This is a genomic window from Gordonia lacunae (genome assembly GCF_002149015.1).
GTDB classification, from domain to species: Bacteria; Actinomycetota; Actinomycetes; order Mycobacteriales; family Mycobacteriaceae; genus Gordonia; species Gordonia lacunae.
On record NZ_NGFO01000002.1, the window covers coordinates 228905 to 285301 of the forward strand.

Genomic DNA, 56397 nt, shown 5'->3' on the forward strand with positions numbered 1-56397 from the left:
CGTAGGCCTCGCCGCCCCAGCCACCGACCGCCACGGTGGTGCCGCCCCGGCGTGCCTGGGCGACGGACAGCGCGCTCGGTCCGGTCGTGACGGAGTAGGCGTTGCCCCGGCTGTTGGCACCGGCGAGGGCCGTCGAACCCGGTTGCAGGTTGTACGCCGCAGCGTTGCCGCCGTTGTCCGACACCGAGATCGCGGTACCGCCGCCGCTGCGTTCATCGGCGGTCGCACGACTGCCGAGTCCGGCCTTCGCGCCGCATCCGCTCCGGCCCTCGACGCGCTCGACCTGATGACCATTCGACACCGAGCAGTGCGTCGACGCCGAGGAGACCCCTTCGCCCGACAGCCCGGCGAAACCGACACATCCGGCGAGCCCCGCCGCCAGGACCAGGCCGCGAACGGCAAACTTCTTGATTCTCAACTGCTTTGGCCTCCATAGCTCGGGCGCCCGGTAAGGAACGCCCTCAGCGTACAGGGGCCGGTGCCGCGGAGGAGACGATCGCCTCGTCACGTCCCGGTCACGATCGTCCTCAGGCCGCCGCGCGCTTCTCCACTTCGGCGGTCAGCCCCTTGCGGGCGGTGTCGACGGCCATCTTCTGCGCGCGCTTCACGATGAGTCCGGGCAGCTTGATCTTCAGCTCGACCGCGAGGTCGAACCGGACCCGGGCCCCCTTGTCGGTCTCGGTGACCGTGTACTTGCCGTGCTGCTCACTCAGCTGATTCGACTCGATGAGGTGCCATTCGCACGAGTTGCCGGTCCACTCGTAGGTGCACGTCTGTTCGTCGGAGATGCCCGCCGCGGTGACGACCATCCGCACCTTCTCGGGCGTGCCGTCGTCATAACTGGTCAGGATCTCGGCTTCCTTGTGCGGGCCCGACCACTCCGGCAGGGACTCGATGTCCATGAGCACTTCCATCACCACCGAGACCGGGGCGGCGACGTCGAATTCGATGTTCGCTGAGACAGCCATGCGCAGAACCTACCGCGCGCCCGCGAGGCCGATGCAACGAACCGTCGACGACGTGTCGACACGCGACGGAGTCGTCCGGGTCGACCTCGATCAGTTCTCGCGGTCGACCAGGTTGACCGGCCACGCCTCGTCGGGGATGTCGCGCAGCGAGCAGGCCTGGTCGACCGCGGTGAACCAGCCACGGAAATGCATGATCTCGCCGATGACCGGGTTGCGGACGGTCGCGTCGCATCGGAAACGATCCCGTTTCTCGTCCCACCCCTCGATGTACTTCATCTGAGCGGTGAACAGCCCCCGCATCCCGACCTTGGGGCCACGTCCGAGCCAGCGCATCGGCCCGCTCTCGAGCAGCAACTCGCCGGACCGCGTCACCGACGGCTCGATGGGGTACAGGAACTCCGGGCCGTCGCCGAAGTAGTCGACCAGGCCCGTTCGTCCGGCGACCAGCAACGAGTTCAGCTTGCGGGGGCCGGTCGTGTACTGGAAGTTCCGCAACACCGCGAGCGACTCCCGCCCGAGCTCGTCGGAGTAGCAGTAGTACCCCTGGGTGAACGGCACCATCCGGCTCGTCTTCGAGGGCAGCGCGTTGCGCTTGGCGTAATGCCACAGCGCGGGCGGCGGCAACGCCGAGGAGATGTACACCGACTCGTAGATACCGCTACAGATCTGGGCGACACCGGATGTCGAGTCGATGCCGTAGCGCCATGCGACGTTGGGATGCAGACGGTCGAAGTCCGAACCCAGCGCATGCCGGAAGACCGGCGTCATGGCGTCATCCTCCCGAGTTCACCCAGCCATTCGAGCCGACGCCGACGATGAACAGGCGCAGGCCAGGCGTCACCGGCTCGGTGACGACATGGTGAACCTACTAACGGAGCACACGCGTGTCCAACGTCTCAGTCCTATCGGAGCCGATCGACCGCGGCGTCACACAGGCTCGCCAGTTCGGCGATGACGCGGTCGAGGGGTTCGACGCTGCGCCGCGTCTGGCACAGTCCGACCGCTCCCTCGACCGCCGCGATGACGAGGTTGGCCAGCGAGTCGGCACGGTCGCTGTCGACGCCGTCGACCACCAGCCGTGCGGTGACCAGGTCGGCCCAGCGCTGCAGGATCTCGGCGGAGGCGTCCGCCACCGCGGGTTCGCTGCGACGGGCGAGTCCACCGGCGAGGACCGGACACCCGAACTGGAAGTCGGTGTTGACCAGCAGACGTCGCCACACCCCGCCGATCTCGCGCACGGTGTCGGCCGGGGTCATCGTGGTCGGACGTCCGATGCGTTCGGCGATGAACTCGCCGGCGTAGCGGACCGCCTCGGTCATCAGCTGGGTCTTGCCGCCCGGGAAATGGTGGTAGATGGAACCGCGCGGCGCGGAACTCGCGGCGATCACGTCGCCGATGGACGTGGCCGCCACACCGTCGCGACCGATCAGGTCGGCCGCGTGCACGACCATGCGCTCACGTGGGCCCCGGTCGTCCGCACCGGTGATCACGGACTCGGCGGGATGTGACGCCATGCAGCAACAACTCCTATGCCGACCCTCATATCTCTGATGTCCTGCGCCAGCATACAGAGCATCCGCCGAGGTCATCGGCGCCGAACGAAATCACCCGCAGTATGCACACCTTCATAATTGTTGCGAAGTATGCAAGCATGCATAGTCATGACGACCACCGACGCCCCGACCGACCCCACCGCCATGTCCGGACTCGAACTACTGCGCGCCTGGCAGGCCGACGGCGCAGGCTCCGACCGTCCGAGCATCGGCCGCCTCCTGGGCATGGTTCCCAAACAGATCGACGAGGGCGCGGTCACCTTCGCCGTGACCCCGCAGCCGGACTTCGCCAACCCCCTCGGCACCGTTCACGGCGGCATCTGCGCCACGCTGCTGGACTCGGTGATGGGGTGTGCCGTGCACACCACACTGCCCGCCGGCGTCGGCTACACGACGCTCGAGCTGAAGGTGAACTACATCCGCTCGGTCGCCGTCGACGCCGGAGAGCTGACCGGCGTGGGCACCGTCATCCACGCCGGCCGCACCACCGCGACCGCCGAGGGCAAGGTGTTCTCCGCCGACGGCAAGCTCGTGGCACACGGAACCACCACCTGCATCGTGTTCCGGTAGCCGGATCTACGTCCGGCTGCCTCAGCTCGCGAAGAGCCGAGGCGACATCTGTGCATGTCGCATGCCGAACAACTCGAGCGCGAAGCTGCTGGAGCTCAGGGCGTCGAGCGGAGTCCGCTCGACGTCCGCGGCAAGGTCGACGAGAGCGGGGGTCGCCGCGACCAGTGTCCGTTGTGCGCCCAGCGAACCGAGTCTGCCGAGACGTACGCACGCGCTGAGCGCGGACGCCATCGACGAACGCAGCGTCCCCAGGGTCGCGGTGCGCCGGTCGACCCCGAGTCCCGCCTGGACCACGGCTTCGACGACGGCCAGATTGCCGGGTGCCCTCGCCGACGACACCGCGCGAAGGTAATCCGCGCGAGCACAGTCCGGCACTTCGCAGTTCATCCCGACCCGACCTGCAGTGTCGGCGAGCTGACGCCCCGGCTTGAGCGACGCGTCTCGCGCGTTCTCCGAGGTCTTGTAGCTGAGCAACTCCCGATCGAGGGCCCTGAGCACCTCGAGATCGTCGCTCGCCCACGCGTGGACGCCGACGACCGCATCGAGTGTTGCGACCGACGTCGCCACGTAATCTACGACGAGCTCGACGATCAGATCCGGCCCGGCGTCGGGAAACGCACGTAGCCAGCTCTCGATGCCGTTGCTGTGGACCAGACGGCCCGCCGGAAAAGCGCTGTCGTGCAGGTTCAGCCAGCCGACGATCGCCGCAGAGGAGTCGATCGCGGTCCGGCCATTCGCGCAGCAACTGGCGGCGGGCCGATCACCCATGGTGGTGATGATGGTGATGATCTGCCGACGTGTTCGACCATCCGTGTGCGGCGAGCGGGACGTCGACCACCTCACCGTGGAGTCGCAGTGCGGCGAGGGTGTCCTGCGCGGTCGTCGCGCTCGTCATCAGCGGCGTCGTCACCCGGCGCGCCGAGACATCCAGCGGGGCATGCTGGTTGCCCAGGAGATAACCCAGCAACAGCATTCGCCGCGCACCATCGGGTCCGCCATTGGCATCGAAGTCGACGACGATGGCGGGCTCGGCAGCACGACGTACCACGGTGATGGTCTCGCCGTCGTCGGCCAGGACCGCACCCTCGTCGAGAAATGAACCTCGTGGGAGGCGGAGCCGCACCGTCGACCCCGAGGCCGTCATGAGCATCTGTCGATGCTTACGCGCGTCCCCCCAACCGATCTCGACGAGGTCGACTCGACGTCCGAGGAACTCCTCATCGCATTCATGTCCCAGGAGGTGGGTCACTTCCAGTGCCGGCTCGATGGATTCGGTGGTCATGGGATGTTCCTCTCAGATCAGTCGCCTGGGGGGCGGTGCCAGGATCAACAGTTCGGACCGGATTGCTGCCAGACACTCGGCGAGCGCCTCATGCATCGCGGGTGCCCTCGTACCGAGCACGCGCACGATCAGCCCACTCTCGGCCTGCAGTGCGCTGATACCGCTGACGACATCCAACGCATCGAGGGCCGATCGCAGTGCATTCTGTAACGCACCGGTGCTTCTCGTGGGAGCTACCACCAGCAACGTGGCGCAGTAATCCGCGCCGATCAGCCGCCCCGGCAGCGAACCGGCGCCGTCGACCCGTCCTTCATGTCGACGGAACCGAAGCGCGTCCCGCGCGACGACCTCACCGTCGACCCGCACCGTGGTCCGGCAGACGAGAGACCTGTATCGGAACCGCTCCCCACGGCCGATCCGCCCGGAAGCGAGCATCTCCCATCCGACGAAGAGCCCCGAACCCCGGACGTCGATCTCGGTGTCCTGAGCGAACCGGGAGTCGGCCTGCGGAATGATCTCGCGTGGCACGAACTCGACCACCGATCGATCCGCGACCCGGATCCGCTGGTGGTGGGTTGCCCCCGGTCCGTCGTGACCGTCGAACACCTGGGTCGCCGCCTGGGTCGTGAACAGGAGATGGCTGCCGGGGCCGGCGGCCACAGTCGTGTACAACGAGTCGTCGGCGAAGATCCCGCCGGACGGATTCTGTACGCACAGATAGGCGATCCGCGGGTCGACATCGACACACAGCGGTGTGGTGACCCGTTGCGGGTAGGCCTGCCGCAGATGCCGTACCCGTGTCCCGCCGCGAACATCCGCGACCACATCGACATCGAGGACCCCCGGCTCGATCATGCCCTCGGTGGCGTGGGAAGCATTGCTCCCCTGACTATCTCGTCGGCGATCTCGGCGATCCCCACCTGATGCCGTAGGTCGGTGAACAGTGTGGGTTTACTGGGCCTGGCAACCGAACAGTCGTGCCGCATGCGGTCCAGGTCGGCTCCGACCATCTCGGCGAGATCGATCTTGTTGACCAGGAGCAGGTCAGCCTGCAGAAGGCCGATACCCTGCTTCCGCGGGATGTCGTCGCCGGCGGCTGTGTCGATGACGAAGATCCAATAGTCGACGAGGTCACTGCTGAACGTGGCAGCGAGGTTGTCTCCGCCGGACTCGATCAGCACCGCGTCGAGGCCTGGGTACGCAGCCGCCAGATCATCCACGGCGGCCAGATTGACCGAAGGGTCCTCGCGGATCGCGGTGTGCGGGCACGCGCCGGTCTCGACGGCTCTGACCCGCGCGGGGTCGATGACGCCGCTGCGTCGTACGCGCTGGGCGTCCTCGTCGGTCACCAGGTCGTTGGTGATCACTGCGAGATCGACTCCGCGCTCGGCGAGGACGGGAACCAATGACTCGACCAGCCTGGTCTTGCCAGAGCCGACCGGTCCGCCGATTCCGATACGGATCGGATCCGAACTCATGCTCTCCTCCTATTTGAGCGTGTACCGACGTCCGAGCGGAACGCTCGACATCGGTGTGCTCGTGCAGATCTCCCCGTTCACCACCACCCGGTAGGTGTCGGGTTCGATGGAGATCTCGGGCAGATGGTCGTTGTGGACGAAGTCCGCCTTGGTCAAGGCCCTCGACCCCGTGCAGCCGATCAGGGGGGTGTCGAGGCCCAGTCGCTCCCCGAGGCCCGAGTCGATGGCCGCGCGTGCGACGAAGTTGACCGACACGTCGGCCGGCGACTTGCCGAAGGCCGCCCACTGCGGGCGATACTTCAGCGGTTCGCAGGTCATGAGCGAGGCGTTTGACTCGCCCATCACCGACCACGCCGGGAAGCCGCCTTTGAACACCACTTCTGGACGTATACCGAAGAACTTCGGCTCCCACAGCACGACGTCGGCAAGCTTGCCGGGCTCCAACGATCCGACCTCGTGATCGATGCCGAACATCTTCGCCGGATTCAATGTCAGCTTGGCGACGTACCGCAATATGCGCTGATTGTCCGCGCCGGTGCCGACGTCGTCCGGCAACGGCCCGCGGGTGGCACGCATGTGCGAGGCGAGTTGCCATGTACGGGCGATGGTTTCGCCGATGCGGCCCATCCCCTGCGAATCCGAGCCGATCGCGGAGATCGCGCCCAGATCGTGCAGGACGTCCTCGGCGGCGATCGTTTCACGCCGGATACGCGACTCGGCGAAAGCCACGTCCTCCGGTATCCGCGCATTGAGGTGATGGCACACCATGACCATGTCGAGATGCTCGTCGAAGGTGTTGATCGTGTACGGGTTGGTCGGATTCGTGGACGACGGAAGGCAATTCGACTCACCCACGACTCGCATGATGTCCGGGGCGTGCCCACCGCCCGCGCCTTCGGCGTGGTAGGTGTGGATCGTGCGGCCACCGATTGCGCGCATGGTGTCCTCATAGAAGCCCGACTCGTTCAGGGTGTCACTGTGGATCTGTACCTGTAGGTCGAGTTCGTCGCCCGCGTCGAGCGAGGCGCGGATCGATGCCGGCGTCGCCCCCCAGTCCTCGTGGATCTTGTATCCGATCGCACCGGCGAGTCCCTGCTCGATCAACGGTGCCGTGGATGCGGCGCTTCCGTTCGCGATGAAACCGAAGTTCATCGGGAACGCCTCTGCTGCCCGAAGCATCCTGGCCAGATTGTGTGGCCCCGAGGTGGTGATCCCCACCGTGACCGGACCCAGGCCGCCGCCGACCATGGTGGTGATACCGCTCGAGATGGCTTCCTCGACCAGGCCGGCGCTGTCGAAGTGCACGTGGACGTCGATGGCACCCGCAGTCGCGATCATGCCCTCACCCGAACGGATGTCGGTGCCTGCGCCGATCACCAGCGCCGGATCGACCCCGTCCATGGTAGCGGGGTTGCCGGACTTGCCGACGCCGGCAATGCGCCCGTCCTTGATCCCGATGTCGGCCTTACGAATTCCCAGCACGGCATCGATGATGAGGACGTTGGTGATCACGAAGTCCAGTGCGCCTTCGGCATTCGTGATCGCGTTGTGCACCGCCATGCCCTCGCGCATGGTCTTGCCGCCGCCGAACACCGACTCGTCGCCGTAGACGGTGGCGTCGAACTCCACCCGCGCCAGGAGTTCGGTGTCGGCCAGACGAACCCTGTCGCCCGTTGTCGGCCCGAACAGTTCCGCGTAGTGCTTACGCGTCAGTCTCTGCACCGTCGTCCCCTCCTGAAGTGTTCTTCCCGGATACGTCTCCCGCGGACGTGTCCAAGAATCCCGCCGAGCGCAGGTCGCGAAACGTCGCGGCGGGCAGCGCAATATCGGTTGGACCGTTGGTCATGCCGTTGAGGCCGGTGATGACGCGCTCGCCACCGAAGGCGACGAGTTCGACATCGTGCTCGGCCCCCGGCTCGAATCGGACAGCGGTACCCGACGGGATGTCCAGACGCATGCCGAATGCCTCCCGTCGATCGAACAGCAGCGCCCGGTTGGCCTCGAAGAAGTGGAAGTGGGAACCGACCTGGACAGGTCGATCACCGGTGTTGACCACCGTGATCGCCGCGGTGTCCCGCCCGTCGTTGATCACGACGTCTTCGTCAGCGAGCAGATACTCCCCGGGCGTGTGCTCGTCACCGGCCAATCGCGTTGGCGCGGTGTCAGTTCCCGGCCGGATGGGGTCGTGAACGGTGACGAGTTTCTGGCCGTCGTCGAAGAATCCCTCCACCTGCACCGACCCCAGAAGCTCTGCGACCCCCGGGGCCACGTCGTCATCGGTCAGGAGCGACGCACCGAGTGCCGCCGCCTCCGCGACGCTGGCCCCCCCACGGGCGGCTTCGGCCACCTCGTCGGCGATGAGAGCACGCGCTTCCGGATAGGTCAGTCGCAGTCCGCGGGACCGGCGTCTGCGCGAGAGCTCAGCTGCGAGGAAAAGCAGCAGCCGGTCCTCGTCCTTCGGTGTGAGATGCACGGGTGTTCCCTCTCAGATGGCCGACACGTCGGGGTTCGCAGGTCAGGCCCCGACGCCCTCGGCCCACGGATAGTTGTCGAGGAAAGGATCGGGTTCGATCGGTCCATCAGAACTCCACACCACGTCGAACTGTCCGTCTGCGGTCACTCGGCCGATCCGCGCCGTCTTGGTGACATGGTGGTTCTCGCCGTCGACGGTGACCAGCCCCTCGGGCGCTTGGTAACTGACGCCGGCCGCAGCAGCGGACACCTCTTCGGGTGTGAACGTATCCGCTTTCTCGACCATCTGCTTCCACAGGTGCACAGCGGTGTAGGCCGATTCCATCGGGTCCGAGGTCACACTCGACGACCCGAACCGCTTCTTGAAGGCGGCAACGAACGCGTCGTTCACCGGATTGTCCAGAGACTGGTAGTAATTCCACGACGACAACTGTCCGACGAGATTCTGGGCTCCGATGCTCCTGACCTCTTCCTCACCGACGCACATCGACATGACCGGCATCGTCGATGCGTTCAGGCCGACGTTGTTGTACTCGCGGAAGAATGCGGCCAACGAGTCCCCTACCACCACGTTGAACACGGCATCGGCGTCGGATCGACGGATCTTGTTGACGATGGTGGAGAAGTCCGTGGAGCCGAGCGGGGCGTAATCCTCACCGGCGATGGTCATTCCGTTCTCCTCCGCATAAGCACGCACAATCGCGTTCGAGGTGCGGGGGAAGACGTAGTCACTGCCCACGAGATAGATCGACTTCACCCCTTGTTCGCGCAGGTAGTCCAGTGAGGGGATGATCTGCTGATTGGTCGTGGCACCCGTGTAGAAGATGTTCGGAGAGCTCTCCAGTCCCTCGTATTGCTGGCCGTAGTAGAGCAGCGCACCGGTGTCCTCGAACACGGGCAGCATCGCCTTCCGGCTGGCTGAGGTGTAACCGCCGAACACTGCTGCGACACAGTCGCTCGCCACAAGCTTCTGGGCCTTCTGGGCGAAGATCGCGGGATCGGAGGCGCCGTCCTCGGAGACCTGCCGCAGTTGTTTTCCGAGCACACCTCCGTCCGCGTTGATCTGCTCCACAGCGAGCGTGATGGCGTCATGGATCACGACTTCGCTCACGGCGGTTCCACCGCTGAGCGAGTTGATCGAACCCACCGCGACCGAGTCTCCGCTCGTGTCGAGACAGTCGACGCGGCCTGCGGCACTGTCACTGTCGGAAGCCGCACTCCCGCACGCGGACAGCAGGACACCGGCCACCGCCACAGCGGTGATCGACATCGTCACGCGCCATGGGGAACGTTCACGGGAAGAGTCCGTGGTCATCGGTAACTCCTGGCTTGTCGGCCGGTGGTGCTCGGCCGTCTGAGATCAATCGGTCACGGCCCCACAGCGGTGTGCGACCGGTGCCTCGAATCTAGGGACCGAGATCCGGTCCGTGAATCGGGAGAATTCCCCATCTTTCCCACTTCGATTGTTAACTGCTGGTTTCTGGACCGACCAGGAGTGTTGCGTCACCGGTCTGACGGGAAACATCGCCGAAACGCGCCTGCGGAACAATGCGACACATCGAATGATCGTCGTCGGGGGGTTACGGAGAACGCATGAGATCGTCGACCACCGGGCCCTACCACGAGGCGCTGGGCAGTGCGGCCGACCTCAACACACGCGCCGACGAGCTGCTGTGCGCGCTCGGTGAGCGCGTGTCGTCGTCGGCAAGTGCGATCAGTGTGTGGGATCCGGTCGCGGGCCGGCACCTGACCCTCGCCAATCACGACTATCCCGATTCGGTCATGAGCCATTTCAACAGCTGGTTCGTCTCGAACGACCCTCTGTTCAAAGAGATGGAGAGAACCCGCTCCGGCGCGCTGCGCTGGCGCGACTTCCCCGGGTACCGACGGACTCACTCGGTCACCAACGTGTTCACCCCGGCCGGATTCGACGAGGGACTGTCCGCTCGCCTTGTCACCGCACAAGGCACTTATGCGGGGACCCTGCACGTCAATTCCGACGACCGCCGCTACCCCCGCGACGTGGACGTCACCGAGATCAATGAGCTCCGCAGCAGTGTCGCGTCGCTGCTCGACACGACGATGCGTCCGGTGATGGTGGCTGACTTCCTATCTCCCGGGAGCCCCGCGTGGCTCATCGACAGGTTGGGAAACTGCCGGGCCCTGCACGATCAGCTCATGCCAGATGTCGACCCCGGACTGCTCTCGCTCGTCGCGCGACTCGCCGGTACCGAGCGCAAGTTCCGATGGTGCGATCCCGGGGGAACCTGGCATCTGGTCCGGCTGCTCCCGGCGACGCCGCGATATCGGGACGCCACACCGGTGGCGTTGACCTTCACGACGCCCGAGCCACTCCCCTACGACCTCACCGGACGGGAGCTGGAGGTCCTCACCCTCGTGGCGAACGGTTTGACCTCGGCGCAGATCGCCGGTGCGCTCGTCATCAGCGCCAAGACAGTCGGCCGCCATATAGAGCACCTACTCGGCAAGACCGGGGTCGCCAACCGGGTCGGGTTGGCAACGCTGGCGCATCAGCACGGTCTCCTCAGCGCTCGCCAGATGCAACCCTGAAGCGCAGGCGACCGGCTGATCAGTCCGTACGCGCAGCCGCGATGATCCCGGCGATGTCCTCGTCTCGCATCCCGAAACCGGCGAGGCGACCGAGCGGGATCGAGGCGAGCATTCGTGCCATGTCGACGCCCAGCGCGTCGTTCCCAGCACTCATGAGGGGATTGTTCTCGGCCAGGCCGGCAAGCGCCTTCGCGGCAGCCGGGTTCGCCAGGACCTCGCCCAGGGTCGAGTTCTCGTCGATCGGGAGGACGACGTCGTCTCCGGGGATCTCGACGGTGAGGGTCAGCCGGATGTCGCGGCTCGACGCACCGGAATGGACCGCGTACTCACCCGATTCGACGATCCAGCGATCGACCCGGGTGTCCCAGTACGCGAGGTCGTTGCGGTCGATGACCACCGAGACCGTCTGCAACTCACCGGGCTCGAGGTCGCGGGTGACCGCGAAACCCGTCAGCTCGCGCGACGGACGACCGACGCGCGACCCCGGCTTCGACGTGTAGATCTGGACCACTTCGCGCCCGGCGCGCGGTCCGGTATTGGTGATCGTCACCTCGACGACCACTCCGTCGACATCCGAATCTTCGGCTGAGACAGAGAGATCCGAGTACGCGAACGTCGTGTAGGACAACCCGTGCCCGAACGGGTACGAGACCTCGAGGTCCCGCGCGTCGTACCAGCGGTAGCCGACGTAGATCCCCTCCCCGTACCGGATGTGGGAGTTCTCGTTCGGGAAGTTGAGGTATGCCGGTGTGTCCTGCAACCTGACCGGCACCGTCTCGGTGAGCCGCCCCGACGGGTTCACCCTGCCGACGAGCACGTCGGCGATGGCCCCGCCCCCGGCCTGACCGAGGAGTGCGCCGTCGAGGACCGCGGGGGCCGCGGCGACCGCATCGAGGCGGAGGACTCCGCCATGCGCGAGCACGACCACCGTTCGAGGCTGCACGTCGAGGATCCGCGTCAGCAGTTCGATCTGATCCGGTGGCAGTTCGATGTCGTCGCGGTCGAAGCCCTCCGACTCGTGCGACGCCGCCAGGCCCAGGAACAGGACCGCGACATCGGCGTCGGTCGCGGCGGCGATCGCGTCGGCCGGATCCACAGGTGCGTCGTCGGTGGAGAAGCCCGGGGCGTAGGTCACCGAGTGACCGGACGCCCGGATCTCGTCCACCGGCACATCCAGGCGCGTCGGGTTCACGTGTGAACTGCCACCGCCCTGGTACCGGGGTTCGCGCGCGAACTCGCCGATGACCGCGACGGATTGCCCGGAAACCAGTGGGAGAACGGCGCCCTCGTTCTTCAGCAGGACGATGGACCGGCCGGCGGCTTCGCGGGCGAGGCGGTGGTGCAGATCGAGATCGACGACGACTCGGCCCGCGCGACCGGCACCCGCCCGCTCGGCGAGCCTCCGGACAGCCCGCGCCGATCGGTCCACGGCCGCCTCGTCGAGAGTCCCGTCCTCGACGGCGTCGACGATCTGCGCATCGGTCCGGCCACCGGACCCGGGCATCTCGAGATCCAGTCCGGCCGCGACCGCACGGACGCGATCGGCGACCGCACCCCAGTCGGAGACCACCACACCGTCGAAGCCCCACTCACCGCGCAGCAGGTCGGTGAGGAGCCACTGATTCTCCGACGCCGCGATGCCGTTGATGCGGTTGTACGAGCACATCACGGTCCACGGATCGGCCGAGCGGATGATGTGGGCGAAGGCGCGGAGATAGATCTCGCGCATCGGCCGGGGATCGACGTCCGAACTCGAACGCATCCGGTCGTCCTCGGCGTTGTTCAGCGCGAAGTGTTTGGGCGATGTCCCGACCCCGATGCTCTGCACACCCTCGATCCACGCCGAGCCGAGCCGGCCCGTCACGAACGGATCCTCGGAGAAGTACTCGAAGTTCCTGCCGCACCGTGGGTCTCGTTTGATGTTCACACCGGGACCGAGGAGAACGTCGACGCCGAGGCCACGGGCCTCACGTCCGAGCGCTTCGCCGACACGACGGATCAACCCGACATCCCAACTCTGGCCGAGGCCGACGGCAGGCGGAAAGCAGGTGGCGGGTTCGCTGCCCGCGAGACCGAGGTGATCGGTCGCGCCGGTCTGTTTGCGGACCCCGTGGGGGCCGTCGGTGAGCGTCAGTGCGGGAACCGAACCGACCGCCTTCGTGGTCCAGAAATCGGCGCCGCTGCCCAGGGCGGCCTTCTGGGACAAGCTCAGTTCGCTCATCCCAAGACACTACCGACGATCGTCAGTCGCTCAGCTCGACCCGGGGCAGTACACCGTGTACTCCCACCGGGTGCCCTCCTCGGGACCGGTGACACGTACGACGACGGAGGACTCGGTGCCCCGCGGCACGACGACTCGGGCACTCCCCGCGCCCTCGTTGCGATTGTCACCGACGTATCCGGTGTTGTGAATCAGTCTGCCCTGGTAGAACACCCGTATCTCGTCGGCCTGGTCGAGCGTGTCGTACCGCAGGGTGAAGCGGGTGGGTCCGGGCCGGCCCAGCATGTACCGCGTCTCCGTGACCCCTCGGCCCCCGGATCGCGTCTCCTCATCGCATTGCTGAACTCGCGGCGGCTGCACACCTCCACCGATGCTCCCGACGAAGTCGAGATCCCGGGGATCCACACCGCCGAGGCTTCCGTAGTCGAGATCCCGGGGATCCACCCCATCGAGGCTGCCCGAGTCGACCGACCCACCCGGTTCCGCCCACGCGTCCGGAGAACCGGTTGTCGCCGCGGCCGGGACTCCGACCACCAGAACGGACATCAACAACAACCGTGCCATAGCTCGTGCGCGCATGGATCTCCGTACCGGTGGACAGTGGTTCGCTCGACGCTATCGATCGCCACAGACTCGCGGTATCCCCTCACCGGAGGAATCGGCAAGGGCGCCCGGGACACAGCCGAGCGCGGTCCGACCTCGTCGGCTACCCGTCGAGGTATCGGTCACGGAGGGCCTGCTGGTGTCCGACGTCCAGGCCCAGCGCCTCGCTGAAATAGCCCTCGACCCCGCCGTACTTCCTGTCCACCTCGTCGAACGCCGCGTCGAGGTATCCGGCGTCCACACCCAGCACGCCGACGAGTAGTTCGGGATCGCCCCCCGCCGCGGCGAACCCGTCGAAAATGTGCTTGAGCGACGGGATCAGACGCTCGTTGGTCAGGAGGTAGTCGCGGTAGACGTCGTCCTTCGGCACCCCGAGCAGGGTCAGGAAAGAGGCTGCCGCCCAACCGGTTCGGTCCTTGCCGGTGGTGCAGTGCACCAGGGCGGGCGTCGACCCCGCGTCGAGCAGTCCTCGGAAGAACTCGGTGTAGGCGGCCGTCGCGCTGGGCAGGGTGATCATCTCGCGGTAGGTCCCGGAGATCATCTCGCGCGCCTTGCCGCCGGACAACATCTCATCGGCCTCCGCGACGACGGCCGGGTCGGCGAGCACCGCCCCGATGTTGGCGGGAATCGACATCTGTGCGTCGGCGAGGACATCGAGGGCGATGTTCGACGCGCCGGGCAGCGCAGGGTCCGGGATGGCTTCGCTCTCGTGCGCCGACCGCAGGTCGTACACGGTGGTCAGACCGAGCGCCTCCAGCGCGGGCACGTCGGCGGTGTCGAGGGCGGAGAAGTCCGTCGAACGGAACAGGACGCCGGATCGGACCGTGTGGCCGTCGACGGTGCGCCAGCCGCCGAGGTCGCGCAGGTTCGGCAGGCTCGGGATGGGGCTCGGCGCACCGGGGGTCGCAGTCACGGTCACATCGTGACAGATCTCGGGCCGCTCAGTCGGTGAGCGCGCGTTCGAGCATCGGCCACGACTTCACGAGCTGGTCCTGCCAGTACGGCCAGGCGTGCGTACCAGGGGTGTAATCGACGGTCGCGGGGATGCCGAGCTGCGTGAGCCGACGGTCGAGATTGAGCGTGCACTGATGGGTGGCGGCCTCGATCGCGCCACCGACCGCGATCTGGTCGATGTAGATCGTGGTCTTTCCGTCGATTCCCTGGCTCTGCAACTGGTCGTGCGGCCCGGGGATCCCCGTCCCGGTGCTGATGTAGATCGCCTTGCCGCGAAGCTTGTAGGCGTTGACGACCGGGTCGTGTGCACGCCACCCCGGGGAACCGACCGGACCCCAGATGTTGGCGATGTCGCCGCCGCCGCGACCCTCCACGACCGCCCGGATGGCCAGCCGGCCCAGATTCGTGCTGGTCTCCGCGCACCCGCTGTAGGACGCGACAGCCCGGTAGAGCTGGGGTGCCGACTCGGCCAGACTCAACGACGATGTTCCCGCCATCGAGATCCCGGCGATCGCATTCACCCCGGTGGTGGTCAGCTTTTTGTCGATGAGCGGCGGTAATTCGCTGGTCAGAAAGGTCGTCCATTTGTTTCGCCCGAGCACCGGGTCGACTTTCACCCAGTCGGTGTAATAACTGTAGGCGCCACGCATCGGCACGACGACATTCACATTCTTGTCGGCGACGAAATCGACGATGTCGGTTTGCTCGAACCAGTGCCCGGTACCCTCTCCGCCACCCGCACCGTTCAGCAGATACAGCGTCGGACGGGGCACCGATCGGTCCGCAGGTACGAGCACGCGCACCGGTACATCGCGTTTCATCGACGGCGAATACACCGACAGGTCGAGGACCCGACCGTCGGCCACGGCGCGGGCCAGGGCCTGCGCCCGCGTCGAACCACTTCCCGGCTCCGCACTCGCGAGTGACGGAATTGCCAGGGCGGCAACGAGTGCAACGATCGAGAGCGTCGTGGCGACCAGGCGTCGGCGGAGAGCACCATCCGCTGCGGACATCACAGTCCCTTCACATCACTACGACCGCGCCGTCGTCTCGACAACGGAATTCACACGTACAGATATCGATCCGAACACGTTTCACCATACGCACCGAGGCCAATCCCGTCCGCATTACTCCGGTCGCGGCAATTGTCGTTCATCTGGCGATCGAAGCCGAATTGACTATCGTTGGGAAAGTTTTCACGATGACGAATCCCGATTACTGAAACCGTCACCCGTCTGAGCAGCAAATCCCGCTCGGTCTTGTCCATTCGGGAGGTGTGGTCCACCGGAAACGGCCTGTTTCGGTCGCCGGCGTCGTGCAGAGCCGAGTCGTCTTCCTGATCGCAGATTAGGTTGTTCGAACTACAAACAGTCCACTCGGACCGGCCGTTCAGGGCGTCACCGACACCGGGAACAGTGTGCGCGGATTCTGGAGCAACGCCGGCGGGATGACTTCCGATCGCGCGAGCGTGCCGGACCAGCGGACGTGGCGGCGATGCGGGGAGAGCGTCGCGCCGCGTGCCGAGAACCGGTAATCGCCATCCACCACGCCGAGCATCAGCGTCGGGTCGGTGCTCGTCGGGTGCAGCACGGCGACCTCGTCCCCGATCGCGAGGTCGGAGACGAATGAGGCCAGGACTCGCAGGTCCTTTCCCGGCCGACGCCCGGGAGTGCACTCCTTGAGCAGTTCCCTCAGCTCCGTCTCGGTGCGGCCGGACGCGTCGACGTCGATGCCGGACTCGGTGCCGAGCCCGACGATCCGCTGTCGCCGGAACTCGGTGTACTGGTCGTCGGACGTGGCCCGGACAATCCACACCGTGCGGGTCGGCTCGTCCAGCTCATGGGCACCGGCGGCCGGCGGATCGGGCCAGAAGTACGGCAGTTCGTCGTCGACGTCGTCGAACACGGAGCCGTAGAAGTCCGGCGCCTTGCGGAGGAGCGCCGAACGATGACTGCGATGGAGTCGGTCGTCGCCGAGCCATGCCGGCATCAGCCCCTCCGCGGCCAGCTCGGCCTGGGTCCGACCCACCACCTCGGGTGCGAACTCGGAGATCATCGGTGCCGTGCTGTCCGCACGCCCCTCACCGGTCCACACGTCGACGAAGGCGAGCCCGTACGCGACCAGAGCCGGGGTGTGGCCGCGCCACATCGTGACCGCGGGATGGCTGGCCCAGCCGTAGTCGAAGAGTTCGAGCGCACGCAGGATCTGCAACGTCTCCACCCGCTGCTTGCCGAGGCGCGCGGGGTCCAGGACCTCGGCGGAGCGTCGAAAATCCGGATACGGCAAGAACGTCTGCATACGAGGCGCTTACCCACTCCCGCCGGGCACTCACACGTGCGCGTGAGCCGGCGGCGGGTATCGGCGGTGGCGAGCTCGCAGTTGTCAGCTGCTACCGAACATCGACGAACCCGCTCCCGGGGTCACACCAGGACCGGACGGCGGGTACACCTCTGGCTCGCCTATGGTCCCCGCAGCGTCGAAGTCTTCCCGGGTCATGCCCTTGACGCGGCTGAAGTCTGCGTAGAAAACGATGGCGCCACTGAGATGGACGCCGGTCAGAGTGGCGCCCGTGAGATTGGTCCGGACTAGACGGGTCCTGCCGAAGCGGGCGTCGGTCAGGTTCGCATTCGTCAGGTTCGAGTCAGTGAAGTAGGTCCCGGAGGCGTCGGCCCTGGTGAAGTTCGCGCCCCAGAGAGAGATGTACTCGAGAGACGCGTCTCGTAGGGTCGCATCCGTGAAGTTCGGCCGGATCATCGACGTGCGAATGTACGCTCCGGACAGGTCGGCGCCCGTGAAGTCCTTCTCCGGGTCGACGTCAACCCTGTTGTCGATGATCACGCCGCGGAGGTCGGCATTCGCACACGACGCGCTGGTTCGCAGGCACGAGCTATCGGCCGCGGCAGTCGGCACACCGAACGGAACGGCGCCGATAGCAAGTGCCGCACCGACGATCGTCGCCGACAAGAGCGCTCTGCCAGGTCGTCGGATTCGGCCGATGGTGCGCGTGAGCAGGCGGGACATTCGTTTCCCCTCGTCGATGTGCGGCTTCCCGACCGTGCGGAAGACGCTCCGCCTCAACACAGTCAACCATCAGCCGTCGCGTGCGTCCTGGTAACCGAGGCCATCTACCCTGTCCCTCAGAACGGTGGTGGGTTGGCGGCGTTCCACGCGTCGATTTTTCGGCGGTGGGTGGTGGTGCGGGTGGTTCGCTGGTCGGCGAGGTGGCTGCGTGCGGGGTGGTCGGGTGGGCGGCCGGGTACGAGGTAGCCGAACAGGTCGCGGCCGCTGAAGGCGTTGCCGATGAAGGTGTGCCCGGTCGGGGACTGGAACCAGGCGGTCAAGTAGTCGTCCTGGTAGTCGCGCCACATGCCGAAGGTTTTGATGCGGTGGTGAAACCGGCACAACGGTTTGAGGTTGCGTTGCGTGGTCGTACCACCGGTTGCTGGGGAGTCGTGGTCGAACGGGTGGGTGTGGTCGAGATCCGTCGTCCACACCGGCTGAGTGCAACCGGGAAAGGTGCAGCACAACTCACCGCACCGCACCAGCGTCTGGAGTTTGCGGCTCGGCGCGTAGCGTGTTTCGGCTGCAGTGTCAGCGGCCGGGCTGGTGCCGGGTGTGGTGAGGAAGGAGCGTTGCGCGTCGGCCAGGAGCGAGCGCATGCTGTCGGCGTCGATCAGGCCGTGACCGTCGAGGAAACCGGGATCGTCGTCGAGGCCGAGCAGCGTCGACAGGTTCACCACGATGTGGAACATCGGCACCGGCCGGTGCGGTCCGGTGTCGGTGACCGGGGCTGGTTCGGATACCGGGGTCGGTTCTGGCGCTGAGGCCGCCGGTTCGATTGCTGCCGAGCCGGTTTCGCACCCGGGCTCGGTGTCGGTGTCGTTCTCGTCGAGATCGACCACTGGTGGGGGTGCGCATTGTGGGCAGCGGCAGGCCAGCGTGTCGAGGTGGGCGGCCAGCGCGATCATCGCGTCGGCGCGTCGTTGCCGCTTGTTGCGGGGGTCGTCGGAATGTACGGAGGCGGCCATCGCGTCGAGTCGGGCGTTGAGTGCGGCGGCGTCGGTGATCGGGAGGCTGCCGCTGATGCGGGACTGGCCGGGTGTGAACCGGTCGGGTGTGATGGTGATGGCGCGGTCGGCGGTGGCGCGTTCGCGGCGGCGGCGCACCGCGTCGGGGGCGTGTTTGGCGACGATGGCGTCGACCAGGGCGGTGAACCGGGTTGTCGACATCGGTGGGCGGGCCAGGATCGCTTCGGCGAGATGGGCATCGACGGTCTGCATGTCGGCGTCGGGCACGTAGTCGGTGCGTTTCATGGCGATGGTGAAGCGGCGCTGGTCGATTCGCCCGCAGGCGACGGTGTTGCCGGTGAGCATGAGTCGGTAGCGCAGGACATCGCCGGTGCGGATGAGGTCGCGGGCTTCGGCGGCGGTGATCGTCAGTGCCGCACCGAGTTCGGCGGTGGCTTGGTCGAAGCCGTCGGGCCCGCACTCGGTGTAGGGGTCGATCCCGGCGGCGGCCTCGGCGGCGTGTCGGTGCAGTTCTGCTTCGGAAGAGGCTTGGCCGTCGCGGTTTTCGGTGCGGCGCATGTGGTAGTCGAGTTCACGTTCCTCATGCAGCAGGCTTGCCGCGGTCAGTAACCGGTAGGAGGCTGCTGACGTGATCGACGCACAGTGGGTGATGACGTCCACCAGCTCGGTTGCGGACAGTTCGACGTCGGAAAGCACTGGGGGCAGCGAGGATTCGCAGACAGGCTCCCCGCCCGCAACAGGTGTGGCACCGCCCCCGAACTGCATGACACCAATGTACGACCCACCACCGACAAGAATTGCCGATCGCGTCCGAGGGGTCCGAAACTCACTCCAGCACAGGCTCCGACGTGTCGGTCCCGGCCTCCGGCAGTGCACACACCCCGTCGACGCAGACCGCTGCGTCGTCGTCGCCGATCATCTCGAAGGGCACGAGCGATTCAGACACGGTCGGTCTCCTCTGCGCGGACCCTGTCCAGGGCTTGCGTGAACGTTTCCGGCGCCTGCGCGCCGGAGACGCCGTACTTCCCGTTGATCACGAAGAACGGCACCCCGCTGATCCCGTACGCGCGGGCCTGGTCGATGTCGGCGGCGACGTCGGCGGAGTACTCCCCCGACTCGAGCGCGGCGAGGACGGCCTCGCGATCGAGACCGACGTCGGCCGCGAGGTCGGCCAGTTCCTCGGCGCGGCCGACGTGCCGCCCCTGCTCGAAGTACGCCTGGAACAGGCGCTCGGCCAGTTCCGCCTGTCGGCCATGTGCCTTCGCGAAATGCAGGGCCTCGTGTGCCTTCAGTGTCTTGGTGTGCTGGAGCCGGTCGAAGTCGTAGTCGAGACCGACGTCGGCGGCGATCCCGCGAACCTGGTCGAGCATCCCCCGGACCTGGTCGGCGGGCATACCTTTGTGCCGAACGAGGAAATCGATCTCCGAGCCGTCGAAGTCGACCGGCGTATCCGGCGCGAGCTCGAAGCTGTGGTAAGTCACCTCGACGTCGTCACGCCCGGCGAACTCCGCGAGTCCCGCCTCGAACTTCCGTTTGCCGATGTAGCACCACGGGCAGGCGATGTCGGACCAGATGTCGACGGTGATGGGAGCGCTCATGGCCGTCTCAACACCTCGCGGATCGCAAACGTTCCCGACAACCACCCAGCCGGGTCAGTCAGCCGCCCCGGGCGCGGGCGCGTCGAGCAGGACGTCGAGATGCGCGCGCGACCAGTCACACAGGCCGTGGACCGTCGTGACGAGATCCCGACCGGCGTCCGTCAGGGTGTAGTCCACCCGCGGGTTCGCGCTGCGATGGTCATGCCGGTGGATCAGTCCGTGCGCCTCGAGGTCGCGCAGCGTCTGGGTGAGCACCTTGTCGCTGACCGTCCCGATCGACCGCCTCAGCTCGCGGAACCGGCGGGGACGTCGTCCGACCTCCTCCAGGACGGTCAGACCCCACTTCGTCGACACGACGGCGAAGACCGATCGCGCGAGCTGCCGAGCGCGCTCGTCGACCCCGGACGACGGCGCGGCGTCCCCGCTCACCTCGAAGTGCGTACTGCCGCTCATCCGCCTGCGCTCCTAGCGTGGTGTCGATGCGAGTGCTGAAGACCTATGCCAGAGTATTCGTCGCCGACCTCGACGAGTCGCTACCGCTGTACGAGACGCTCGTCGGCGCATCGGCCGATCTGCGGTTCGCCTTCGAGAGGGCCGAACTCGCCGCCGTCGGCGACTTCCTCCTCATCGCCGGAGCCGACGACGATGTCGCGCCCTACCGATCCACCGTCGGCCCGGTCATCGTCGACGATCTCGACGGTCTCATCGCGATGGTCGCCGGTCCGTCCGGGGCCGAGGTGATCGGCGAATCCGAGAGTGCGACAGGCCGGTTCGCCTACGTCCGCCATCCCGACGGCGCGGTCGTCGAATACGTCGAGTGGTCGCCGGAGGTCGTCGCGTCGGTGCTCGGAACGCCGAAGGCCGGCCACCCTCACGGGTGACCGGCCTTCGGTCTGGACTGCGTTGCGAGACGCAGGGATCTGATCAGGAGATCAGAAGCCCATTCCACCCATCTCGTCGCCACCCGGCATGGCCGGTGCGGCGTTCTTCTCGGGCTTGTCGGCGACGACGGCCTCGGTGGTGAGGAACAGAGCCGCGATCGAGGCTGCGTTCTGCAGCGCCGAGCGGGTGACCTTCACCGGGTCGTTGATGCCGGCCTTGAGCAGGTCCTCGTACACACCGGTTGCGGCGTTGAGGCCGGTGCCGGTGGGCGAGTTGAGGACCTTGTCGGCGACGACGCCCGGCTCGAGGCCGGCGTTGATCGCGATCTGCTTGGCCGGAGCCGAGAGCGCGACCTTGACGATGTTGGCGCCGGTGGCCTCGTCACCCTCGAGCGAGAGTGCGTCGATGGCCGGCTCCGACTGCAGCAGGGCCACGCCGCCACCGGCGACGATGCCCTCTTCGACGGCAGCCTTCGCGTTGCGGACGGCGTCCTCGATGCGGTGCTTGCGCTCCTTGAGCTCGACCTCGGTGGCCGCGCCCGCCTTGATGACCGCAACACCGCCGGCCAGCTTGGCCAGACGCTCCTGCAGCTTCTCACGGTCGTAGTCGGAGTCGCTGTTCTCGATCTCGCCGCGGATCTGGGCGACACGACCGGCGATGGCGTCGGGATCGCCCGAGCCCTCGACGATGGTGGTCTCGTCCTTGGTCACGACAACCTTGCGCGCGGTACCGAGCAGCTCGACGCCCGCACCCTCGAGCGAGAGGCCGACCTCTTCGCTGATGACCTCGCCACCGGTGAGGATGGCGATGTCGGCCAGCATGGCCTTGCGGCGGTCACCGAAGCCCGGGGCCTTGACGGCGACGGACTTGAAGGTGCCCTTGAGCTTGTTGACGACGAGGGTCGAGAGAGCTTCGCCCTCGACGTCCTCGGCGATGATCAGCAGCGGCTTGCCGGCCTGGATGACCTTCTCCAGCAGCGGCAGCAGGTCCTTGATGGTCGAGACCTTGCCCGAGACCAGCAGGATGTACGGGTCGTCGAGGACGGCTTCCTGGCGGTCGGCGTCGGTGACGAAGTATCCCGAGATGTAGCCCTTGTCGAAGCGCATGCCCTCGGTGAGCTCGAGCTGCAGGCCGAAGGTGTTGGACTCCTCGACCGTGATGACGCCTTCCTTGCCGACCTTGTCCATCGCCTCGGCGATGAGCTCGCCGATCGAGGGGTCGCCTGCCGAGATACCGGCGGTCGCAGCGATCTGCTCCTTGGTCTCGACCTCCTTGGCGCTCTTCAGCAGCGACTCGGTGACGGCCTCGACGGCCTTCTCGATGCCGCGCTTCAGACCCAGCGGGTTGGCGCCGGCAGCGACGTTGCGCAGGCCCTCACGGACGAGAGCCTGGGCGAGAACGGTGGCGGTGGTGGTGCCGTCGCCCGCGACGTCGTCGGTCTTCTTGGCGACTTCCTTGACCAGCTCGGCGCCGATCTTCTCGTACGGGTCCTCCAGCTCGATCTCCTTGGCGATGGACACACCATCGTTGGTGATCGTGGGGGCGCCCCACTTCTTTTCCAGAACGACGTTGCGACCCTTGGGTCCCAACGTCACCTTGACGGCGTCGGCAAGGCTGTTGAGGCCCCGCTCGAGGCCGCGACGGGCCTCTTCGTCGAACGCAATTTGCTTGGCCATGGGTAAGTGATCCTCCGAAGGGGGTGACACTAGGTTCGTATGGCCGGAACTCGGTGCCCGCGACGGACGACCGGTGTGTCATTCGGTACCGGCCTCACCGTCCCGACCTGGCACTCACAGCTCGCGAGTGCCAACCTCGTTTTTAGCACTCGCCCAGTGCGAGTGCAAGGCTGCCGCCGGCGCCCACTCGTCTGCGTGGTCGAGCGCGCCGCCCCTGGCTACGTTGATGACATGCCACTCGCGTCCAGGGCGTTCCGATTCGGCGTCAACATGCTCACCGTCGACACCACCTCCTCATGGCGAACTCGCGCCCGTTCCGTCGAGGACCTCGGGTACGACGTCCTCCTCGTCCCCGATCACCTCGGCATCCCGAGCCCATGGCCTGCGCTGGCCGTCGCGGCCACGGCGACCCAGCGGCTCCGCGTAGGCCCCTTCGTCCTCAACGCGGCGTTCACCAACCCGGCACTGCTCGCCCGGGACGTGGCCACGGTCGACCAACTCTCCGACGGCCGGGTGGAGCTCGGGCTGGGCACCGGCTACGCCCGGGCGGAGTTCGACGCAGCCGGGATCGAATTCCGGCCGGCAGGACGACGCGTCGACCATCTGGCGGCCACCCTCGCGCAGGTGACCGAACTGCTCGCCGACCAGGATCACCGGCCGCGCCCGGTGCAGCCGCGGGTCCCGCTCCTGCTCGGCGGCAACGGCAACCGGGTGTTGCGAATGGCCGCCGAACACGCGGACATCGTCGGCTTCACGGCTGCCCGAACAGGACCCGACGGCGATCTGCAACCCCTGTCGGCGCCCGACTTCGACGAACGGGTCGCCTTCGCCCGCGCCGCAGCAGGCTCCCGCGCCGCCGAGGTGGAGTGGAATCTGCTGCTGCAGATCGTCGCGGTGACCGACGACGCGACGGCGGTGGCCGAGGAGCTGATCACCCGACACGAGCTGTCGATGAGCGTCCAGGAATTCATCGAGCTGCCGTCGGTGCTGATCGGGTCCGCCTCCGACATCGCCACGCGCATCGTCGACCTCCGCGAGCGCACCGGGATCAGCTACCTCACCGTGCTCGAACCGGCTCTCGAGGCATTCGCCCCGGTGATCTCGCAACTGCGTGCCGCCGACTCATGAGCGCCGGCCCCGCATCATTCAGCCCGCCGAACATCGTCGAACCCACCTGACGACGAGTCGCCGATCCGGATAGGGTCGTCGGGTGGAATTCCTGCTGATCATCATCGTGGCGCTGCTGGCGATCATCGCGGTGGTCGTCATCTTCAATTTCCTGGGCAACCGCAAGGCCCGGCAGGCCGAGCAGGACGCCCTGCGTGAGCGGACCTACCGGCCCGGCGACCCGTTTTCGTCGGCCGACGACGACTCCGTCTACGGCGATCCCCGCGACCTCAAACCGGGCGACCTCGTCGAATTGCGCGGCCAGACCTACGCGGTCCGCGGCACCCTGCGCCTGACCCAGGACGGCTACACCTGGACCGAGAACTTCCTGGACACCGGGGTCGGGTCGAAGGCCTGGATCTCGGTCGAGGACGATCCCGACCTGGAGGTGGTGCTGTGGCACGAGGTGCCCGGCGCCACCGTGGCACCCGGCGCCGACACCGTGGAACTCGACGGTCGTCGGTACCAGTCGGAGGAAGCGGGTTCCGCACGCTTCACCTCCGCGGGCACCACCGGGGTCGCGACGTCGGGCCGGATGGCCTACCACGACTACCAGGCCGGCGCCGACCGCCTGTCGTTCGAGGACTACGGCAGTGGCTGGGAGTGCGCCCGCGGCGAACTGCTGGCCCGTGCGGACTACCGCATCTACCCCAGCAACCCGGCTCCGGAGACGCCGTGACGGCCTTGCCCGCCGTCCACCCGACCCAGACGTCCCGAGCACGGAGATCGCAGCACGCATGACAGAGAACCCCGGACACCCCGGCGACCCCGCAGCACAACTCGCCGTCGCCTACGCCGACACCAGCGCGGCCCAGCTCGGTTTCTCGCTGAGCGCACCGTTGCAGGAGCCGCTGGCCCGAGAGGACCGCGACATCGACGGCATCACCGTGTCGGTGCGCCTGCTCGGCGCGAGCCATCAGGTGCTCGTCGAGGACGGGGTGCAACGGATCTGTGAGACCGTCGCCTGTCTGCCGGAAGTGACCTCGGCGCTCCCGGAGAGCTTCCAGGAGAGCGGCTACTACTTCAGTTCCCGCGTGGAACAGGTCAACCCCGATCAGCTCGCCGCCCTCGTCGAGCAACTGGCCGCTCGCGTCACCGAGCAGTCGGCGACCGGCCATCCGTGCGTGATGGGCCGCTTCCCGGGCGAGCCGCACGCCGTCACCGCGATCGTCTCGGAATCCACCGCCGACGCCATCAGCTGGCACACCTGGCACACCTATCCGAAGGCCGCCGAGGTCGTCATCACCTCCAGCAGGATCGACCGCGGCCCGGTGGCCCGCCCATGACCGGACAGCCCCCGCCCGGCGGGCCGCCCGACCCGCGCCGCCGCCTCAACAAGACCCGCAACATCATCATCGGCGTGATCGTGGTGCTCACCGTGTTCGCACTGATCGGTGCGTGCACCGCGCGAGTCGCGCGCGGGGGCGGCATCGGCGGGTCTGCGCGCGACCACATCACACAGAACTATGAGCGCGACACCGCACTCGACGAGGGCGATGTCGACGCCTATGTCGCCAACGGAACCCCCGCCGAGGTCGCGAACGAGATCCGCGACGCCGAACGTCCCAGCGACCAGCGGAGCGGCGCCTCGGGCGCGGGCAACATCGCCGGCACCCAATTCCTGCAGTATCCCGACTATCTCGTCGGTCTGTTCCCGCTGGCCGCCGGAACCACCCGGGTGATGCTCAGCCGCGACTACCGGTCGGGTTATCACCACTACCACCCCTACGTCGGCGCCTTCTGGGTACCGACCCCCCGCTATGCGGGCAGCGGCAGCGGAAACCGCGGCGGCGGAAGCGGCGGTGGCGGCAAATGATCGTTGACCGTCCGGAACCTCCCATCGAACTCGTCCGATCAACCAACGGAGAAGACCATGCTCGCTGATATCGCTGAGAACGCCTACGCTGCAGGCGCTTACGCCGGTGTCGGCGTGATCCTGATGATCGTCTCGTTCGCCGTCCTCGACCTGCTCACGCCGGGCAAGCTCCGTTCGCAGCTGTGGACCGATCGCAACCGCAACGCGGGAATCCTGGTGGGCTCCAACATGCTCGCCGTGGCCGTCATCGTCACCGCGGCGATCGTCGCGAGTGAGGGCCGGCTCCTGGAGGGCCTCGCCTACACCGCGGTGTACTCGGCGATCGGCCTCGTGGTGATGGCGGTGACCTTTCTCGTCATCGACCTGCTGACCCCTGGGAACCTCGGCGAACTCCTGGTCCACCCGGAGAGCCACCCGGCGGTCTGGGTGCAGGGCATCGCACACATCGGGGTGTCGATCATCGTCGCCGCCTCCATCCTGTGACCGTGTCACCGCACTACCCCGCACGACCGTGACCGGCCGCGACCCTGCACCGGACGACCCCGGCCCGGTGGCGACCGACACGGCTCCGGACGCGTTGGCGATGCGGCCGAGGTTCGCCCGCGCCGGGCTGCTCGCCGTCGTCTTCGTCTGCGCCGCGTGCGGTCTGGTGTACGAGTTGGCACTGGTCTCGCTCGGGTCGTTCCTGATCGGGAACACCGCGACCCAGGCGTCGATCGTCCTCGCGGTGATGGTCTTCGCGATGGGCATCGGGTCGCTCGCCGCCAAACCGCTCCAGCCACAATCGGTCACAGCTTTCGCGGTCATCGAACTCCTGCTCGCACTCATCGGCGGACTGTCGGTGATGGTGCTCTACGCCGCCTTCGCATACCTCGAGCTGTACACGCCCGCACTCGTCCTCGTGGCCTTCGTACTCGGCATCCTGATCGGCGCCGAGATCCCGCTGCTGATGGTCCTGCTGCAACGGATCCGACGCCAGGAGGCCGGCTCGGCGGTGGCCGACATGTTCGCCGTCGACTACATCGGCGCCCTCATCGGCGGCCTGTGCTTCCCGTTCCTGTTGCTGCCGTTCTTCGGCCAGTTGCGGGGCGCGCTGGCGGTCGGACTCGTCAACGCCGCGGCCGGTTGTTTCCTCGTCTTCGTGATCTTCCGGAAGTCGATGTCGCGCACCCAGATGCTCGTCCTGTCCGCGTCGGCGATCGGGGTCGTCGCCGTCCTGGTCGCCGGCCTGATGCTCTCCGGCCGCTTCGAGATCACCGCCCGCCAAGCGCTGTATCGAGACCCGATCGTGGCCGCCGAGCGCAGCGCGTATCAGGACATCGTCATCACCGAGAACCGCTTCGGCGCAGCGGCCGACACCCGCCTGTATCTCAATGGCGACCTGCAATTCTCCTCCGTCGACGAGCACCGCTACCACGAGACGCTGGTGCATCCGGCGATGTCCGGGCCGCACGACTCCGTCCTGATCCTCGGTGGCGGTGACGGACTCGCGCTCCGCGAGGTGCTCACCTACCCCGACGCCCGCGACATCACCCTCGTCGAACTCGACCCGGAGATGATCCGACTGGCCCGGACCGACGAGCGTCTCACCACCCTGAACCGGGGGTCGATGACCGACCCCCGAGCCGCGGTGGTCACCGCCGACGCCTTCTCCTGGCTGCGTGGCACCGACCGCCGGTTCGACGTGATCATCGTCGACATGCCCGACCCCGACGACTCGGCCACCGCGAAGCTGTACTCCACCGAGTTCTACGCTATGGTCCGCGCTCATCTCGCAGAGTCGGGCCGCACCGTCGTCCAGGCCGGCTCCCCCTACTTCGCGCCGAAGTCGTTCTGGTGCGTCGCGTCGACCATGCGCGCGGCCGGACTGGACCCGACCCCGTACCACGTCGACGTACCGGCATTCGGGGACTGGGGATTCCACCTGGCCGGCGTCGCGGGCAGGATCACCCCGTCGGTGCGGGCCCCGGGCCCGCTCCGGTTCCTCAGCCCCGAGCAGTTGGCCGCCGCAACGGTTTTCCCACTCGACCGGCAGCAGCTGGACCTGCCTCCGTCGACTCTCATGGACCCCCGGATCCTGCGGTACGCGCAAGGCGAGTGGGCGACCTACTGACGCCGAGGCGTCCGCGAACGCACATGCTCGACATGAGCGGCTCCCGATGAATCGCATTCGGTTGACGATGTCAACTGTAGGGTGAGGCGATGACCACCAGGGCCGAGAGCGCGGCGCACACCAGGCAGGCGCTGCTGGTGGCGGCGTCGGCCCTCCTCGATCACGGCGGACCGGAAGCGGTGACCCTGCGCGAAGTCGGCAGTGGCGCCGGGGTTTCCCGGTCCGCCGCGTACCGGCACTTCGTGGGGAAGGACGAACTGCTGGCGGCGGTCGCCGCCGACGCATGGGCGGTCGTCGCCGATGGACTCGACGCCATCTCGTCCGACGCCGAACGGTCCCCCGGGGACGCCGTGCGGTCGGCGCTACACGCGCTGTCCGACCTCGGACTGGGCCGGCCACATCTCTACCGGCTCATGTTCGCGACCCCGGCGGGCGCGCCGGCGATCCCCGCGGCCGCACGTGCACAGGACGGTCTCGTGTCCCTCGTGGGCCGCATCGTCGGCGCCGACGCGGCACGACACCATGCGGCGCTGCTCTTCGCGGCGGCCCACGGCCTCACCGACCTGGACACCCACGGCCACCTGCCACCCGACAAGTGGCACGCCGACAGGCACACCCTCATCGATCTCGCCGTCTCCTCGCTGCCCCACGGAGACAACGGCAACGGCGCCGCCGGCCGTACCGGGAACGCCGATGTCTAGCGGGGTGACGATCGCGCTCGTCCTGCTCGGCGTGCTCGCCTGCGTCGGCGCGGTGGTGCTGATCCGCACCCGACGCGTCGTGCGGACCCCCGCCGAGCGGGCGGTCCACCTGGCCCTGCACACCGCCTCCCTCGCCGCGCGCTCACTGCGTACCGGACTGTCGGCGGAGTCCGCGCGTGAGGCATTGCCCCACCTGCACACACTGACCGCCGCCGAGGCGGTCGCGCTCTACGACGGTGAACCGAGCCGCCTCGCCCATCTGCCCGACGGCGACGACATCTGGGACGACGAGATGCTCGGTCATGCCGACCGCGCGGCGGCCTCCGCGCTCGGCGACCTCCGACGCGTACTGCTCACCGACCCCAGTGGCGCCGAGTCGCCGGTACGTGCTCTCGTGGCCCAGCCCCTCCTCGCCGACGACGTCGGGGTCGGGGTCCTGGTGGTGGCCACCACGCGACGGCCCGGCCCCGGAATGCTCGGCGCCATCGCCGAAGTCGCGCGGTACGCGTCGAGCCAGATCGAACTCGCCGACCTCGACGCATCACGCGCACGGCTCAACCGCGCCGAGGTCCTCGCCCTGCGCGCGCAGATCAGTCCGCACTTCATCTACAACGCGCTCAACACCATCGCCTCGTTCGTGCGGACCGACCCCGACCGGGCGCGCGAACTCGTCCTCGACTTCGCCGACTTCACCCGTTACTCCTTCCGCGCGGCCGGTGAATACACGGTCCTCGCCGACGAGTTGCGCAACATCGACCGCTACCTGACGCTCGAACGAGCCCGCTTCGGCAACGCGCTCGACGTCAAACTGCATGTCGCACCCGAGGTCTTGAACGTCGTCGTACCGTTCCTCGCGCTGCAGCCGCTCGTCGAGAACGCCGTCCGGCACGGCCTGGCATCGAAGGGCGGGGGCACGATCACGATCGTCGCGGCCGACGAGGGCACCGACTGCGTCATCACCGTCGAAGACGACGGCGTCGGCATGGAACCGGAGCTACTGCGCAGCGGCGCGCTGGACGCCCTCGATCACAGCGAGGGTGCGCACGTCGGACTCACCAATGTCGACCACCGTCTGCGCGCCGCCTTCGGCAACGACTACGGGCTCGTCGTCGAGACGGCGGTCGGCGCCGGCACCAAGGTGGGCATGCGCGTTCCGAAGTTCCGGGCGGGCATCCGGGCGTGAACACAGGGTTTCGGCAGGTACCCGGCGGCGCGGGCGGTAAACTGCGGTCTGTCGTCGAGGCGGGAGGTGTTCCATGACCGCACTGGTGGTACTCGCGGTCGACGACGAACCACCCGCTCTCGACGAGCTCGGCTACCTGTTGAACCGGCAGGACGACGTCGCCGAGGTCCACTCGGCCTCCGACGCCACCGGCGCCCTCCGCGAACTCAACGAACACCGCATCGACGCGATCTTCCTCGACATCAACATGCCCGGCCTCTCGGGACTCGAACTCGCCGGCGTACTCGCTAAGTACGCCTCACCGCCGGCGATCGTCTTTGTCACCGCCCACGACGACCGGGCCGTCGACGCGTTCGAGGTCGGCGCAGTCGACTACCTGCTCAAACCCCTTCGCGAGCAACGTCTCACGCAGGCGGTCGAGCGGGTCCGCGCCAGCCTCGACAGTCGGGGACGCGCACCCGAACCCGAGCAGCCGACCGCTCGCCCCGAACGCCGGAGCGGCTCGGACGACGTCATCCCGGTGGAGATGAGCGGCGTGACCTCACTGGTCCGGCGCGACTCGATCTCCTGGGTCGAGGCCGTCGGCGACTACGCCCGCCTGCACGCGGAATCCGGCGCGCACCTCGTGCGCATCCCGTTGTCCACCCTCGAATCACGCTGGCAGGAGACCGGTTTCGCGCGGGTTCACCGGTCCTATCTCGTCGCGCTGCCGATGGTCACCGGATTGCGCACCGTCGGCGGCGGCACGGTGGTGTGCGTGCGGGCGAACGGCGCGTCCGACGCCGTGGAACTACCCGTGAGCCGGCGTCAGGTCCGCGAACTGAAGGATCGTCTCATCCGGGACCCACTGCGCCAGTACCGTTCCCCCACCGGCCGCGACGATGGCTGAGCACCCACCCCAGCGGGAACGCGTCGTGCTCGCCGCGCGCCGCGGGGCACGGATGGTGCGCACCCGCGTCGAGGTCCAGGAGCAGACCGAGGTCGGCGACGCGCTCGTCCGGGGTCTCATGCGCGCCCAGCTCGGCCTGGGCCTGCGGCTCGGCGGCGCCCTGCTCGCCGTCGCCATGACGATGCCCGTTGCCGCCTGGCTGTTTCCGGGCATCGCCGACGCCGAGGTCCTGGGAGTCCGAGTCATCTGGCTGACGCTGGGAGCCCTCGCCTTCCCGCTCCTGTATCTGACCGGACGGCTCTACGTCCATCTCGCCGAACAGGCCGAGCGCGACTTCATGGGGCTCGTCGATGACGATCTGTCCGACACACCCGAACCGGGTCCGCCGTGACGACCGAGGTCCACGTCCTCACCGCCGTCGGCCTGTTCGCCGCCGCCATCGCCACCATCGTGGTCGGCGCCTGGGGCGGCCGGTTCTCGCGGACCACCTCCGACTTCCTGGTGGCGTCCCGGTCGGTCGGCTCACGCTGGAACGCCGCTGCGGTGTCGGGCGAGTACTTGTCGGCGGCATCGTTTCTCGGGGTGGCCGGCCTCATCGCGAAGTACGGCGCCGACGCGCTCTGGTATCCGGTCGGTTTCACCGCGGGCTACCTCGGCCTCCTGCTGTTCGTCGCCGCGCCCCTGCGTCGTTCCGGGGCCTACACCGTGCCCGACTTCGCCGAGTTCCGCCTCGCCTCCTCGGCCGCACGGAAGACCGCGATGCTCGTCGTGGTCGTCGTCTGCGTGCTCTACCTCATCCCGCAGTTCCAGGGTGCGGGACTCACCCTCAACATCCTGCTCGGCGCCCCCGTGTGGGCCGGGGTGGTCGGCGTCGGCCTGATCGTCATCGTCAACGTCGTCGGCGGCGGCATGCGGTCGATCACCTTCGTGCAGGCCTTCCAGTACTGGCTCAAACTGACCGCGATCGCGGTCCCCGCGCTCGTCCTGATCGGCGTCTTCGCCCAGGACCCCACCCCCGTCGGGGAACCCGCACCGCCTCGCATCACCACCGCGACCACCGTCGACGTGACCACCGACGTGTCGGTCACCGTCGCCGAGACCACCGGCGTCCGGGTCACCGGGACGCTGGACGGGGTCGTCGTCGACGAGGCGCCGGTGGCCACCACCGGACCGCACGTGATCTCCGCGGGCTCCACCATCTTCCTCGACGCCGGTGCGGCCACCCCCGTCGTCGCGGGCGCGCCGACGCAGAACGCGGACTGGATCGCGCCGGGCGGCGGCTTCGGCGGCAATCATCCCCTCTACCAGGTGCTGTCGCTGATCATCGCGACATTCCTCGGCGTGATGGGTCTGCCGCACGTGCTCGTGCGCTTCTACACCAACCCCGACGGTCGATCGGCCCGGCGGACAGCGCTGGCCGTCATCGCGTTGCTGTCGCTGTTCTATCTGTTCCCGATCCTGTTGGGGGTGTTCGCGCGGCTCTATGTCCCCGAGCTGTTGATCACCGGGACCGCCGATGCCGCGGTCCTGCTGTTGCCGAGTGCGGCGGTCGGCGGGATCGCCGGCCAGATCCTGGCCGCTCTCGTCGCGGCAGGAGCGATCGCGGCGTTCCTCGCCACGTCGTCGGGGCTCCTGGTGTCGGTCGCCGGCGCGCTCGCCACCGATCTGTTGCGCGGCCGCGTCCGCGATTTCCGGGTCGCCGCGGTCATCGGCGGACTGATCCCGATCGGCCTGTCGCTGGCGGCCGCCTCCCTGGAACTGTCCCGGACCGTCGGATTGGTGTTCGCGGTCGCCGCGTCGACATTGTGCCCACTGCTGGTCCTGGGGATCTGGTGGCGCGGGCTGACGGCCGTCGGCGCCATCGCCGGACTCGTCGTCGGCGGCGCGGCATCGGGGTCGGCGACGATGCTCGCGATCGCCGGGGTCGTCGACGACGACGTGTTGGGCGGGTGGCTCGCGGTCGTGATCGGCTACCCGGCCGCGGTCACGGTGCCGCTCGCATTCGGCACGATGGTGCTGGTCAGCCGGATGACCCGACGTCAGGTACCCGCCGACCTCGCGCGGACCTTCGCGCGGATGCACGTGCCCGAACGCGTCGGGATGGGGCTGGACCGCACACCCGGACGGGTGGCCGATGACCGATCGGACAGGTGACCGCTCGCCGTTCGTCGGACCTCACCGACCGTCCGTCGCACGGTCCGCGGACTTCGGCGTGTGATCCAGACCACCCGATTGCCTGTGATCTGCACCTCATTCAGGCTGACTGTCGTAGAGCCATCACACATGTGGCCACGTCACCCTGGGAGGAAACGTGTCGACCGTCGACCAACCACCACCGGCGCCACACGCGCCGACCGGCGAAGAGTTCATCGAGATGCAGGCCAGTCCGGAGTTCCAGGAACTGCGGCGAACCCTGCGGAAGTTCGTCTTTCCGCTGACCGCCTTCTTCCTGATCTGGTACGCCGTCTACGTGCTGCTCGGCGCGTTCGCGCATGACTTCATGGCGACCCAGGTCTGGGGCAACATCAACCTCGGCCTCATCCTCGGCCTGCTGCAGTTCGTCAGCACCTTCGTCATCACCGGCATGTACGTACGCTTCGCCAATCGCAACCTCGACCCGAAGGCCGAGGCGATCCGCAACGAGATGGAAGGCGGTCCCTCGCTGTGAGCCCCACCGTAGTGAACAGCATCGGGGACACCACCGATGTGACCGTCCTCGCGGCGACCGTCGGCAGTCCGGTCGCCAACATCGCCATCTTCGCCGCGTTCGTCGCGGTCACGATGTTCGTGGTCATCAAGGCCAGCAAGAACAACAACACCGCCGCCGACTTCTTCACCGGCGGCCGCGGGTTCTCCGGACCGCAGAACGGCATCGCGATCGCCGGCGACTACCTGTCGGCAGCCAGCTTCCTCGGCATCGCGGGCGCCATCGCGGTCTACGGCTACGACGGCTTCCTCTACTCCATCGGATTCCTCGTCGCGTGGCTGGTCGCCTTGCTGCTCGTCGCCGAATTGCTGCGCAACACCGGCAAATTCACGATGGCCGACGTCCTGAGCTTCCGGCTCAAGCAACGCCCGGTCCGTCTGGCCGCGGCGATCTCGACCCTCGCGGTGTCGTTGTTCTACCTGCTCGCCCAGATGGCCGGCGCCGGCGGCCTGGTCGCGCTGCTCCTCGACATCGAGGGGCGTCTCGGCCAGTCCATCGTCATCGCCGTCGTCGGTGCGCTGATGATCGTCTACGTGCTCATCGGCGGCATGAAGGGCACCACCTGGGTGCAGATCATCAAGGCCGTCCTGCTCATCGCGGGCGCCGGCATCATGACGTTCATCGTCCTGGCCAAGTTCGGCATGAACCTGTCGTCGATCCTGGGTGCGGCACAGGATGCGGTGACCGACTCGACCAGCGAAAAGGTCGCCGCGCGTGACGTTCTCGCTCCCGGCGCCCAGTACGGCGGTTCGCTGACGAGCCAGATCAACTTCATCTCGCTCGCCATCGCGCTCGTCCTCGGCACCGCGGGCCTGCCGCATGTGCTGATGCGCTTCTACACCGTGCCCACCGCGAAGGAGGCCCGCAAATCGGTGGTCTGGGCCATCGCCCTCATCGGCGCCTTCTACCTGTTCACCCTGGTGCTCGGTTACGGCGCGGCGGCACTGGTCGGACCGGACAAGATCCTCGACGCCGCCGGCGGACAGAACTCGGCCGCACCGCTATTGGCCTTCGAGCTGGGCGGCGTCGTACTGCTGGGCATCATCTCGGCGGTCGCCTTCGCGACCATCCTCGCCGTGGTCGCCGGCCTCGCCATCACGGCGTCGGCGTCGTTCGCCCACGACATCTACGCCTCGGTGATCAAGCGCAACAAGGCAAGTGAGGCCGATCAGGTCCGCGTCTCGCGGTACACCGTCGTCGTCCTCGGCATCGTGAGCATCGTCCTCGGCATCCTCGCCAACGGCCAGAACATCGCCTTCCTGGTGGCGCTGGCCTTCGCGATCGCCGCGGCCGCGAACCTGCCGACGATCGTCTACTCGCTCTACTGGAAGCGCTTCAACACCCGCGGCGCCCTGTGGAGCATGTACGGCGGTCTGATCTCCACGATCGTGCTGATCATCTTCTCCCCCGCCGTCTCCGGGTCGTCGACCGCCATGATCTCCGGCGCCGACTTCGCCTGGTTCCCGTTGGCCAACCCCGGCATCATCTCGATCCCGCTGGCCTTCATCCTCGGTATCGTCGGCACGCTGACGACTCCATCGGACAACGGCACCCCGGAACGCAACGCGGAGATGGAAGTTCGGTCCCTCACCGGCATCGGCGCCGAGAAGGCCGTGCAGCACTAGGTCACTCGCGCTCGATCCGCATCGACAGACGCACCACCGATCTTCGGTGGTGCGTCTGTCGTTGGTGTGGGGCCCTTCCCGCGGCGCGGTTTCCGTCACGCTTATCGGATCCAATAAGCGGAACGGAAACGTCACCGCGGGAGCGGATTACGCACCTCAGGCGTCCTGGATCCGCGCGAACGGCCGGGCCGCCTCGAGTTCGAAGGCCAGCTCGAGGAGGGTGCGCTCCTGGCCGAGGTCGGCGGCGAAGTGGATGCCCACGGGCATACCCGACTCCGTCTGTCCGAGTGGAAGACTGATCGCCGGGGTACCCGCGGTGTTGTTGGCGGGGGTGAACGCGATGAACTTGGTCAGCCGGTCCATCGCCTCGTCGAATTCGATTGCCGGATCGAGATATCCGATCTGCGGTGTCGCGTGGACGACGGTCGGGGTGAGGATCACGTCGAAGGTGTCGTGCAGACCCCGGATCGTGGCGGTGGACTTCTTCAGCCCCCGGACCGCGCCGGGCAACCGGTAGAAGTGCCGGAGGGCGCTGCGCGACAATCCCCGCGTGAACGAGTCCACCTGCGACCGGTCGAAGCCCTTGTCGACGACCCGCTTTCCGAACCGATCCAGCGCCAGGGCCAGCAGGGACCAGTAGTCGATGAAGTCCCGGACGTAGTCGCGGTCGACCGGCAACGGGACCATCTCGGTGCGGTGCCCGAGAGACTCGACGAGTTCGGCCGCCTCGGCGACACATCGCTGGGTGTCGCGGTCGAGCAACGAGCCGGTCAGCGGTTCGGTGATCAGCGCGATCTTCAGTCGCTTGGTCCCCGGACCCTCGACGATCCCGACCGGCGGCATCCCGGGCGCGGGTTTGAATCCCTGCGTGTCGGCCAGGAATCGCGCGGTGTCCCGCACCGAGCGACTGACGATCCCGTTGGACACCAGGTCGATCGGCGCGTCCCGCGTCTCCTTCGACGACTCGACCCGCCCGCGACTCGGCTTGAGCCCCACCAGGCCACAGATGGCGGCGGGAATGCGGATCGACCCACCACCGTCGTTCGCGTGCGCGATCGGCAGCGCACCGGAGGCGACCAGCGCTGCCGAACCACCCGACGACCCGCCCGAGGAGTAGTCGGTGTCCCATGGGTTGCGCGTCGGCTCGCGGTCGACGAACTCCGTCGTCGAGGTCAGCCCGAAGGCGGGCATCGTCGACGCGCCGACGACGTTGACGCCGCTGGCCAGGAACTGGTTGGTGAAGGCCTCGTTGGCGTCGGCCGGTCGCGCCGGCACCGCCGCCGACCCATGGCGGGTCGGCAGTCCCGCGAAGTCGGTGTTGTTCTTGATGATCGACGGCACACCGATGAACGATCCCAGCGGGAAGTCGTTGTCGACGGCGCGTTTCCGTGCTCGCTCGCGATCATCGAAGGCGATCGCGTTGAGGTGCGGGTTGACGGCGTCGATACGGGCGATGGCGGCCTCGACAGCTTCCGCTGCGGAGATCTGGCCGGCGGAGATCGCGTCGGCGATGCCGACCGCGTCGTGCTCGCCGAGTGCGTCGTCGGTGAACGCGTGGACGTGTTTCATGCCCGGACCCTACCGTCTCGGCGCAACCCCGATCATCGACAAGACGTCATCCACCAGGTCCGAGGCGTGATCGGCGTCGAGGTCGAGCCCGAACACCGCGTGGTGATACAGCGGCGCGATCACGTGGTCGAGCACCTGCCGCACGGACGGCGTGGGTTCACCGCGGTCCCGTGCCCGCGCGATCATCTGCTCGGCGTGCTCGCGCCGGATCTCCCAGCAGGGGCAGACCTCGACGATGTCCTGGCGGGCCGCGACCATGGCGCGCAGGTAGGCCCGGCGCTTCGGACGCGCGATATCGGCGGCGATGATCTGCGCCCATTCCGCGAGGTCCTCGGCGAGGGTGCCGGTGTCGGGCAGCGGTTCGCCCTGCGTCAACGCCGCCACCGCCACCTCCCCGAGCAGTGCGTCGATGGACCCCCACCGTCGATAGATGCTGGTCGGGTTGACCCCGGCGAGCTCGGCGACCTCCGGGATCGTCATCGTCTCACGGCGTCCGGCACCGACCAGCTGCCCGACGGCCGAATAGACGGCGGACTGCACACGGGCGCTACGGCCACCGGGCCGGCGCGCGGGTGCACCCGAATCGGCCGACGTTGGCTGGGCTGGTGCGCTGGCACTCGTCATGCGACCATTATTGCAAAGCTGATTGCTTTTGGGGCCTCGGCACCGCTACCTTCGTAAACGCAATGCCTTTTGCGTTAAGGAGACGAGATGGCGCCGCTGCACCCACATCGCGCGTTCTGGCTGATCGCCGCGACCTATGTGATGGTCCTGTTCGCCTCGGCCGCGCCGTCGCCGCTGTATCCCGTCTACCAGCAGCTGTGGGGCTTCTCGTCGCTGACGCTGACCCTGGTCTTCGCGGTCTACGTCGTGACGATGCTGATGAGCCTGCTCACGGTCGGCTCGCTGTCCGACCACATCGGCCGGCGCCCCGTCCTCGCGGTCGCCCTGGCCCTCCTGATCGTCAGCATGGTCCTGTTCGTGGTCGCCGGCGACGTCGGCACCCTGCTCGCCGCCCGCGCCCTGCAGGGCCTCGCAACCGGCGCGGCGATGGGCACCCTGACCGCGACGACCGTCGATCTCCAGCCCACCGCCCGCATGGGTTCGACGATCATCGGCGCGGCCCCCGCCATGGGCCTGGCCGGTGGAGTGGCCGTCGCCGGCCTGCTCGTCGAATACGCCCCGGCCCCACGCATTCTCGTCTTCGAGATCATCCTGGCCCTGTTCGCGGCCCTGCTGATCGCCCTACTCGTGGTCCCGGAGACCGGGGAGCGAGCCGGTTTCGATTCCCGGCGGCACCTCGCAGTGACACTCGCCCCGCAGATCAGTGTGCCCCGGGTCGTCCGCGGAGTGTTCTTCGCCTCGACCCCGGCACTCATCGCGACCTGGTCGCTCGGCGGGCTCTACCTGTCCCTCGGGTCGTCGGTGGTCTCCCGCGTCTTCGGCGTCACCAATCACGGCGCCGCCGGCCTGATCCTGTTCGTGTTCTTCGCCTGCGCGGCGGTCACCTCACTGCTCATCACCGGCCGCTCGTCGACCGTCAAGTCCGCCTTCGGCTATCCCGCCCTGGCGGCGGGCGTGCTGATCTCCCTGTCCGGAGTTCTCGTCGAATCGCTTCCGCTGTACGTGATCGGCTCCGTCGTGGCCGGTTCCGGGTGGGCGGCGACCTTCCTCGGGGCGATGGACAACATCTCGGCCGCCACGCCCCCGGCCCAGCGCGGCCAGGTCTTCTCCTCGGTCTTCGTGGCCAGCTATCTCGCATTCAGCGTGCCGGCGGTCATCGCCGGGATCGTGGTGTCGCACATCGGACTACGCGACACGATCATCGGCTACGTCGGCTACGTGCTGGTCGTCGCACTCATCGGCGCGATCCTGACCATCGTCATGCGCCGCCGCTCACCGGCCGACTACGACGAACCGACCATCCGCATGGCCAGTTCCGCGTAGAAGTCCCCCATCTGCGCCGGCGAGAGCGCACCGTCCTCGCGATACCAGCGCGCGACATCGATTCCCATGGACAGCATCGCGTTGGTGGTGGCGAGTGAATCGGCAACGGCGAAGTCCCCGTTGCCGATCCCGGCGTCGACGATCGCGCGCACCCGTCGGGTGATCTCGCGGCGCATGGCCATCACGGTGTCGAGGTGGTCGGGCGCGAGCGCGTTCAGTTCATAGTTCACCACCCGCCCGCCCACGTGTTCGCGCGCATGGTGCTCGGTGAACGCGTGGACGATCGCCCGCAGCCGGTCACCGGGTGCGGCCGACGGATCGTCGGCGTCGTCGATCGCCGCGAGAATCGCGCGGTGACCCGCGTCGGAGATCTCGAACAGCAGCTCCTCTTTGGAGCGGAAGTGCACGTAGACCGCCGCCGAGCTCATCTGCGCACCGTTGGCGATGTCCCTCGTGGTGGTGCCGTTGAACCCCTTCGCGGCGAACGCCTCGACGGCGGCGCGCAGGAGCCGGGCCCGAGCGGCCATCGGCCGCGCTGGCGACGCCGGATCGGCGGACGGGCCCATCGTCACCCTCTCGAAACGGTCGGACTGGTCATCGCAACGAGCCCGTGATTGACAGCCTCCGGCCCGCGCGGCATAGTGCAACCTATCACTAAGCAAGCGCTTAGTCATTCGTGGCTCGGCCGGGTTTTCCCAGCTGGAGTACACACGGCAGAGGTCATCGCCCGGGGTACGGACACCCTCGACAGGAGTAGAGAAGAACCCATGCAGCTGAAATTCAGTCCTGAAGAAGAGGCCTTCCGCGAGGAATTGCGCGGCATCTTCGCCAAGGTCCCCGAAGACGTTCGCAAGCGGTGCGAAGAGGGCAAGCTCCAGTACCCCGAGGACCTCGTCACCACGACGCGCATCCTCAACGAGCACGGTGTGGCCACCCCGAGCTGGCCGGTGGAACACGGCGGCAAGGACTGGACCCCGATCCAGCACCACATCTACCGCGAGGAGATGAGCCTGGCGTTCGTCCCCGACATGCTGCCGTTCAACGTGGGCATGATCGGTCCGGTCATCGCCCAGTTCGGGTCCCCCGAGCTGAAGGAACGCTTCCTCGCCAAGACCGCCAACCTCGACATCTGGTGGTGCCAGGGCTTCTCCGAGCCCGAGGCCGGCTCCGACCTGGCCTCGCTCAAGACCCGCGCGGTCCGCGACGGCGACGACTACGTCATCAACGGCCAGAAGACGTGGACCACGCTCGGCCAGTTCGCGGACTGGATCTTCTGCCTCGCGCGCACCAATCCCGATGTCAAGAAGCAGGCCGGCATCAGCATGTTCCTGTTCCCGATGGACACGCCGGGCGTCGAGATCCGGCCGATCCAGCTCATCGACGGCAGCTACGAGGTCAACGAGGTCTTCTTCAACGACGTCCGGGTGCCCGCCGAGAACATGGTCGGCGAGGAGAACAGCGGCTGGACGCAGGCGAAGTTCCTCCTCGGCAACGAGCGCAACGGCATCGCCCGCGTCGGCTACACCAAGGCCAAGCTCGCGCGCGCCAAGGAACTCGCCAAGCAGACCCGGACCGCGAAGGGCACCCTGCTCGACGATCCGCTGTTCGCCGCGCGTCTGGCCGAGGTCGAGAACGAACTGCTCGCCCTCGAACTCACCCAGCTGCGTGTCGCCGCGTCGTCGGCCGACGGCAAGCCGAACCCGGCGTCGTCGTTGCTCAAGCTCACCGGCAGCCAGCTGCAGCAGGCCGCCATGGAGCTGATCGCCGACATCGCGGGCCCCGACTCGCTCCCGGTCGCACAGCTCGACGCCTCGGCACCGAACGGCAGCGCCGAGGTGAGCGCTCCCGAGTGGGCCCAGCTCGCCGCGCCGACCTACCTGAACTACCGCAAGGTCACGATCTACGGCGGGTCGTCGGAGGTCCAGCGCCAGATCATCGACAAGGCCGTCCTCGGCCTCTGAGCGCCGACCACGACCTCTTTCCGACCTCACCAAAGGAACACCATGGATTTCGAGCTTTCCGAAGAGCAGGGGATGCTGCGCGACACCGTTCGCGAGGTCCTCACCAAGACCTATGACGTCGAGACGCTGCGCAAGGTCACCGACACCGATCTCGGCTGGAGCGAGAAGGTGTGGAAGTCGCTGGCCGAGATCGGCATCCTCGGCCTGACCTTCCCCGAGGACGAGGGCGGCATGGACGCCGGCCCGGTCGAATTCACCAGTGTCATGACCGAACTCGGCCGTGCGCTGGCCCCCGAGCCCTACCTCGACTCGGTGCTCGTCCCCGGCTCGCTGCTCGGCCTCGCCGACGACGCGACCCGCACCGAGCTGCGGACCGCACTGGCGTCGGGCGAACTGCTGATGGCCTTCGCACACACCGAGCCCGGCGACCGCTGGCCAGAGGCGCGGGTGGAGACCACCGCGTCCGCCGACGGCGTGCTCAACGGCACCAAGAGCCTTGTCGGACATGGTGATTGCGCAGCCAAGCTGATCGTGTCGGCCCGCGACGACAATGGCGTCGGCCTCTACCTCGTCGACGCCGACGCCGAGGGCGTCACCCGGACGCCGTACCGGACGCACGATCGCCGTCGTGGCGCGCAGATCGAGTTCAGCGACGTCAAGGCAACGCGACTGGGCACCGGCGATGCGTCGCAGACGATCGCCGACGCCGAGGTCGGCATCCAGACCGCACTGTGCGCCGAGGCCGTCGGCGCGATGGAACGCAGCCTGGACCTGACCGTCGAATACCTGAAGTCGCGCAAGCAGTTCGGCGTCACCCTGTCGGCTTTCCAGGCCCTCACCCATCGGGCCGCCGACATGTACGTCCAGCTCGAACTCGCGCGCAGCCTCAGCCTCTACGCGACGTCCGCGCTGGCCGATGGGATCGCCGACCCCATCATCGCGTCGCGGGCCAAGCTGCAGATCTGCCGCTCCGCGCGCCTGATCGGTCAGGAAGCGATTCAGATGCACGGCGGTATCGGCATGACCGCCGAATACCCGATCGCGCACTACGTGAGCCGGCTGACGGCGATCAGCCACACCCTCGGCGACGCGGCGGACCATGTGACCCGCCTGGCGGAGAACGTCGACACCTACGACATGCTCAGCGTCGGCTGACACCCCGAATCTCCTCCGGACACGCGCCGGAAGGGGTGCTGCGGAGCTGCGCCCCGGCTACTGTCCTTCAGCGAAGGTCCTTGTGCGCTTCCCGCGTGCGGGCCTTCGCTGAAGTCGTTGTCGGGGCAAGCCCAGTGACGGTGTCGTGAACCGAGAGGGAGCCGGATGGAACTGCTGCGGGACAATCTGGCCGCGGGCGCGTCGTTCAGCCTGGTCGGCATCGCCGTGCTCATCCTCGGATTCGCGGCACTCGACCTGGTGACGCCCGGCCGGCTGCGGCAGCTGGTGTGGATCGAACACAACCGCAACGCGGTGCTTCTGACCACGTCGACGGTCATCGGGCTCGCGATCGTGCTGGTGTGTTCGGTCATCGACACCGAGCTCCTGGAGCTGTGGCGCGCGCTGCTCTACACCGTGGCCTATTCGGTGCTCACGATCGCGGTGATGATGTGGTCGTTCGTGCTGATCGACTGGCTCACGCCCGGGAAGCTCGGGACCCTGCTGTTCGACGGGTCCCCGGGCGACGACCGGACCCCCGACGACGCCGTGACAACCGGCCGCAGAGCCGCCGACGAACATCCCGCAGGCTGGATCACGGCCGCGGTGTTCGTCGCCGTGGGCGCCGTCATCGGGATGACCCTGCTGGTCTGAGTTCGGCGCGACGCCGCTGGTCCACGCGTTTTCCGGGGTTGACTCAGGCACTCGAACATGCTTATTGACCCTCGGCCAACAAGCCCATAGGGTGAGCGACCATGACCGCAGCACTCATCGAGGAATCCATCGACATCGACGCCACGCCCGAGCAGGTGTGGTCGGTGATCGCCGATCTGAAGCGCATGGGCGAGTGGAGCCCCCAGTGCAAGAAGATGATCATCCGCGGCGGAACCGTCGGGTTGGGGACCAAGACCATCAACATCAACCGTCGGGGCCCGCTGGTGTGGCCGACCACCTCCAAGGTCGTCCGCTTCACCCCGAACCAGGAACTCGGTTTCCGGGTCGCGGAGAACCACACCGTCTGGAGCTACACCATCACCCCGAAGGACGCCGGGGTCACGGTCACCGAGCGCCGTGAGGTCAACGGATCGACCACCAAGGTGTCGTCGGTTCTCGTCGACAAGCTCTTCGGCGGAGCCGACTCGTTCGAAGAGGAACTGAAACTCGGGATGGCCGAGACCCTCGGCAAGATCAAGCGCGCCGCCGAGTCCAACTGACCCTTCGAGACGCTCGCAAGCCCGCTCCTCAGGGGGCGGGGAACAACGCTCGCAAGCCCGCTCCTCAGGGCGCGGGGATCAGGTTCCGCTGAGCTTGCCGATGAGCTCGGGGAGGTCGGCGACCGAGTCGATGATGTGGTCGGGGTAGGGCCCGAACTCGTCACGCTGCAACGCATGCAGCGCCTCCTCGCGGAACTTGCCCGTGCGCACCAGCACGCCGATCAGCGCCGCAGCCTGGGCCCCCAGGACGTCGTTGTGCATGTCGTCGCCGACCATCACCACCTGGGTCGGCTCGAGACCCAGGATCTCGGTGGCCGCCCGGAAACCGACCGGCGAGGGCTTGCCGATGGCCTTGATCTTTGCGCCCGAAGCCTTTTCGAGGCCCTCGAGGTACACCCCGGTGTCGATGCTCAGACCGGTCGACGTCGACCAGGTCATCGACCGGTGCATCGCGATCACCGGGACACCGTCGAGCAGCATCTCCAGGACCTTCGACAGCGTCGCGTGGGTGAACACCGAGCCGGCGCCGCCGAGTACCACCACCTCGGCCGTCGCGGGATCGTCGGTCAGCTCCACGCCGGTCATGTCCTCGGCGATCGGTCCCTGGTTGAGCACCCACACCCGCTTGCCCGGGTACGTGACGGCGACGTGTTCGGCGGTCAGCTTGGCCGCCGACAGGATCTCGTCCGGCTTCACCTCGAAGCCGGACGACGTGAGCGCCTCGGCGATCTCACCGCGCGAACGGGACGTCGTGTTGGTCAGGAACATCCGCGGGATGCCCTGGTCGGCGAGTTCGGCGATGACCTCGACCGCGCCCGGCAGCGCCTGCCACGAGGTGACCATCACCCCGTCGATGTCGAGCAGCAGACCCAGCGCCATGCGCACGAATGTAGTCCTCGGGCAGCTGCGTCGCAGGACAGGCTCCGGCCACCGCCGGGACGGCGGTGGCGCCCGCGGCGGCACCTGGCATGCTGAGCGCATGCGTACCGTCGTAGAGCATCAGCGCATCGTCGCGGCGTTGTTCGGCGCGCCCGAACCGTCGACGGTCGCAGTGCCCGAATCGCTGGGTCTCGCCACGTTCACCGACGTCGACGCCCCGCTGTCCCTGCCCGGCTTCGACAACTCCGCGATGGACGGATTCGCCGTGCGCGCCGCCGATCTCGCGGAGGCGAGCACCGATTCACCGGTCACCCTGCCGGTCGCCGCGGACATCCCCGCCGGCCGCACCGACGACCTCACGCTCGAACCGGGGACCGCACACCGCATCATGACCGGCGCCCCGATGCCCGCGGGCGCCGATGCGGTCGTCCCGGTCGAACTGACCGACGCCGTGGTCGGGCCGGTGGCCGCCGCGGCCACCGTCACCTTCACCGCAGCACCCGAGCGCGGCAGGCACATCCGGCGCGGCGGCTCCGACATCGAGTCGGGCACCCGGGCGCTACCGGCCGGCACGGTGATCGGCGCGCCGCAGATCGGCTTGCTCGCCGCACTGGGCATCGCCGAGGTCGCCGTCGCCCGCCGGTTGCGCGTGGTCGTGCTGTCCACCGGCTCGGAGCTCGTCGAGCCCGGAAAACCGCTGCGCCACGGGCAGATCTACGAGTCCAACGGTGCGATGCTGACCGCCGCGGTCAGCGAGGCCGGCGCGATCGGTCGTCACCTGCACTTCGTGCCGGACAACACCGCGGACTTCGCCGCGCGGCTCGACGAGGTCGCCGACGATGCCGATCTGATCATCACCTCGGGCGGCGTCAGCGCAGGCGCCTTCGAGGTGGTGAAGGACGCACTGGCAGCGACCGGGACCGTCGAATTCGTGAAGGTCGCGATGCAACCGGGTATGCCACAGGGCTGCGGCCACTTCCCCTCGTCACACGGGACTCGGGTACCGATCATCACCCTGCCGGGCAACCCCGTCAGTGCGCTCGTGTCCTTCGAGGTGTTCATCCGGCCGGCATTGCGCGCCGCGATGGCCCTGCCTGCCGACCGGGAGCGGGTCGAGGCCCGGCTCGGCGCCGGCATCCGCTCACCCCGCGGCAAACGACAGTTCCTGCGCGGCGTACTCGACGCAGGCCACCTCGACGGGACCGTCGGGGTCGATCCGATCGGCCCACCCGCCTCCCATCACCTGCGCTACCTGGCCGAGGCCGACGCGCTGATCGACATCCCCGCCGACGTCGAGGCGGTCGAGGCGGGAGCCCTGGTGGAGGTGCTGGTCCTGCGCTGACGACGAGGCCCGCGGTGGCGGCGCTCTAGAGTGGACGCCGATGCACCCGGCGATGGGGTGCGCACCGAGTACCCGGCCTGGACACAGGCCAGAGGAGGTTGATCGTGGCCCGACGTCCGCGTCCGGACGGCTCCGGTGACACCGGCCGTGTCGCCCATTTTCTCGATCTGGCCCGAGAGACCATCCCCCCGATCCACCCGGCAGGTGTGCCGTTCGTCGCCGCTCCGGCCGCCGTCGCCCTCCTGGGTCGCAGGCACCGCTGGATCGCCCGGCCGGCCGCGCTGACCGCCGGGGCGTGCGCGGCCTTCTTCCGGCATCCGAAGCGGGTCACGCCCAGCGAGCCCGGCGTGGTGGTCGCACCCGCGGACGGGACCATCGCCCTCGTCGACGAAGCCGTCCCGCCCGCCGAGTCCGGCCTGGGCACACAGCCGCTGCCCCGGGTCTCGACCTTCCTGTCGATCTTCGACGTGCACGTGCAGCGCGTGCCGATCGCGGGCACGGTGACCACCGTGACCCACACGCCCGGTGCATTCGTCTCCGCCGACCTGCCCGAGGCCAGCCGTGACAACGAGCGCACCACGATGACCATCCGCACCACCGCCGCAGACGGCGCACCCGGCCCCGAGCTGGCGGTCGTGCAGATCGCCGGTCTCATCGCCCGTCGGATCGTGTGCGAGCCGTCGGTCGGGGACTCGCTGGCGATCGGCGAGACCTACGGGCTGATCCGATTCGGCTCGCGCGTCGACGTCTACTTCCCCGCCGGCACCCGGCCCCGCGTCTCGGTCGGCCAGCGCGCGGTCGGCGGCGAGACCCCGTTCACGTACCTGGACCAGTGAACTCCGGCCCGGTGAACCCGACCGACATGACCTCATCCTCCACGAACTCCGGGCGCCGACGCCCCGGCTCGCGCACCGCGCGCATCCCGACCGCGCGCTCGGCCAGCCGGCACGCACAGGCACATCCAGTTCCGCGGGAGCCGGAGCGTCGGCGTCTGCGCCGCCAGGCACAGGCCGGCCGCATCGTCATCCCGTCGTCGCTGACGATCCTCGCGATCTGCGCAGGCCTCACGGCCATGCGATCGGCGATCAACGGCGACGTCGACACCGCGATGGCACTCCTGGTCGCGGCCGCGTTCCTCGACGGCATCGACGGCCGGGTCGCACGCCTGATGGGAGCGACGAGTCGCATCGGCGCCGAGATCGACTCGCTGGCCGACGCGATCAATTTCGGCGTGGTCCCGGCGATGATCATCTACTTCCACTTCATCGACGGTCACGACCTCGGCTGGGTGCTCGCGCTGATCTACTGCTGCGCCATCGTGTTGCGACTGGCGAGGTTCAACACCCTGCTCGACGACGACGAAGCACCCGCTTACACCAAGGACTTCTTCGTCGGCGTCCCCGCGCCCGCCGCGGCGATCTGTGCGCTCCTGCCCATCGGGCTGGAGCAGCAGTTCGGCGACGGATGGTGGACGTCGCTGCCGGCCGTCGGCGGGTGGCTGATCTTCGTCGCCTTCCTGGCCGTCAGCCGCGTCCCGACCTCCTCGCTGAAGACCGCGTCGATCCCGGCCCGCGCGGTGGCCGGCCTGCTGGTGCTCGTCGCCGCAGCCGCGGCACTGCTGGTGACCTTCCCGTACGTGCTGATGATGATCGCCATCGCCGGATACGTCCTGCACATCCCGTACGCGTGGCGAGCGCGACGCTGGGTCGCCTCCCGGCCCGAACACTGGGACGACAAACCGGCCGAACGTCGCGCCCAGCGTCGCGCCCTGCGCACGGCGTCTCCCGGTGGTCGGCGCCGACGGCCGGTCATCAACTCGCTCGGCCGCCTGGGCCTGAACCGCCCCACCGGCCCCGGTGTCGCGGCAACCCGCACAAGCGGCGAGACGACCGAAAGCGAGCCCGAATGAGCACGCCCGCCTCCCTCACTCTGACGGCCCGGCACAATCCCTCGGCGGCCGAGGCGCGGCGCGGCATCATCCGGGTACATCCCGAGGTGCTGACGGCTCTGTCGCTGCGGGAATGGGACGCGGTGTCGATCACCGGCGCGCGCGTCACGGCAGCCGTGGTGGCCGCGACCGAGGCGACCGCACCGACCGGGGTGGCCCTTCTCGACGAGATCGCCTTCTCCAACGCCGGTGTCCGCGAGAACTCCACGGTCGTGCTCGCGCCCGTCGCGGTGCAGGGTGCCAACCGCGTGGTGGTGAGCGGTTCGGCGCTGGCCACCCAGTCGATCACCGAGTCGACGCTGCGCCGCGCGCTGCTGGGGAAGGTCCTGTCCGTCGGAGACGCCGTCTCGCTGCTCCCCCGCGACCTCGGACCCGAACTCGCCGCCACCGAGGCCACGCGCGCGCTGGCCCGATCGGTCGGGATCACCTGGACCACCGAGTTGCTGACCGTCACGGCGACCGAGCCCGGCCCAGCCGCCGACGGGGCGGGGTCGGCGCCGGTGAGCGTGCAGACCAACACAGCCGTGTTGTGGTCGACGACCGCGGGCGAGGTCCCCCCGCTCGGCGACCGGACCGGTTCCGGCTCGCCGCGGATCCCCGGCGCCCTCGGCATGGTGTCGGATTCCGAATGGCGCCCGCAGCCGGGCGCCGCGGCCGGCCCTGTCCGCGAGCCCGTCCGGGAGCCCGACGTACCGGTCCGCCCGGTGTCGGAGCTCGTCGGCGTCGACTCCCAGATCACCAAGCTCACCGAGTGGCTGACCATCACCCTCGACGAGCCGGAAGTGCTGCGCACCCTCGGTGCGACGCCGCGTCTCGGCGTCCTGGTCACCGGCCCGGCCGGCGGTGGCAAGGCGACACTGGTGCGCTCGGTGTGCGCATCACGCACGCTGGTCGCGGTCGACGGCCCGACCGTCGGCGCGACGGAGGCCACCACCCGCCTGCGGACGGTGGCCGACGCGGTGGCCCGCGCACGATCGGCAGGCGGGGTGCTCCTGATCACCGACGTCGACGCGCTGCTGCCCGCCGAACCCGAGCCGGTCGCCGCCCTCATCCTCGACGAGCTGCGCACCGGCATCGCCGACGGCCGCATCGCGCTCGTCGCGACCACCGCCGAGCCGGTACGCCTCGATGCCCGGTTGCGCGATCCATCACTCTGTGACCGCGAACTGGTCATCGGCCTCCCCGACGCCGCGACCCGGGCGCGACTGCTGTCGGCGATCCTGTCGAACGTCCCGACCGACGGCGATCTCGACCTCACGTCGGTCGCGTCCCGCACGCCCGGTTTCGTCGCCGGGGATCTCGCCGCGCTGGCCCGCGAGGCCGCGCTCCGTGCCGCGACGCGCGCGAGTTCCGAGAAGTCCGCGCCCTCGCTGCGCACCGAGGATCTCCTCGGCGCCCTCGACGTCATCCGGCCGGTGTCCCGTTCGGATTCCCCCGAGGTCGCGCTGGGTTCGATCACCCTCGCCGACGTCGGCGACATGGTCGAGACCAAACAGGCGCTGACCGAAGCGGTCCTCTGGCCGCTGCAGCACCCCGACACCTTCGCGCGACTCGGCGTCGACCCGCCGCGTGGAGTGCTGCTGTTCGGCCCGCCGGGCTGCGGCAAGACCTTCGTCGTCCGCGCACTCGCGGCGTCGGGTCAGCTCTCGGTGCACACGGTCAAAGGCGCCGAGCTGATGGACAAGTGGGTCGGATCGTCGGAGAAGGCGGTGCGGGACCTGTTCGCCCGCGCCCGCGAGTCGGCGCCCTCGCTGATCTTTCTCGACGAGGTCGACGCGCTGGCCCCGCGCCGCGGTCAGTCCACCGACTCCGGTGTCGGCGACCGCGTGGTCGCCGCCCTGCTCACCGAACTCGACGGCGTCGAACCACTCCAGGATGTCGTCGTACTCGGTGCGACGAACCGCCCCGACCTCATCGACCCGGCGCTCCTCCGGCCCGGGCGGCTCGAACGACTCGTCTTCGTGCCGCCACCCGACGCCGACGCCCGCGGGGACATCCTGCGGGCCACCGGTCGCGACGTCCCGCTCGACGGCATCGACCTCGACGAGCTGGCCACCGATCTCGAGGGGTACTCGGCGGCGGACTGCTCGGCGCTGCTGCGCGAGGCCGCGCTGTCGGCCATGCGTCGCGACATCGACGCCGCCGCGGTGACCGTGGCCGACGTCGACGAAGCCCGCAAGCGGGTCCGGCCGTCGCTCGATCCGGCGCAGGTCGCCGACCTCAAGGCCTACGCCGAGCGTCGGCTCGACTGACGTCAACCGCCGTCGACTGGGCGGGCTTTCCCGTCGACTGTGCGGGCTTTCCCGTCGACTGGGCAGCCTTTTTCGTCGACTGGGCGGCCTTGTCCGTCGACTGGGCAGATTCTCTCGTCGACCGTCCCGGCCGGACGCACAGTCGACGAGATCTCCTGCCCAGTCGACGGAATTGCCTGCCCAGTCGACGAATGTGGCTGCTGACGGGAACCGGGTGAGTCCCGGAACACACCCGGAATAACCTCCGATAGTTGTTGGTTGCAACCATCACGCTTTATAGTTGCATCAATCAACCAATCGGGTGCGTCACCATGCGCACCGATTCGCCGCCCGCGCGGTCTCCTCGTCGCGGGCCGCTTTCTTTCTCGGAGGTTTGTTCTATGAGTGCACCCGCATCCGCGGTGGCGCCGGTCGAAGACGTGCCGATGACTCATCGTCAGAAGATCGAGGCCCTCATCGGCCTCCTGCTCGGCATGTTCGTCGCATTCCTGTCATCGACCGTGGTGTCCAACGCCCTGCCGACGATCATCACCGATCTGCACGGCACCCAGGATCAGTACACGTGGGTCATCACCGCGACATTGCTCGCGTCCACGGCGACCACGCCCATCTGGGGCAAGTTCGCCGACCTGGTCAGCAAGAAGCTGCTGGTGCAGGGCGCGCTGTTCCTGTTCACCCTGGGTTCGGTCCTCGCCGGACTCTCCACCTCGGTCGACATGCTGATCGGCTTCCGCGTCATCCAGGGTCTGGGCCTCGGCGGTCTGCAGGCGCTGGTCGTGATCGTCGTCGCGACGATGTTCAGCCCGCGCGAGCGCGGCCGGTACCAGGGTCCGATGGCCGCGGTGATGTCCGTCGCGACCGTCGCCGGTCCGCTCATCGGCGGCGTCATCGTCGACACCAGCTGGCTCGGCTGGCGCTGGACGTTCTACGTCTGCGTCCCGCTCGCCATCCTCGCCCTGCTCGTCATCCAACGCACGCTGAACGTCCCGGTCGTCCGCAAGAAGGTCAGCATCGACTACCTCGGCGCCGCGCTGATCGCGTCCGGAGTCAGCACCCTGCTCATCTGGGTCACGCTCGCCGGTAAGAACTTCGACTGGGCCTCGCTGACGTCGTACGGACTGGTAGCACTCGGCATCGCGCTGCTCGCCGCGGCCGTCTTCGTCGAGTCGAAGGTGTCGAGCCCGATCATCCCGCTGCACATCTTCCGGGACCGCACCACGACCCTGGCGACTCTCGCCAGCGTGGGCGTCGGAGTCGCCCTGTTCGGCGGCGCGGTGTTCCTCGGGCAGTACTTCCAGATCGCGCGCGGCTACTCGCCGACCGCGGCCGGCCTGCTGACGCTGCCGATGGTCATCGGCTCGATGCTCTCGGCGACCGTGTCGGGCAACCTGATCACCCGGTACGGACGCTGGAAGCGATTCCTCGTGGCCGGTGCCGCCATGATGACGATCGGCTTCGGCCTGCTCGCGACGATCGACGCCCACACCAACATGGTCGTGGTCGGTGTGTTCCTCTTCATCCTGGGCTGCGGCATGGGTATGACGATGCAGAACCTGGTCCTCGCGGTGCAGAACAACGTCAGCCCCGACAACCTCGGTGCGGCGACCTCGACGGTGACCTTCTTCCGCTCACTCGGCGGTGCCGCGGGTGTGTCGGTGCTCGGCGCGATCCTGTCCAACCACGTCACCGACCTCATCGCGAAGGGCCTCGGCGCTCTGGGAATCGGGTCCGGACAGACCGGTGGCGGCGGGGCCGGCCTGGCCAACCTGAACGAACTGCCTGCTCCCATCGCAGCGATCGTCCGCGGCGCATACGGCGACGGAACCGCTCGGATCTTCCTGGTCGCGGCGGTCATGGCGGCGCTGAGCTTCATCGCCATCACGCTCATCAAGGAGGTCGCCCTCAAGACGATGAGCAGCGACGAGGAACGGCGCGCGCAGGAGGCTGCCGCCGCCGACGTGGCCGTTCCCGCAGCCGTGGCACCGTCCGCGGTCGGTCCCGTCGCGGAGGAGGCCTCCGCCGGCGAGACGCGAACAGGCGACGCCACCCACGCGCGATGAACACCATCGCCGTCGGGGTGGACCTGAGTCCCGAATCCGAGGCGGCCGCCCGTTGGGCGGCCGCCTCGGCCCGCGTCGGGGACCGCCTGGTGCTGATCCACGGATTCGCGGCCGCCGCAGCGCTGCAACCGCTCAGCGAGTTCGAGCTCGACTTCGATGTGACCGCGACGCGACGGGCAGCGGTCGCCCACCTGTCCGCGGTGGCCGCCCGCCTCGGCACGCACCATCCCGGCCTGCGCATCGACACCGTGGTCGAGCACGACTTCGCGATTCCGCTCCTCACCCGTCTGTCGGACCAGGTGGACCTGATGGTCGTGGGCCACCACCGGCCCGGGCTGATCGAGCGACTCACCACCGGGAGCATCAGTTCCGCACTCTCGGCGCGGTCGCACTGTCCCGTCGTGACGGTCCCGTACGGCAACCTCGCCACCGGCGGTCCGGTCGTCGCCGCGATCGACGCCGAGGCCCCCTCCGATCTCGCACTGTCGGCCGCGTTCGAATACGCCGTTGTCACCGGGAGCCCGGTGGCGGTCGTGTGCGCGGTACCCGACGCGGCCCCGCCTGCTCAGATCGAGTCCGTCTACGCGCGGGCCGACGCACTGCTCGAACCGTGGCGACGGCGCTTCCCCGACTGTGCCACCACGCTGCAACTGGTCAACGGCAATCCGTCCCGGGCCGTCCGGGAGGCGGTACCGCAGGCATCGTTGCTCGTCGTCACCCGTCCGCGCGCCGGGAGCACCTTCGCCGCCTGGGCGGGATCGGTGGCACGCGCGGCGCAGCATCACACACGCTGCCCGATAGCGATCGTGGACCACAGCCGGACGTCCTGACGGCCGTCACCCAGCCACGGCGAGACCATCGAAACGGCAGGCCCACATGGACATCCACGGCACCTGAAACTACTCTTGTTAGGTCCGTTCAGGCAGCGTGGAGAGGTGGGACATGGCACGGCCGTCCAAGCCGTTGATCAGCCGCAAGGCAGCCGTGATGGCGTCCATCGAGATCATCGACTCCGAGGGCCTCGACGCGTTCAGCCTGCCCCGGCTCGCGAAACACCTCGGGGTTCGCGCCCCCTCCCTCTATCACCACTTCGACGACAAGAACGAGATCCTCACCGAGGTCGCGCGCTACATCGCGGGCACCGCGGTTCGGCGACCGCGGATGAATCCCGGACCCGATTGGCCGGAGTTCTTCGTGGCCCTCGCTCTGAACTTCCGGCAGTCGATCCTGCGGCATCGCAACGCGGCACCGGTCCTGCTGCAGCACCTCCCGCGTGATCTCTTCACGTCGACCTACGAGGACACCGCCCAGTTCCTGCTGGACTCCGGCGTACCCGTGGACCTGCACGTCCGCATCCTCGACGGCATGGAGACCCTGTCGATCGGCGCGGTCCTGATGGAGGCGATGCGGCCGCCGCGCCCCAAGTCGGCGATCTTCCCGAATGTCTCCGCGGAGTCGCAACCTCTTCTGGCGCAGGCCCTGTCGAGCAACGAACTCACCCAGCGTCAGCTCTTCGAGGGGATCGTGCGCAGCTTCCTGCACGGAATCATCCGTGACCACCATCTGCCGGCCCCGGATGCGGAGCCCGCACCCGCAGGGTGACCGGAGGCGCAGCGCTTGCGCTTGTCGCATCCCTCGACGATCACCGGTCGACTCTTCACAGATCGAGCACCAGTCTCGGCGTGCAGCTCCGGGACACACAGACCATCATGCAGTCGTTCGCGGCCTGCTCGGCCTCGGACAGCACCGAGTCGCGATGGTCGGGTACACCGTCGAGAACGACCTGCTCGCACGTTCCGCAGGTACCCTCGCGGCACGAGAAGTCCACATCGACTCCGCTGTCGAGCAGGGCGTCGAGGACTGTCTCGTCGGCCGCCACCGCCACCGTGCGGCCGCTGCGATCGAGAACAACCTCGAACGCTTCGTCGGCCGGCTCACCCTCGTGCCGAGTGGTTTTGGGAGCGAACCGCTCGACGTGCAGTTCGATGTCGGGTCGGGTGCGGCAGACCTCCTCGATCGCGGCGAGGAGCGGTTCCGGCCCGCAGCAGTAGACGGCCGCGCCGGCCGGGACCTCGCTGACCGCCAGGTCGAGATCCAGGAGCCCGAACTCGTCCTGCGGTCGCAGCGCGACACGTTCGGGATGCTGGTGCGCCAGCACGTCACCGAACGCCATGCCGGACGAGGTGCGGCCGCCGTACAGCAGCGTCCACTCCGCACCCCGCCCGTGCACCTCGGCGATCATCGGTTTCAGCGGGGTGATCCCGATCCCGCCCGCGACGAAGAGGTAGGCCGGCGCATCCACGAGCGGAAAGTTGTTGCGTGGCCCTTTGACCGCGACCAGGTCCCCCACGGCCACGTCGTCGTGCACGCGCGACGAGCCGCCCCGGCCGGCGGGTTCGCGCAGGACGGCGATCCGCAACCGGTCTCGATCTGTCACGTCGCCGCACAGCGAGTACTGGCGGATCAGGTCGTCACCCAGGATGAGGTCCAGGTGCGCGCCGGGTTCCCATGCGGGGAGGGACTTCCCGTCCGGATCGACCAGCGTGAGCGACACCACCCCGTCGGCCTCCACCTCTTTCGCGGCGACGCGCAACTTGGCGTCGTCGAGGAACTCGGTGGCGGTCAGGACCTCACTCATTCGGCTTTCCCATCCTCACAACGGCGCCCGCCCGGTCCGGACGGTGCTCATCGGAACGCCGGCGGCGGGCTCGTGGTGGCTCCGACCTGATAGCAGGAATGCACGTCCTCCTGCTCGAAGGCGAGCAAGCGGCACATCCGCACCGCACCGGCGTCGTCCGGATCGATCCGTAACTGGGAGACCTGGACCCCGGCGTCGCGTTGCCGCGCCAGCGCCGCGGTCAGCAACGTGGTCCCGAGCCCGAGACCCCGAGCCTTCTCCGACAGGACGAGCGCGTGGATGCGCGCGGTCCGCAGTTCGAGGTGGACACGATGTTTCGTTGTGTACCAGACGAACCCGAGGACATTGCCCTCGTCGTCCCGCGCGTCGACGACGGTCCCGCCGCCACGGCGGAGGTCGGCGGACACGCGGTCGTGGTGTCGTTCGGGCAGTTGTGCGGCCGAGAGCACCTGTTCGATCGCGGGGTCGTCGACGACGAGGTCGCGCGGGTCACCGAGAGTGACCCCGTCCGGAACCTCGGTCTCGTCGAGGGGAAGCGCGAACGGCCCGGCCAGATGACGGGCGAGGCTCCACTGCCTGCTCACCGCGGGAACGCCGAATCGTCTCGTCAACCTTCCCGATGCCGGGTGCGTGGCGTACGCCCAACACCGGAGTGCCTTGGCTCCGGTGCGTTCCCACCCGCCGGCTCCGGACACGTCCAGACCCATCTCCTCCACCAGCAGGGTCGTGACCCCGCGTGAACGGTAGTCGGGGTGGACGACGTAAGACACCGTTCCCACGCCGTCGGCGTCGACCGACAGATGAAGGTAGGCGACGATCACCATCGGGACGTCGTCGAGCGGACTGAGGTCACGGCGGGCCTTGATCGGCAGATGCGCGACGGTCCCCACGCCTGCGCCCGACTCCCGGACGGTGTCCGGATCGATCGACGAGAAGCCGGCCTCTTCGTCGTACTCGGCTGCGGCACTGATCAGATCAAGTACTTCGTCGAGCTCGGCGCCGGTCAGTTCCGGACGCCATTCGTAGGTGATCACTGTGCACTCCTGTCAAGCGGGCTGGAGGACTCCGTCGGCGACGAGCCGGCTGTACTCGTCGTCGGTGAGTCCCAGGATCCCGACTGCGATCTCGTGTGTGTCGGCACCGGGCAGCGGAGCCGGACGCAACGGCGCGTCGGGTATCGATCCGAATCGGGCCACCCGCACTGCGGTCGGCAGCGACGCCGGGAGCATCGGGTGTGCGAGCCTGGTGTACGCGTCGCGGTCGAGAAGATGCGGGTCGGTGAGCAAGTCGGGTAGCCGGAGCATTGCGCCCGCCGGTACCCCCGCCTCCTGCAGGAGCGTCATCGCCTCGGCCGGCGTCCGCTCCGCGAGCCAGCTCGCGAGCACCTTGTCTGCTTCCGCCCGGTTCTCGACCCGGTCGGCCCACCGGGCGAACCGGGGATCGTCGGCGAGGTCGTCCCGTCCGATCAGCGCCGCCAGGCCGCGCCACTCGCGGTCGTCGCGGACCGACACCACGACCCACTCGTCCTCCCCCGCACAGGGATAGACGCCCGACGGTGCCGCAAACGGGTCGGCGTTGCCCTCCGCCCGCACCGATCCGGGCGCGAGCGACTCGCGTGCCAACTGACCGCCGAGGGCGACGAGCGCGGCATCGGCCTGGGCGATCTCGATGTCGGTGCCGTGTCCGTGGGACCCCCGGGCGATCAACGCCGCCAGGACTGTCACCGCACTGACCTGAGCGCCGATGTGGTCGGGATAGACGGTGGACCCGTCACACAGGCCGGGATCGTCGTCGGAGTAGCGCCAGAGCGACGACACCCCGCATGCTGCGCGGACGAGAGGCCCGTATCCGAGCCGGGTGTTCCACGGACCGACGCTGCCGAAGGCACTTCCCTCGGCGACGATGATCCGTGGATTCACCTGGCGGAGTTCGTCATACCCGATGCCCATCGCATCGAGCGTGCCGGGCTTGAAATTGGCGAGGACCACGTCGGCCTCGGTCGCGAGTCGGCGGAAGAGATCCTTGCCGTCCGCAGTCCGCAGGTTCAGCCCCAGCGACCGGCGATTGCGATGGCCCCAGGCCACCGATGGCGACAGGGTGTTCGGGCGCTTCGACTGTCGCAGCCCGTCCGGGAATTCGCGGTTCTCGACCTTGATGACGTCGGCGCCGTGGTCGGCGAACTGCCTGCCGAGTTCGGCCCCGAAGACGACGACGCCGAGATCGAGAACGCGGAGGCCGGCGAACGGGTGGCTGCCTGGCGCGGAGCCGGGCGACGATCCCCGCGGGCCGCGCCGCCCCGGCCATGAGGGCTCGAGAGCGTCGTCCGCTGCGGGCGCACGATGACGGAACCCGGCGCGCTGCCCCCCGATCCGCGCATA

The 56397-nt window shown here is 68.2% G+C and carries 57 protein-coding genes (2 of these 57 only partly in view); 28 read left to right on the forward strand and 29 right to left on the reverse strand.

Translation table 11 applies throughout. The features are described 5' to 3' along the window. The 4 genes from CA982_RS02855 to CA982_RS02870 all read right to left on the reverse strand — a co-directional run. Positions 1–418 carry the 5' portion of a DUF6764 family protein gene (locus tag CA982_RS02855; protein WP_086533829.1) on the reverse strand. Its footprint begins 104 nt before the window's first position, so 418 of the gene's 522 nt are visible here — the first part of the coding sequence; the start codon lies at positions 416–418; its stop codon lies off the left edge, out of view. A gap of 109 nt (positions 419–527) precedes the next feature. Next, positions 528–968 carry an SRPBCC family protein gene (locus tag CA982_RS02860; RefSeq protein ID WP_086533830.1) on the reverse strand — a complete coding sequence of 147 codons (441 nt, stop codon included), beginning with the start codon at positions 966–968 and terminating at the stop codon, positions 528–530. A gap of 90 nt (positions 969–1058) precedes the next feature. Then, the gene (locus CA982_RS02865; RefSeq protein WP_086533831.1) at positions 1059–1736 is read right to left on the reverse strand and encodes a DUF4166 domain-containing protein; all 678 of its coding nucleotides are present in this window, start codon (positions 1734–1736) and stop codon (positions 1059–1061) included. A gap of 134 nt (positions 1737–1870) precedes the next feature. After that, a complete protein-coding gene (locus CA982_RS02870; protein WP_086533832.1) occupies positions 1871–2482 on the reverse strand; it encodes a TetR/AcrR family transcriptional regulator in 612 nt (203 codons plus the stop codon). 129 nt (positions 2483–2611) lie between these two features. Here CA982_RS02870 and CA982_RS02875 point away from each other — a divergent pair, with 129 nt between their 5' ends. Further along, positions 2612–3091 (forward strand): PaaI family thioesterase, encoded by a 480-nt coding sequence (locus CA982_RS02875; RefSeq protein ID WP_208617866.1) that lies wholly within the window; start codon positions 2612–2614, stop codon positions 3089–3091. Positions 3092–3112: 21 nt separating this feature from the next. Here CA982_RS02875 and CA982_RS02880 read toward each other — a convergent pair whose 3' ends face one another. From CA982_RS02880 to urtA, 7 genes are read right to left on the reverse strand one after another with little or no spacing between them, the layout of a single operon-like run. Then, positions 3113–3859: an urease accessory protein UreF gene (locus CA982_RS02880; RefSeq protein WP_086533834.1), complete on the reverse strand. Its 747-nt coding sequence runs from the start codon at positions 3857–3859 to the stop codon at positions 3113–3115. Next, on the reverse strand, positions 3852–4373 hold the full coding sequence (locus CA982_RS02885; RefSeq protein WP_086533835.1) for an urease accessory protein UreE: 522 nt from the start codon (positions 4371–4373) through the stop codon (positions 3852–3854). Before CA982_RS02885 ends, CA982_RS02880 begins: the two co-directional genes overlap by 8 nt. 12 nt (positions 4374–4385) lie before the next feature. After that, positions 4386–5228 carry an urease accessory protein UreD gene (locus tag CA982_RS02890; RefSeq protein ID WP_086533836.1) on the reverse strand — a complete coding sequence of 281 codons (843 nt, stop codon included), beginning with the start codon at positions 5226–5228 and terminating at the stop codon, positions 4386–4388. Next, the gene (gene ureG, locus CA982_RS02895) at positions 5225–5851 is read right to left on the reverse strand and encodes an urease accessory protein UreG (protein WP_086533837.1); all 627 of its coding nucleotides are present in this window, start codon (positions 5849–5851) and stop codon (positions 5225–5227) included. Before ureG ends, CA982_RS02890 begins: the two co-directional genes overlap by 4 nt. 9 nt (positions 5852–5860) lie before the next feature. Further along, positions 5861–7573 carry an urease subunit alpha gene (gene ureC, locus CA982_RS02900; RefSeq protein WP_086533838.1) on the reverse strand — a complete coding sequence of 571 codons (1713 nt, stop codon included), beginning with the start codon at positions 7571–7573 and terminating at the stop codon, positions 5861–5863. Continuing rightward, complete coding sequence (gene ureB, locus CA982_RS02905; RefSeq protein ID WP_086533839.1) at positions 7554–8324, reverse strand: urease subunit beta; 771 nt, start codon at positions 8322–8324, stop codon at positions 7554–7556. Before ureB ends, ureC begins: the two co-directional genes overlap by 20 nt. Positions 8325–8366: 42 nt before the next feature. Beyond that, positions 8367–9638: an urea ABC transporter substrate-binding protein gene (gene urtA, locus CA982_RS02910; protein ID WP_425269021.1), complete on the reverse strand. Its 1272-nt coding sequence runs from the start codon at positions 9636–9638 to the stop codon at positions 8367–8369. 278 nt (positions 9639–9916) lie between these two features. Between urtA and CA982_RS02915 the strand changes: the two genes are divergently transcribed. Beyond that, the gene (locus tag CA982_RS02915; protein ID WP_086533840.1) at positions 9917–10894 is read left to right on the forward strand and encodes a helix-turn-helix transcriptional regulator; all 978 of its coding nucleotides are present in this window, start codon (positions 9917–9919) and stop codon (positions 10892–10894) included. A gap of 19 nt (positions 10895–10913) precedes the next feature. On the opposite strand, the gene CA982_RS02920 is transcribed toward CA982_RS02915, so the two are convergent. The 10 genes from CA982_RS02920 to CA982_RS02960 all read right to left on the reverse strand — a co-directional run bounded on the left by CA982_RS02920 (position 10914) and on the right by CA982_RS02960 (position 20751). Next, positions 10914–13115, reverse strand: coding sequence for a glycoside hydrolase family 3 C-terminal domain-containing protein (locus CA982_RS02920; protein ID WP_086533841.1), 2202 nt, complete (start codon positions 13113–13115; stop codon positions 10914–10916). Positions 13116–13145: 30 nt separating this feature from the next. Then, on the reverse strand, positions 13146–13694 hold the full coding sequence (locus CA982_RS02925) for a hypothetical protein (RefSeq protein ID WP_244176108.1): 549 nt from the start codon (positions 13692–13694) through the stop codon (positions 13146–13148). A 127-nt stretch (positions 13695–13821) separates the two neighbouring features. Beyond that, positions 13822–14631 (reverse strand): tyrosine-protein phosphatase, encoded by an 810-nt coding sequence (locus CA982_RS02930; protein WP_208617867.1) that lies wholly within the window; start codon positions 14629–14631, stop codon positions 13822–13824. A 28-nt stretch (positions 14632–14659) separates the two neighbouring features. After that, the gene (locus tag CA982_RS02935) at positions 14660–15685 is read right to left on the reverse strand and encodes an alpha/beta hydrolase (RefSeq protein ID WP_086533843.1); all 1026 of its coding nucleotides are present in this window, start codon (positions 15683–15685) and stop codon (positions 14660–14662) included. A gap of 50 nt (positions 15686–15735) precedes the next feature. Further along, a complete protein-coding gene (locus CA982_RS26300) occupies positions 15736–15939 on the reverse strand; it encodes a hypothetical protein (protein WP_143412517.1) in 204 nt (67 codons plus the stop codon). Positions 15940–16061: 122 nt separating this feature from the next. Next, positions 16062–16970 carry an MSMEG_6728 family protein gene (locus CA982_RS02940; RefSeq protein WP_086533844.1) on the reverse strand — a complete coding sequence of 303 codons (909 nt, stop codon included), beginning with the start codon at positions 16968–16970 and terminating at the stop codon, positions 16062–16064. Positions 16971–17054: 84 nt separating this feature from the next. Continuing rightward, positions 17055–17510 (reverse strand): pentapeptide repeat-containing protein, encoded by a 456-nt coding sequence (locus CA982_RS02945; protein WP_158097789.1) that lies wholly within the window; start codon positions 17508–17510, stop codon positions 17055–17057. A 299-nt stretch (positions 17511–17809) separates the two neighbouring features. Further along, on the reverse strand, positions 17810–19465 hold the full coding sequence (locus CA982_RS02950) for an HNH endonuclease signature motif containing protein (RefSeq protein ID WP_086533846.1): 1656 nt from the start codon (positions 19463–19465) through the stop codon (positions 17810–17812). A gap of 173 nt (positions 19466–19638) precedes the next feature. After that, positions 19639–20298: a DsbA family oxidoreductase gene (locus tag CA982_RS02955; RefSeq protein WP_086533847.1), complete on the reverse strand. Its 660-nt coding sequence runs from the start codon at positions 20296–20298 to the stop codon at positions 19639–19641. Between the two features lie 54 nt (positions 20299–20352). Continuing rightward, complete coding sequence (locus CA982_RS02960) at positions 20353–20751, reverse strand: winged helix-turn-helix transcriptional regulator (RefSeq protein ID WP_086533848.1); 399 nt, start codon at positions 20749–20751, stop codon at positions 20353–20355. Between the two features lie 26 nt (positions 20752–20777). On the opposite strand from CA982_RS02960, the gene CA982_RS02965 reads away from it, so the two are divergent. Then, entirely contained in the window at positions 20778–21179 is a 402-nt protein-coding gene (locus tag CA982_RS02965; RefSeq protein WP_086533905.1) for a VOC family protein, read from the forward strand. Between the two features lie 51 nt (positions 21180–21230). Here CA982_RS02965 and groL read toward each other — a convergent pair whose 3' ends face one another. Further along, entirely contained in the window at positions 21231–22856 is a 1626-nt protein-coding gene (groL, locus tag CA982_RS02970) for a chaperonin GroEL (RefSeq protein ID WP_004022854.1), read from the reverse strand. 231 nt (positions 22857–23087) lie between these two features. Here groL and CA982_RS02975 point away from each other — a divergent pair, with 231 nt between their 5' ends. The 13 genes from CA982_RS02975 (at position 23088) to CA982_RS03035 (ending at position 35057) form a co-directional block, all read left to right on the forward strand. After that, positions 23088–23984, forward strand: coding sequence for a TIGR03621 family F420-dependent LLM class oxidoreductase (locus tag CA982_RS02975; protein WP_086533849.1), 897 nt, complete (start codon positions 23088–23090; stop codon positions 23982–23984). An 82-nt stretch (positions 23985–24066) separates the two neighbouring features. Then, positions 24067–24702, forward strand: coding sequence for a DUF4178 domain-containing protein (locus CA982_RS02980; RefSeq protein ID WP_086533850.1), 636 nt, complete (start codon positions 24067–24069; stop codon positions 24700–24702). 58 nt (positions 24703–24760) lie between these two features. Further along, complete coding sequence (locus CA982_RS02985) at positions 24761–25309, forward strand: DUF2617 family protein (protein WP_086533851.1); 549 nt, start codon at positions 24761–24763, stop codon at positions 25307–25309. After that, positions 25306–25839: a DUF4247 domain-containing protein gene (locus CA982_RS02990; protein ID WP_086533852.1), complete on the forward strand. Its 534-nt coding sequence runs from the start codon at positions 25306–25308 to the stop codon at positions 25837–25839. The genes CA982_RS02985 and CA982_RS02990 overlap by 4 nt, the downstream gene beginning before the upstream one ends. A 57-nt stretch (positions 25840–25896) precedes the next feature. After that, positions 25897–26322 carry a DUF350 domain-containing protein gene (locus CA982_RS02995; protein WP_086533853.1) on the forward strand — a complete coding sequence of 142 codons (426 nt, stop codon included), beginning with the start codon at positions 25897–25899 and terminating at the stop codon, positions 26320–26322. A gap of 100 nt (positions 26323–26422) precedes the next feature. Next, entirely contained in the window at positions 26423–27952 is a 1530-nt protein-coding gene (locus CA982_RS03000) for a polyamine aminopropyltransferase (protein ID WP_086533906.1), read from the forward strand. 89 nt (positions 27953–28041) lie between these two features. Next, positions 28042–28653 carry a TetR/AcrR family transcriptional regulator gene (locus CA982_RS03005; protein WP_086533854.1) on the forward strand — a complete coding sequence of 204 codons (612 nt, stop codon included), beginning with the start codon at positions 28042–28044 and terminating at the stop codon, positions 28651–28653. After that, positions 28646–29836: a sensor histidine kinase gene (locus CA982_RS03010; protein ID WP_086533855.1), complete on the forward strand. Its 1191-nt coding sequence runs from the start codon at positions 28646–28648 to the stop codon at positions 29834–29836. Before CA982_RS03005 ends, CA982_RS03010 begins: the two co-directional genes overlap by 8 nt. 73 nt (positions 29837–29909) lie before the next feature. After that, positions 29910–30725: a LytR/AlgR family response regulator transcription factor gene (locus CA982_RS03015; protein ID WP_086533856.1), complete on the forward strand. Its 816-nt coding sequence runs from the start codon at positions 29910–29912 to the stop codon at positions 30723–30725. Continuing rightward, on the forward strand, positions 30718–31116 hold the full coding sequence (locus CA982_RS03020) for a hypothetical protein (RefSeq protein WP_086533857.1): 399 nt from the start codon (positions 30718–30720) through the stop codon (positions 31114–31116). Before CA982_RS03015 ends, CA982_RS03020 begins: the two co-directional genes overlap by 8 nt. Then, positions 31113–32879: a sodium/solute symporter gene (locus tag CA982_RS03025; protein WP_086533858.1), complete on the forward strand. Its 1767-nt coding sequence runs from the start codon at positions 31113–31115 to the stop codon at positions 32877–32879. Before CA982_RS03020 ends, CA982_RS03025 begins: the two co-directional genes overlap by 4 nt. Before the next feature lie 157 nt (positions 32880–33036). Further along, positions 33037–33393: a DUF485 domain-containing protein gene (locus CA982_RS03030; RefSeq protein ID WP_086533859.1), complete on the forward strand. Its 357-nt coding sequence runs from the start codon at positions 33037–33039 to the stop codon at positions 33391–33393. Between the two features lie 38 nt (positions 33394–33431). Continuing rightward, complete coding sequence (locus CA982_RS03035) at positions 33432–35057, forward strand: solute symporter family protein (protein ID WP_086533907.1); 1626 nt, start codon at positions 33432–33434, stop codon at positions 35055–35057. A 156-nt stretch (positions 35058–35213) separates the two neighbouring features. Here the strand turns inward: CA982_RS03035 and CA982_RS03040 are convergent, their stop codons facing one another. Beyond that, entirely contained in the window at positions 35214–36626 is a 1413-nt protein-coding gene (locus CA982_RS03040; protein WP_086533860.1) for an amidase, read from the reverse strand. 9 nt (positions 36627–36635) lie between these two features. After that, positions 36636–37250 (reverse strand): TetR/AcrR family transcriptional regulator, encoded by a 615-nt coding sequence (locus CA982_RS03045; protein WP_086533861.1) that lies wholly within the window; start codon positions 37248–37250, stop codon positions 36636–36638. Positions 37251–37337: 87 nt separating this feature from the next. Between CA982_RS03045 and CA982_RS03050 the strand changes: the two genes are divergently transcribed. Beyond that, positions 37338–38573: an MFS transporter gene (locus CA982_RS03050; RefSeq protein ID WP_086533862.1), complete on the forward strand. Its 1236-nt coding sequence runs from the start codon at positions 37338–37340 to the stop codon at positions 38571–38573. On the opposite strand, the gene CA982_RS03055 is transcribed toward CA982_RS03050, so the two are convergent. Continuing rightward, the gene (locus CA982_RS03055) at positions 38534–39139 is read right to left on the reverse strand and encodes a TetR/AcrR family transcriptional regulator (protein WP_208617868.1); all 606 of its coding nucleotides are present in this window, start codon (positions 39137–39139) and stop codon (positions 38534–38536) included. The two genes, CA982_RS03050 and CA982_RS03055, sit on opposite strands and share 40 nt — an antisense overlap. 201 nt (positions 39140–39340) lie before the next feature. Between CA982_RS03055 and CA982_RS03060 the strand changes: the two genes are divergently transcribed. The 4 genes from CA982_RS03060 to CA982_RS03075 all read left to right on the forward strand — a co-directional run bounded on the left by CA982_RS03060 (position 39341) and on the right by CA982_RS03075 (position 42900). Continuing rightward, a complete protein-coding gene (locus CA982_RS03060) occupies positions 39341–40534 on the forward strand; it encodes an acyl-CoA dehydrogenase family protein (RefSeq protein ID WP_086533864.1) in 1194 nt (397 codons plus the stop codon). Positions 40535–40576: 42 nt separating this feature from the next. After that, positions 40577–41689 (forward strand): acyl-CoA dehydrogenase family protein, encoded by a 1113-nt coding sequence (locus CA982_RS03065; protein ID WP_086533865.1) that lies wholly within the window; start codon positions 40577–40579, stop codon positions 41687–41689. Between the two features lie 165 nt (positions 41690–41854). Continuing rightward, on the forward strand, positions 41855–42340 hold the full coding sequence (locus CA982_RS03070) for a DUF350 domain-containing protein (RefSeq protein WP_086533866.1): 486 nt from the start codon (positions 41855–41857) through the stop codon (positions 42338–42340). A gap of 101 nt (positions 42341–42441) precedes the next feature. Further along, positions 42442–42900: an SRPBCC family protein gene (locus CA982_RS03075; protein WP_086533867.1), complete on the forward strand. Its 459-nt coding sequence runs from the start codon at positions 42442–42444 to the stop codon at positions 42898–42900. A gap of 78 nt (positions 42901–42978) precedes the next feature. Here the strand turns inward: CA982_RS03075 and CA982_RS03080 are convergent, their stop codons facing one another. Further along, the gene (locus CA982_RS03080; protein ID WP_086533868.1) at positions 42979–43779 is read right to left on the reverse strand and encodes an HAD-IIA family hydrolase; all 801 of its coding nucleotides are present in this window, start codon (positions 43777–43779) and stop codon (positions 42979–42981) included. Between the two features lie 100 nt (positions 43780–43879). Here CA982_RS03080 and moeA point away from each other — a divergent pair, with 100 nt between their 5' ends. From moeA to CA982_RS03115, 7 genes are all read left to right on the forward strand, one after another. Further along, the gene (gene moeA / locus CA982_RS03085; RefSeq protein WP_086533869.1) at positions 43880–45121 is read left to right on the forward strand and encodes a molybdopterin molybdotransferase MoeA; all 1242 of its coding nucleotides are present in this window, start codon (positions 43880–43882) and stop codon (positions 45119–45121) included. 104 nt (positions 45122–45225) lie between these two features. Beyond that, positions 45226–45957, forward strand: a complete 732-nt coding sequence (locus CA982_RS03090; protein ID WP_086533870.1) for a phosphatidylserine decarboxylase — start codon at positions 45226–45228, stop codon at positions 45955–45957. 26 nt (positions 45958–45983) lie between these two features. Continuing rightward, positions 45984–47030: a CDP-alcohol phosphatidyltransferase family protein gene (locus CA982_RS03095; protein ID WP_244176109.1), complete on the forward strand. Its 1047-nt coding sequence runs from the start codon at positions 45984–45986 to the stop codon at positions 47028–47030. Continuing rightward, entirely contained in the window at positions 47027–49321 is a 2295-nt protein-coding gene (locus CA982_RS03100; protein WP_086533872.1) for an AAA family ATPase, read from the forward strand. The genes CA982_RS03095 and CA982_RS03100 overlap by 4 nt, the downstream gene beginning before the upstream one ends. A gap of 380 nt (positions 49322–49701) precedes the next feature. Then, the gene (locus tag CA982_RS03105) at positions 49702–51381 is read left to right on the forward strand and encodes an MDR family MFS transporter (protein WP_086533873.1); all 1680 of its coding nucleotides are present in this window, start codon (positions 49702–49704) and stop codon (positions 51379–51381) included. Further along, a complete protein-coding gene (locus CA982_RS03110) occupies positions 51378–52211 on the forward strand; it encodes a universal stress protein (RefSeq protein WP_086533874.1) in 834 nt (277 codons plus the stop codon). Before CA982_RS03105 ends, CA982_RS03110 begins: the two co-directional genes overlap by 4 nt. Positions 52212–52323: 112 nt before the next feature. After that, the gene (locus tag CA982_RS03115) at positions 52324–52983 is read left to right on the forward strand and encodes a TetR family transcriptional regulator (protein ID WP_086533875.1); all 660 of its coding nucleotides are present in this window, start codon (positions 52324–52326) and stop codon (positions 52981–52983) included. A gap of 55 nt (positions 52984–53038) precedes the next feature. Here the strand turns inward: CA982_RS03115 and CA982_RS03120 are convergent, their stop codons facing one another. The 3 genes in view from CA982_RS03120 to CA982_RS03130 are tightly spaced (at most 47 nt apart) and all read right to left on the reverse strand, a layout consistent with a single transcriptional unit that may run on beyond the window. Then, a complete protein-coding gene (locus tag CA982_RS03120; RefSeq protein ID WP_086533876.1) occupies positions 53039–54019 on the reverse strand; it encodes a PDR/VanB family oxidoreductase in 981 nt (326 codons plus the stop codon). Positions 54020–54066: 47 nt separating this feature from the next. Beyond that, a complete protein-coding gene (locus CA982_RS03125; protein WP_086533877.1) occupies positions 54067–55053 on the reverse strand; it encodes a GNAT family N-acetyltransferase in 987 nt (328 codons plus the stop codon). 12 nt (positions 55054–55065) lie between these two features. Next, positions 55066–56397: the 3' portion of a CaiB/BaiF CoA transferase family protein gene (locus tag CA982_RS03130; protein WP_086533908.1), read on the reverse strand. 1038 nt of this gene lie beyond the right edge of the window; the window shows 1332 of its 2370 coding nt (coding positions 1039–2370); its start codon lies beyond the right edge, outside the window; it ends in the stop codon at positions 55066–55068.

What these genes read in the sequence shown, in the direction of transcription:
- CA982_RS02955 (WP_086533847.1), bottom strand. Translation starts at nt 20,298, where the DNA reads ATGAGCGCTCCCATCACCGTCGACATCTGGTCCGACATCGCCTGCCCG.
- CA982_RS02935 (WP_086533843.1), bottom strand. Translation starts at nt 15,685, where the DNA reads ATGTCCGCAGCGGATGGTGCTCTCCGCCGACGCCTGGTCGCCACGACG.
- CA982_RS02990 (WP_086533852.1), top strand. Translation starts at nt 25,306, where the DNA reads ATGACCGGACAGCCCCCGCCCGGCGGGCCGCCCGACCCGCGCCGCCGC.
- CA982_RS02965 (WP_086533905.1), top strand. Translation starts at nt 20,778, where the DNA reads ATGCGAGTGCTGAAGACCTATGCCAGAGTATTCGTCGCCGACCTCGAC.
- CA982_RS03070 (WP_086533866.1), top strand. Translation starts at nt 41,855, where the DNA reads ATGGAACTGCTGCGGGACAATCTGGCCGCGGGCGCGTCGTTCAGCCTG.
- CA982_RS03000 (WP_086533906.1), top strand. Translation starts at nt 26,423, where the DNA reads ATGCGGCCGAGGTTCGCCCGCGCCGGGCTGCTCGCCGTCGTCTTCGTC.
- CA982_RS02950 (WP_086533846.1), bottom strand. Translation starts at nt 19,465, where the DNA reads ATGCAGTTCGGGGGCGGTGCCACACCTGTTGCGGGCGGGGAGCCTGTC.
- CA982_RS03015 (WP_086533856.1), top strand. Translation starts at nt 29,910, where the DNA reads ATGACCGCACTGGTGGTACTCGCGGTCGACGACGAACCACCCGCTCTC.
- CA982_RS02920 (WP_086533841.1), bottom strand. Translation starts at nt 13,115, where the DNA reads ATGAGCGAACTGAGCTTGTCCCAGAAGGCCGCCCTGGGCAGCGGCGCC.
- CA982_RS03065 (WP_086533865.1), top strand. Translation starts at nt 40,577, where the DNA reads ATGGATTTCGAGCTTTCCGAAGAGCAGGGGATGCTGCGCGACACCGTT.
- CA982_RS03040 (WP_086533860.1), bottom strand. Translation starts at nt 36,626, where the DNA reads ATGAAACACGTCCACGCGTTCACCGACGACGCACTCGGCGAGCACGAC.
- CA982_RS02870 (WP_086533832.1), bottom strand. Translation starts at nt 2,482, where the DNA reads ATGGCGTCACATCCCGCCGAGTCCGTGATCACCGGTGCGGACGACCGG.
- moeA (WP_086533869.1), top strand. Translation starts at nt 43,880, where the DNA reads ATGCGTACCGTCGTAGAGCATCAGCGCATCGTCGCGGCGTTGTTCGGC.
- CA982_RS02995 (WP_086533853.1), top strand. Translation starts at nt 25,897, where the DNA reads ATGCTCGCTGATATCGCTGAGAACGCCTACGCTGCAGGCGCTTACGCC.
- CA982_RS03100 (WP_086533872.1), top strand. Translation starts at nt 47,027, where the DNA reads ATGAGCACGCCCGCCTCCCTCACTCTGACGGCCCGGCACAATCCCTCG.
- CA982_RS02985 (WP_086533851.1), top strand. Translation starts at nt 24,761, where the DNA reads ATGACAGAGAACCCCGGACACCCCGGCGACCCCGCAGCACAACTCGCC.
- CA982_RS03105 (WP_086533873.1), top strand. Translation starts at nt 49,702, where the DNA reads ATGAGTGCACCCGCATCCGCGGTGGCGCCGGTCGAAGACGTGCCGATG.
- CA982_RS03010 (WP_086533855.1), top strand. Translation starts at nt 28,646, where the DNA reads ATGTCTAGCGGGGTGACGATCGCGCTCGTCCTGCTCGGCGTGCTCGCC.
- CA982_RS02860 (WP_086533830.1), bottom strand. Translation starts at nt 968, where the DNA reads ATGGCTGTCTCAGCGAACATCGAATTCGACGTCGCCGCCCCGGTCTCG.
- CA982_RS03050 (WP_086533862.1), top strand. Translation starts at nt 37,338, where the DNA reads ATGGCGCCGCTGCACCCACATCGCGCGTTCTGGCTGATCGCCGCGACC.
- CA982_RS02875 (WP_208617866.1), top strand. Translation starts at nt 2,612, where the DNA reads ATGCAAGCATGCATAGTCATGACGACCACCGACGCCCCGACCGACCCC.
- CA982_RS02960 (WP_086533848.1), bottom strand. Translation starts at nt 20,751, where the DNA reads ATGAGCGGCAGTACGCACTTCGAGGTGAGCGGGGACGCCGCGCCGTCG.
- ureG (WP_086533837.1), bottom strand. Translation starts at nt 5,851, where the DNA reads ATGAGTTCGGATCCGATCCGTATCGGAATCGGCGGACCGGTCGGCTCT.
- CA982_RS03120 (WP_086533876.1), bottom strand. Translation starts at nt 54,019, where the DNA reads ATGAGTGAGGTCCTGACCGCCACCGAGTTCCTCGACGACGCCAAGTTG.
- CA982_RS03075 (WP_086533867.1), top strand. Translation starts at nt 42,442, where the DNA reads ATGACCGCAGCACTCATCGAGGAATCCATCGACATCGACGCCACGCCC.
- CA982_RS03055 (WP_208617868.1), bottom strand. Translation starts at nt 39,139, where the DNA reads ATGGGCCCGTCCGCCGATCCGGCGTCGCCAGCGCGGCCGATGGCCGCT.
- CA982_RS02865 (WP_086533831.1), bottom strand. Translation starts at nt 1,736, where the DNA reads ATGACGCCGGTCTTCCGGCATGCGCTGGGTTCGGACTTCGACCGTCTG.
- CA982_RS03110 (WP_086533874.1), top strand. Translation starts at nt 51,378, where the DNA reads ATGAACACCATCGCCGTCGGGGTGGACCTGAGTCCCGAATCCGAGGCG.
- CA982_RS03095 (WP_244176109.1), top strand. Translation starts at nt 45,984, where the DNA reads ATGACCTCATCCTCCACGAACTCCGGGCGCCGACGCCCCGGCTCGCGC.
- CA982_RS02975 (WP_086533849.1), top strand. Translation starts at nt 23,088, where the DNA reads ATGCCACTCGCGTCCAGGGCGTTCCGATTCGGCGTCAACATGCTCACC.
- CA982_RS03045 (WP_086533861.1), bottom strand. Translation starts at nt 37,250, where the DNA reads ATGACGAGTGCCAGCGCACCAGCCCAGCCAACGTCGGCCGATTCGGGT.
- CA982_RS03060 (WP_086533864.1), top strand. Translation starts at nt 39,341, where the DNA reads ATGCAGCTGAAATTCAGTCCTGAAGAAGAGGCCTTCCGCGAGGAATTG.
- CA982_RS02925 (WP_244176108.1), bottom strand. Translation starts at nt 13,694, where the DNA reads ATGCGCGCACGAGCTATGGCACGGTTGTTGTTGATGTCCGTTCTGGTG.
- CA982_RS02940 (WP_086533844.1), bottom strand. Translation starts at nt 16,970, where the DNA reads ATGCAGACGTTCTTGCCGTATCCGGATTTTCGACGCTCCGCCGAGGTC.
- CA982_RS02885 (WP_086533835.1), bottom strand. Translation starts at nt 4,373, where the DNA reads ATGACCACCGAATCCATCGAGCCGGCACTGGAAGTGACCCACCTCCTG.
- CA982_RS03080 (WP_086533868.1), bottom strand. Translation starts at nt 43,779, where the DNA reads ATGGCGCTGGGTCTGCTGCTCGACATCGACGGGGTGATGGTCACCTCG.
- CA982_RS02880 (WP_086533834.1), bottom strand. Translation starts at nt 3,859, where the DNA reads ATGGGTGATCGGCCCGCCGCCAGTTGCTGCGCGAATGGCCGGACCGCG.
- CA982_RS03115 (WP_086533875.1), top strand. Translation starts at nt 52,324, where the DNA reads ATGGCACGGCCGTCCAAGCCGTTGATCAGCCGCAAGGCAGCCGTGATG.
- CA982_RS02915 (WP_086533840.1), top strand. Translation starts at nt 9,917, where the DNA reads ATGAGATCGTCGACCACCGGGCCCTACCACGAGGCGCTGGGCAGTGCG.
- CA982_RS03005 (WP_086533854.1), top strand. Translation starts at nt 28,042, where the DNA reads ATGACCACCAGGGCCGAGAGCGCGGCGCACACCAGGCAGGCGCTGCTG.
- CA982_RS26300 (WP_143412517.1), bottom strand. Translation starts at nt 15,939, where the DNA reads ATGGACAAGACCGAGCGGGATTTGCTGCTCAGACGGGTGACGGTTTCA.
- urtA (WP_425269021.1), bottom strand. Translation starts at nt 9,638, where the DNA reads ATGACCACGGACTCTTCCCGTGAACGTTCCCCATGGCGCGTGACGATG.
- CA982_RS03020 (WP_086533857.1), top strand. Translation starts at nt 30,718, where the DNA reads ATGGCTGAGCACCCACCCCAGCGGGAACGCGTCGTGCTCGCCGCGCGC.
- groL (WP_004022854.1), bottom strand. Translation starts at nt 22,856, where the DNA reads ATGGCCAAGCAAATTGCGTTCGACGAAGAGGCCCGTCGCGGCCTCGAG.
- CA982_RS02890 (WP_086533836.1), bottom strand. Translation starts at nt 5,228, where the DNA reads ATGATCGAGCCGGGGGTCCTCGATGTCGATGTGGTCGCGGATGTTCGC.